Annotated in this window: 52 protein-coding genes and 4 tRNA genes (1 of these 56 only partly in view); 10 read left to right on the top strand and 46 right to left on the bottom strand. The window is 65.5% G+C overall.

From position 1 onward, the window contains the following. The 6 genes from RBT42_RS07050 to ald form a co-directional block, all read right to left on the bottom strand. Nucleotides 1–931: histidine kinase dimerization/phospho-acceptor domain-containing protein (locus RBT42_RS07050; protein WP_320363517.1), on the bottom strand; the 931-nt coding region annotated here is incomplete at its 3' end. Next, entirely contained in the window at nt 928–1,620 is a 693-nt protein-coding gene (locus RBT42_RS07055; RefSeq protein WP_320363520.1) for a response regulator transcription factor, read from the bottom strand. The genes RBT42_RS07055 and RBT42_RS07050, both read right to left, overlap by 4 nt. Nucleotides 1,621–1,742: 122 nt before the next feature. Then, entirely contained in the window at nt 1,743–2,861 is a 1,119-nt protein-coding gene (locus tag RBT42_RS07060; RefSeq protein ID WP_320363522.1) for a 3-deoxy-7-phosphoheptulonate synthase, read from the bottom strand. Between the two features lie 282 nt (nt 2,862–3,143). Beyond that, nucleotides 3,144–4,637 (bottom strand): CoA-acylating methylmalonate-semialdehyde dehydrogenase, encoded by a 1,494-nt coding sequence (locus RBT42_RS07065; protein ID WP_320363524.1) that lies wholly within the window; start codon nt 4,635–4,637, stop codon nt 3,144–3,146. A gap of 67 nt (nt 4,638–4,704) precedes the next feature. Continuing rightward, nucleotides 4,705–6,069, bottom strand: coding sequence for an aspartate aminotransferase family protein (locus RBT42_RS07070; protein WP_320363526.1), 1,365 nt, complete (start codon nt 6,067–6,069; stop codon nt 4,705–4,707). Nucleotides 6,070–6,129: 60 nt separating this feature from the next. Continuing rightward, on the bottom strand, nt 6,130–7,245 hold the full coding sequence (ald, locus tag RBT42_RS07075) for an alanine dehydrogenase (RefSeq protein WP_320363529.1): 1,116 nt from the start codon (nt 7,243–7,245) through the stop codon (nt 6,130–6,132). Nucleotides 7,246–7,384: 139 nt separating this feature from the next. Here ald and RBT42_RS07080 point away from each other — a divergent pair, with 139 nt between their 5' ends. From RBT42_RS07080 to RBT42_RS07105, 6 genes are all read left to right on the top strand, one after another. Next, a complete protein-coding gene (locus tag RBT42_RS07080; protein ID WP_320363531.1) occupies nt 7,385–8,926 on the top strand; it encodes a PLP-dependent aminotransferase family protein in 1,542 nt (513 codons plus the stop codon). A gap of 153 nt (nt 8,927–9,079) precedes the next feature. Then, complete coding sequence (locus RBT42_RS07085) at nt 9,080–9,892, top strand: ABC transporter ATP-binding protein (protein WP_320363533.1); 813 nt, start codon at nt 9,080–9,082, stop codon at nt 9,890–9,892. A gap of 10 nt (nt 9,893–9,902) precedes the next feature. Further along, a complete protein-coding gene (locus tag RBT42_RS07090) occupies nt 9,903–10,820 on the top strand; it encodes an ABC transporter permease (protein ID WP_320363535.1) in 918 nt (305 codons plus the stop codon). A 10-nt stretch (nt 10,821–10,830) separates the two neighbouring features. Then, nucleotides 10,831–12,000 carry an ABC transporter permease gene (locus RBT42_RS07095; protein WP_320363538.1) on the top strand — a complete coding sequence of 390 codons (1,170 nt, stop codon included), beginning with the start codon at nt 10,831–10,833 and terminating at the stop codon, nt 11,998–12,000. Between the two features lie 34 nt (nt 12,001–12,034). Next, nucleotides 12,035–13,042 (top strand): ABC transporter substrate-binding protein, encoded by a 1,008-nt coding sequence (locus RBT42_RS07100; RefSeq protein ID WP_320363540.1) that lies wholly within the window; start codon nt 12,035–12,037, stop codon nt 13,040–13,042. A 4-nt stretch (nt 13,043–13,046) separates the two neighbouring features. After that, on the top strand, nt 13,047–13,673 hold the full coding sequence (locus RBT42_RS07105) for a TetR/AcrR family transcriptional regulator (RefSeq protein ID WP_320363542.1): 627 nt from the start codon (nt 13,047–13,049) through the stop codon (nt 13,671–13,673). Between the two features lie 42 nt (nt 13,674–13,715). Here RBT42_RS07105 and RBT42_RS07110 read toward each other — a convergent pair whose 3' ends face one another. From RBT42_RS07110 to rpsL, 20 genes are all read right to left on the bottom strand, one after another. Further along, nucleotides 13,716–14,978 carry a Zn-dependent hydrolase gene (locus RBT42_RS07110; RefSeq protein WP_320363544.1) on the bottom strand — a complete coding sequence of 421 codons (1,263 nt, stop codon included), beginning with the start codon at nt 14,976–14,978 and terminating at the stop codon, nt 13,716–13,718. 24 nt (nt 14,979–15,002) lie between these two features. Then, on the bottom strand, nt 15,003–16,469 hold the full coding sequence (gene hydA, locus RBT42_RS07115; protein ID WP_320363546.1) for a dihydropyrimidinase: 1,467 nt from the start codon (nt 16,467–16,469) through the stop codon (nt 15,003–15,005). A 27-nt stretch (nt 16,470–16,496) separates the two neighbouring features. Further along, the gene (preA, locus tag RBT42_RS07120; RefSeq protein ID WP_320363547.1) at nt 16,497–17,798 is read right to left on the bottom strand and encodes an NAD-dependent dihydropyrimidine dehydrogenase subunit PreA; all 1,302 of its coding nucleotides are present in this window, start codon (nt 17,796–17,798) and stop codon (nt 16,497–16,499) included. Nucleotides 17,799–17,800: 2 nt separating this feature from the next. After that, nucleotides 17,801–19,162 (bottom strand): NAD(P)-dependent oxidoreductase, encoded by a 1,362-nt coding sequence (locus tag RBT42_RS07125; protein ID WP_413785867.1) that lies wholly within the window; start codon nt 19,160–19,162, stop codon nt 17,801–17,803. Nucleotides 19,163–19,372: 210 nt separating this feature from the next. After that, on the bottom strand, nt 19,373–19,879 hold the full coding sequence (locus tag RBT42_RS07130; protein WP_320363548.1) for a peroxiredoxin: 507 nt from the start codon (nt 19,877–19,879) through the stop codon (nt 19,373–19,375). A gap of 125 nt (nt 19,880–20,004) precedes the next feature. Then, a complete protein-coding gene (rpsQ, locus tag RBT42_RS07135) occupies nt 20,005–20,274 on the bottom strand; it encodes a 30S ribosomal protein S17 (protein ID WP_320363549.1) in 270 nt (89 codons plus the stop codon). Beyond that, nucleotides 20,271–20,471, bottom strand: coding sequence for a 50S ribosomal protein L29 (rpmC, locus tag RBT42_RS07140; protein WP_290641303.1), 201 nt, complete (start codon nt 20,469–20,471; stop codon nt 20,271–20,273). Before rpmC ends, rpsQ begins: the two co-directional genes overlap by 4 nt. 21 nt (nt 20,472–20,492) lie before the next feature. Then, a complete protein-coding gene (rplP, locus tag RBT42_RS07145) occupies nt 20,493–20,909 on the bottom strand; it encodes a 50S ribosomal protein L16 (RefSeq protein WP_306567047.1) in 417 nt (138 codons plus the stop codon). A gap of 2 nt (nt 20,910–20,911) precedes the next feature. Beyond that, on the bottom strand, nt 20,912–21,757 hold the full coding sequence (gene rpsC / locus RBT42_RS07150) for a 30S ribosomal protein S3 (RefSeq protein ID WP_320363552.1): 846 nt from the start codon (nt 21,755–21,757) through the stop codon (nt 20,912–20,914). Between the two features lie 13 nt (nt 21,758–21,770). Next, nucleotides 21,771–22,100: a 50S ribosomal protein L22 gene (gene rplV / locus RBT42_RS07155; protein WP_290641308.1), complete on the bottom strand. Its 330-nt coding sequence runs from the start codon at nt 22,098–22,100 to the stop codon at nt 21,771–21,773. Nucleotides 22,101–22,112: 12 nt separating this feature from the next. Beyond that, complete coding sequence (rpsS, locus tag RBT42_RS07160) at nt 22,113–22,388, bottom strand: 30S ribosomal protein S19 (protein ID WP_290728966.1); 276 nt, start codon at nt 22,386–22,388, stop codon at nt 22,113–22,115. Between the two features lie 13 nt (nt 22,389–22,401). Beyond that, entirely contained in the window at nt 22,402–23,226 is an 825-nt protein-coding gene (gene rplB, locus RBT42_RS07165; RefSeq protein ID WP_320363558.1) for a 50S ribosomal protein L2, read from the bottom strand. Between the two features lie 2 nt (nt 23,227–23,228). Next, a complete protein-coding gene (rplW, locus tag RBT42_RS07170) occupies nt 23,229–23,543 on the bottom strand; it encodes a 50S ribosomal protein L23 (protein WP_320363560.1) in 315 nt (104 codons plus the stop codon). Beyond that, nucleotides 23,540–24,163, bottom strand: coding sequence for a 50S ribosomal protein L4 (gene rplD / locus RBT42_RS07175; protein WP_320363562.1), 624 nt, complete (start codon nt 24,161–24,163; stop codon nt 23,540–23,542). Before rplD ends, rplW begins: the two co-directional genes overlap by 4 nt. Next, nucleotides 24,163–24,837, bottom strand: a complete 675-nt coding sequence (gene rplC, locus RBT42_RS07180) for a 50S ribosomal protein L3 (RefSeq protein ID WP_320363564.1) — start codon at nt 24,835–24,837, stop codon at nt 24,163–24,165. Before rplC ends, rplD begins: the two co-directional genes overlap by 1 nt. Before the next feature lie 294 nt (nt 24,838–25,131). Further along, on the bottom strand, nt 25,132–25,443 hold the full coding sequence (gene rpsJ / locus RBT42_RS07185; protein ID WP_035037922.1) for a 30S ribosomal protein S10: 312 nt from the start codon (nt 25,441–25,443) through the stop codon (nt 25,132–25,134). A gap of 76 nt (nt 25,444–25,519) precedes the next feature. Further along, nucleotides 25,520–26,710, bottom strand: a complete 1,191-nt coding sequence (gene tuf / locus RBT42_RS07190) for an elongation factor Tu (RefSeq protein ID WP_300157813.1) — start codon at nt 26,708–26,710, stop codon at nt 25,520–25,522. A 253-nt stretch (nt 26,711–26,963) separates the two neighbouring features. Further along, nucleotides 26,964–29,069, bottom strand: a complete 2,106-nt coding sequence (gene fusA, locus RBT42_RS07195; RefSeq protein WP_320363583.1) for an elongation factor G — start codon at nt 29,067–29,069, stop codon at nt 26,964–26,966. A gap of 84 nt (nt 29,070–29,153) precedes the next feature. Further along, on the bottom strand, nt 29,154–29,624 hold the full coding sequence (gene rpsG, locus RBT42_RS07200; protein WP_290731299.1) for a 30S ribosomal protein S7: 471 nt from the start codon (nt 29,622–29,624) through the stop codon (nt 29,154–29,156). 194 nt (nt 29,625–29,818) lie between these two features. After that, nucleotides 29,819–30,196, bottom strand: a complete 378-nt coding sequence (gene rpsL, locus RBT42_RS07205) for a 30S ribosomal protein S12 (RefSeq protein WP_125245535.1) — start codon at nt 30,194–30,196, stop codon at nt 29,819–29,821. 323 nt (nt 30,197–30,519) lie between these two features. On the opposite strand from rpsL, the gene RBT42_RS07210 reads away from it, so the two are divergent. After that, nucleotides 30,520–31,083 (top strand): PEP-CTERM sorting domain-containing protein, encoded by a 564-nt coding sequence (locus RBT42_RS07210; protein WP_320363588.1) that lies wholly within the window; start codon nt 30,520–30,522, stop codon nt 31,081–31,083. A gap of 70 nt (nt 31,084–31,153) precedes the next feature. On the opposite strand, the gene RBT42_RS07215 is transcribed toward RBT42_RS07210, so the two are convergent. Continuing rightward, entirely contained in the window at nt 31,154–33,661 is a 2,508-nt protein-coding gene (locus RBT42_RS07215; protein ID WP_320363591.1) for a DEAD/DEAH box helicase, read from the bottom strand. A gap of 86 nt (nt 33,662–33,747) precedes the next feature. Between RBT42_RS07215 and RBT42_RS07220 the strand changes: the two genes are divergently transcribed. Continuing rightward, entirely contained in the window at nt 33,748–34,077 is a 330-nt protein-coding gene (locus RBT42_RS07220) for a hypothetical protein (protein ID WP_320363592.1), read from the top strand. Nucleotides 34,078–34,111: 34 nt separating this feature from the next. Continuing rightward, nucleotides 34,112–35,593 (top strand): aminoacyl-histidine dipeptidase, encoded by a 1,482-nt coding sequence (locus tag RBT42_RS07225; RefSeq protein WP_320363594.1) that lies wholly within the window; start codon nt 34,112–34,114, stop codon nt 35,591–35,593. A 77-nt stretch (nt 35,594–35,670) separates the two neighbouring features. Here the strand turns inward: RBT42_RS07225 and rpoC are convergent, their stop codons facing one another. From rpoC to trpC, 16 genes are all read right to left on the bottom strand, one after another. Beyond that, nucleotides 35,671–39,912 carry a DNA-directed RNA polymerase subunit beta' gene (rpoC, locus tag RBT42_RS07230; RefSeq protein WP_320363596.1) on the bottom strand — a complete coding sequence of 1,414 codons (4,242 nt, stop codon included), beginning with the start codon at nt 39,910–39,912 and terminating at the stop codon, nt 35,671–35,673. A gap of 21 nt (nt 39,913–39,933) precedes the next feature. Then, nucleotides 39,934–44,061, bottom strand: a complete 4,128-nt coding sequence (gene rpoB / locus RBT42_RS07235; RefSeq protein ID WP_320363598.1) for a DNA-directed RNA polymerase subunit beta — start codon at nt 44,059–44,061, stop codon at nt 39,934–39,936. A gap of 369 nt (nt 44,062–44,430) precedes the next feature. After that, nucleotides 44,431–44,808 (bottom strand): 50S ribosomal protein L7/L12, encoded by a 378-nt coding sequence (gene rplL, locus RBT42_RS07240; RefSeq protein ID WP_320363599.1) that lies wholly within the window; start codon nt 44,806–44,808, stop codon nt 44,431–44,433. Between the two features lie 50 nt (nt 44,809–44,858). Continuing rightward, nucleotides 44,859–45,389: a 50S ribosomal protein L10 gene (gene rplJ / locus RBT42_RS07245; RefSeq protein ID WP_320363601.1), complete on the bottom strand. Its 531-nt coding sequence runs from the start codon at nt 45,387–45,389 to the stop codon at nt 44,859–44,861. Nucleotides 45,390–45,715: 326 nt separating this feature from the next. Continuing rightward, nucleotides 45,716–46,411: a 50S ribosomal protein L1 gene (rplA, locus tag RBT42_RS07250; protein ID WP_320363603.1), complete on the bottom strand. Its 696-nt coding sequence runs from the start codon at nt 46,409–46,411 to the stop codon at nt 45,716–45,718. Nucleotides 46,412–46,413: 2 nt separating this feature from the next. Continuing rightward, on the bottom strand, nt 46,414–46,845 hold the full coding sequence (gene rplK / locus RBT42_RS07255; RefSeq protein WP_290731334.1) for a 50S ribosomal protein L11: 432 nt from the start codon (nt 46,843–46,845) through the stop codon (nt 46,414–46,416). Nucleotides 46,846–47,086: 241 nt separating this feature from the next. Then, nucleotides 47,087–47,653 carry a transcription termination/antitermination protein NusG gene (gene nusG, locus RBT42_RS07260; RefSeq protein ID WP_320363608.1) on the bottom strand — a complete coding sequence of 189 codons (567 nt, stop codon included), beginning with the start codon at nt 47,651–47,653 and terminating at the stop codon, nt 47,087–47,089. 31 nt (nt 47,654–47,684) lie between these two features. Next, nucleotides 47,685–48,068 carry a preprotein translocase subunit SecE gene (gene secE, locus RBT42_RS07265; RefSeq protein ID WP_320363610.1) on the bottom strand — a complete coding sequence of 128 codons (384 nt, stop codon included), beginning with the start codon at nt 48,066–48,068 and terminating at the stop codon, nt 47,685–47,687. A gap of 90 nt (nt 48,069–48,158) precedes the next feature. After that, nucleotides 48,159–48,234: transfer RNA gene (locus RBT42_RS07270), tRNA-Trp, on the bottom strand. Between the two features lie 27 nt (nt 48,235–48,261). Continuing rightward, entirely contained in the window at nt 48,262–49,452 is a 1,191-nt protein-coding gene (gene tuf, locus RBT42_RS07275; protein WP_300157813.1) for an elongation factor Tu, read from the bottom strand. 53 nt (nt 49,453–49,505) lie between these two features. Beyond that, a tRNA-Thr gene (locus tag RBT42_RS07280) sits at nt 49,506–49,580 on the bottom strand. A gap of 116 nt (nt 49,581–49,696) precedes the next feature. After that, nucleotides 49,697–49,770 (bottom strand) — tRNA-Gly (locus RBT42_RS07285). Between the two features lie 29 nt (nt 49,771–49,799). Continuing rightward, nucleotides 49,800–49,885, bottom strand: a tRNA-Tyr gene (locus RBT42_RS07290). Between the two features lie 55 nt (nt 49,886–49,940). Then, nucleotides 49,941–51,161 (bottom strand): glycosyltransferase, encoded by a 1,221-nt coding sequence (locus tag RBT42_RS07295; protein WP_320363612.1) that lies wholly within the window; start codon nt 51,159–51,161, stop codon nt 49,941–49,943. 85 nt (nt 51,162–51,246) lie between these two features. Beyond that, complete coding sequence (locus tag RBT42_RS07300; protein ID WP_413785868.1) at nt 51,247–52,053, bottom strand: uracil-DNA glycosylase; 807 nt, start codon at nt 52,051–52,053, stop codon at nt 51,247–51,249. A gap of 68 nt (nt 52,054–52,121) precedes the next feature. Continuing rightward, complete coding sequence (trpC, locus tag RBT42_RS07305) at nt 52,122–52,922, bottom strand: indole-3-glycerol phosphate synthase TrpC (protein ID WP_320363614.1); 801 nt, start codon at nt 52,920–52,922, stop codon at nt 52,122–52,124. 149 nt (nt 52,923–53,071) lie between these two features. On the opposite strand from trpC, the gene RBT42_RS07310 reads away from it, so the two are divergent. After that, nucleotides 53,072–54,931 (top strand): diguanylate cyclase, encoded by a 1,860-nt coding sequence (locus RBT42_RS07310; protein ID WP_320363616.1) that lies wholly within the window; start codon nt 53,072–53,074, stop codon nt 54,929–54,931. Here RBT42_RS07310 and trpD read toward each other — a convergent pair. The 3 genes from trpD to RBT42_RS07325 all read right to left on the bottom strand — a co-directional run. Next, complete coding sequence (gene trpD, locus RBT42_RS07315) at nt 54,894–55,928, bottom strand: anthranilate phosphoribosyltransferase (protein ID WP_320363618.1); 1,035 nt, start codon at nt 55,926–55,928, stop codon at nt 54,894–54,896. The two genes, RBT42_RS07310 and trpD, sit on opposite strands and share 38 nt — an antisense overlap. A gap of 10 nt (nt 55,929–55,938) precedes the next feature. After that, the gene (locus RBT42_RS07320) at nt 55,939–56,523 is read right to left on the bottom strand and encodes an aminodeoxychorismate/anthranilate synthase component II (RefSeq protein ID WP_320363620.1); all 585 of its coding nucleotides are present in this window, start codon (nt 56,521–56,523) and stop codon (nt 55,939–55,941) included. 229 nt (nt 56,524–56,752) lie between these two features. Continuing rightward, a protein-coding gene (locus RBT42_RS07325) for a bifunctional diguanylate cyclase/phosphodiesterase (RefSeq protein WP_320363622.1) crosses the window boundary here: on the bottom strand, nt 56,753–57,201 show its 3' portion. Its footprint extends 1,819 nt past the window's final position; the window shows 449 of its 2,268 coding nt (coding positions 1,820–2,268); its start codon lies off the right edge, out of view; the stop codon is at nt 56,753–56,755.

A 57,201-nucleotide genomic window follows, 5' to 3' on the forward strand; every position in this document is an offset into this window, starting at 1 on the left:
GCACCATGCCCGTGGCCACCTTGGAGAAGTCCAGCAGGGTGTTGAGCATCTCGCTGGCGGCGGTATTCGACGCCTTGGCATGTTCGAGCAACAGCGCCTGGCGTGCATTGAGGCCGGAGCGGGCCAGCGAACCCAGGAACAGACCGGCGGCATGCAGGGGCTGGCGCAGGTCGTGGCTGGCCGAGGCCAGGAACAGGGTTTTGGCGCGGTCGGCCTCTTCAGCCGCCTGCTGCGCCTGCTCGGCCTGCTCGCGCGCCGTCTGCGCCTGCTGGCTCTGCTCACGCAGGCGCTGCACCAGATCCTCGTTGTCCAGCCGCAAGGCCAGCGCCCGCCGCACGGCCATCCCCGTCTGGCGGGCATACAGGGCCATGGCCACCAGGTAGAGCATGCCGCCGATGGCCAGCGAGGTCATCACCGGGTCCTGCAGGCACAGCAAGGCCACCAGCAGCGGCAGCATGCAGCTGAGCCAGAAGCGCTGCGCCAGGCGCCAGACCGGCGCAAACACCAACAGGCCCGCCGAACTCAGGCCCGCCATCACCCCCACCACGATGTGCAGCGATGCCGGCCGTGTCGGGTCGATGAACAGCAGGGGCAAGGCCCCCCAGGTGCCGCCAAAACCCAGGCAGACCCAGCCCATGACGCGCAGGTAGTGCCGGGCCGTGGCCTCGCCATCGGGCCCCTCCGGTCGCGGCAGACGCCGGTGGACGAGACAGCCCGCGGCACACAAGAGGGTGGCCCACACGGCCCACAGCACGACGCGGCTGTCGGCCAACGTGAACCAGAACGCCCCGGCCGTGAGCCAGGCGGCCAACGTGGACGCGCGCAAGGAGGTGCCCACATTGCCGTCGACCAGCGCCAGCTGCGCCGCCAGCAAGCGCGGCGTGTCGGAACGTGAGAGGGCCGGGCCGCGCAGCCAGGCCAGGGCCTTCATGGGGCCACCCACCCTCGGGTCACGGCCTCGGCATAGGCCTGCTGCCTGCTGGTCGCGTTGAGGCGCTCGGTGAGGTAGGACACCTCCGCGCGGACCTCGTTCTCGCTCAGGCCCAGTTGACGGGCGATGGCGCGGTTCGGCGTGCCCCGGCCCAGGTAGGACAGGATGGCGCGCTGACGCGGCGTGGGCTCGCTGGCGACGCCCTCGTTGTTCAGGTCCTGCAGGGCCGCATCGGACAAGGGGCCGCTCCCCAGCACCCGGATGGGCTCGGGCCGCGGCAGCGGGGAAGACAGGGCAAACGTGGTTTCCCCCGCCAAGGCCCCCCGTACCGCCGCGACGATCTCGCGGGCCGAGGCCACCTTGGCCACCAGGCCGGCGGCGCCCCGTTGACGCGCCTGATCCAGGCGCTCCGCATCGACCTGGGCCGACATCAACAAGATCGGACAGCCCGGCAACAGGGCCTGCAACTGGGCCAGGTTGTCGAGCCCGTGGCCATCGGGCAGCTGGATGTCGAGCAAGACCAGGTCCGGGGCCGGCCGCAGCGCCCGCGCGCTGCTCAGCGCCTGCGCCCAGTCCCCGGCGTGTCGCAAGACCGCCTCGGGCCAGTGTTCGGCCAGCATCATGCCCAGCCCGGTGCGAAACAGGGCGTGGTCATCCACCAGCAGGAAACAGGGCGCAGAGGGGTTCATGGGCAGAACGCTTGACGGTCATCCAGTATCGCCCGCGGCGCCGATGTGAAACAGGCCTGCTCTCACGAACAGGCCTGTTTCCCCCCATCAGAGGGACGCTCCTCTGCCAAGAACTGCCAGCGTCAGCGGGCGCGACGGGCCTTCACGGCGTCGGACAGCACCTTCAGCACCTCTTCGGAGTCATCCCAACCGATGCAGGCATCGGTGATGGACTGACCGTAGGCCAGCTTGGACGCATCGTCCTTGCCCGGCGTGAACTTCTGGGCGCCGGCGCACAGGTGGCTTTCGACCATGACGCCGAAGACCTTCTTGGAGCCCCCGGCGACCTGGCCGGCAATGTCCTTGGCCACGACGACCTGACGCTCGTGCTGCTTGGAGCTGTTGGCGTGCGAGAAGTCCACCATCAGCGACGGGTGCAGCTTGGCGGCTTCCAGGTCCTTGCAGGCCGCGGCCACGCTGTCGGCGTCGTAGTTCGGTGCCTTGCCGCCGCGCAGGATCACGTGGCAGTCGGGGTTGCCGGCCGTTTCGACGATGGCAACCTGGCCGTTCTTGGCGACCGACAGGAAGTGGTGCGGACGCGAGGCCGATTGCATGGCGTCGGTGGCGATCTTGATGTTGCCGTCGGTGCCGTTCTTGAAGCCGATCGGGGCGCTGATGCCCGAGGCCAGTTCGCGGTGGATCTGGCTTTCGGTGGTACGGGCACCGATGGCACCCCAAGAGATCAGGTCACCGATGTACTGGGGCGAAATCACGTCGAGGAATTCGCTGGCCGCGGGCATGCCCATGCGGTTGATTTCCAGCAGCAGCTGGCGCGCCATGCGCAGGCCTTCGTCGATCTTGTACGACTCGTCCATGTACGGGTCGTTGATCAGCCCCTTCCAGCCCACGGTGGTGCGGGGCTTCTCGAAGTAGACGCGCATCACGATTTCCAGCGTGTCGGCGTACTGCTCGCGCAGCGCCAGCAGCTTGCGGCTGTATTCGATGGCCGCGGCCGGGTCATGGATCGAGCAGGGGCCGATGATGACCAGCATGCGGTCATCCTTGCCGTGGATGATCTTGCGGATGGCCTTGCGGGTGTCGCTCACCAGCTTTTCCACGGGCGTGCCGCGGATGGGGAAGAAGCGGATCAGGGCTTCCGGCGGAGGCAGGGTGGTCACTTTGGTGATGCGGGCATCGTCGGTTTCAGAAGTGCGCTCGGCGGGGGGGACCCAGCCGGCTGCGGCGCTGGATTTGGCGGTCATGTGGCGTCCTGTTGTGGGTCGGGGTGATCAGAAGATGTCGAAAAAAAACCGCCGGGGTGAGCCGGCGGTTTTCAGGTCGTGTGTGGCTCGCTTAAAAGGCGTCCACTCCTGCGCCGGTGAGGGGCTGGAGATGAAAGTAGCCAAAATAAAAGCGGGACACGATCTGCATGCGTATAAATGTAGCACGCTCCCCCAGGGCTCACAAGCAAGCCGGATGAAGCGTGGCTATCAAGGTCATGGGGTGCGCCCATGGCCTCGGGCCCAGGCCCCCCACCGCACTGCTCAGGTCATCTGCGGGAACGCGAACTCGGGCCCGCGCGCGATGCTGTCGGGCCAGCGCTGCATCACGGCCTTGTGGCGGGTGTAGAAACGCACGCCTTCAGGGCCATAGGCGTGGTGGTCGCCAAACAGGCTGCGCTTCCAGCCGCCAAAACTGTTGAAGGCCATGGGCACAGGCAGGGGCACGTTCACGCCCACCATGCCAACCTGGATGTGGCGCACGAACTCCCGGGCGATGCCGCCATCGCGGGTGTAGACGGCGACGCCGTTGCCGTACTCATGGTCGTTGATGAGCTTCACGGCGGCCGCGATGTCGGGCACGCGCACCACGCACAGCACGGGGCCGAAGATCTCTTCGCGGTACACGCACATGTCGGGCGTGACGTGGTCGAGCAGGGTGCCGCCCACGAAGAAGCCGTTTTCATGGCCGGGCACGCGCAAGCCGCGCCCATCGACCACCGCCTGCGCCCCTTCAGCGATGCCCTGGCCGATCAGGCCTTCGATGCGTTGCTGCGCCATGCGCGTGATGACCGGCCCCATCTCGGCGTCACGCTGGTGACCCTCTCCCACTTTCAACGCCTGCACACGCTCGCGCAACTGGGCGACCAGGGTGTCGGCCACCTCGCCCACGGCCACGGCCACCGAGATCGCCATGCAGCGCTCACCGGCGGAGCCATAGGCCGCCCCGATCAGCGCGTCCACGGCCTGGCCGACGTCGGCGTCCGGCATGACCACGAGGTGGTTCTTGGCACCGCCCAGGGCCTGCACACGCTTGCCGTGGCGGGCGCCTTCGGCGTAGATGTATTCGGCCACCGGGGTCGATCCGACGAAGCTGACCGCCTGGATCACCGGATGAGCCAGGATGGCATCGACGATGGCCTTGTCCCCCTGCACGACGTTGAAGACGCCGTCGGGCAGACCGGCTTCCTTCAGCCACTCGGCCATCAACAGGGACGGCGACGGGTCGCGCTCGGAGGGCTTGAGGATGAAGGTGTTGCCGCAGGCCAGCGCGATGGGGAACATCCACATCGGGACCATGGCGGGGAAGTTGAACGGCGTGATGCCGGCGACCACGCCCAGGGGCTGGCGCATGGACCAGGCGTCGATGCCGCGGGCGATCTGGTCGGTGAACTCGCCCTTCATCAGCTGCGGGATGCCGGTGGCGAACTCGACGACCTCGATGGCGCGGGCCACCTCGCCCAGCGCATCGGGCAGGGTCTTGCCGTGCTCTTGCACGATGAGCTCGGCCAGTTCGATGCTGCGCTGTTGCAGGATGCCCAGGAACTTGAACATCACACGGGCACGGGCCAGAGGCGGCTGGGCCGACCAGGCCGGGAACGCCGCCTGCGCGGCCACGACGGCGAGGTCCAGCTCGGCGGGGGTGCCCAGGTCCACCTGGCCTTGCACCTGACCCAGGGCGGGGTTGTAGATGTCGGCGGTGCGGCCGGAGGTGGTGGGCTGCACGCGGCCGCCGATGTGGTGGTGAACAGGGTACATGGTCAGACTCGGTGAGGGGATCGTCAAAGGGTAGCGCAGCGGAAATGGGGCGTCATGCGGCGGGGGCTCAGCAGGGGTGGGCGGTGCGACGCACGACGTCGCGCAGCACATCGACCATGCGGTGCAGTTCGTCGGGCGTGGCGATGAAGGGCGGGCCCATGGCCAGGGTGTCGCCGGTGAAGCGCAGCAGCAGGCCTTGCTGCATGGCCATCTCGAACACCGTCATGGCGCGGCGGCCGGGCTGGCCCTCCCAGGGCGCGAGGTCGATGGCACCGCAGAAGCCGAAGTTGCGGATGTCGGTGATGCCGGGCTCACCGTGCAGGCTGTGCAGGCCGTCTTCCAGCACGGTGGACAGGCTGGCGGCGCGTTCGATCAGGCCATCGGCCTGCAGGATGTCGAGCACGGCATGGCCCACGGCGGCGGCCAGCGGGTGGCCCGAGTAGGTGTAGCCGTGCATGAACTCGACCGCGTAGTCCGGTGCGTTCACGCCCATGAAGGTGTCGTACAGGGCCTGGCTGGCGATGACGCCGCCCATGGGCACAGTGCCGTTGGTGATGCCCTTGGCAAAGGTGATGAGGTCGGGCGTGACGTCGAAGCGCTGGGCGCCGAAGGGGGTGCCCAGGCGGCCGAAGCCGGTGATGACCTCGTCGAAGATCAGCAAGATGCCATGGCGGGTGCAGATCTCGCGCAGCTTTTGCAGGTAGCCCACGGGGGGCACAAGCACGCCGGTGGAACCTTGCACCGGCTCGACGATGACGGCGGCGATGGTGCTGGCATCGTGCAGGGCCACCAGGCGTTCCAGCTCATCGGCGAGGTGGGCACCCCAGGTCGGCTGACCTTTGGAGAAGGCCATGTGGGCGGGGGACCAGGTGTGGGGCAGGTGGTCCACGCCGGGCAGCATCACACTGCCGAACATCTTGCGGTTGGCGACCATGCCGCCGGCCGAGATGCCACCAAAGCCCACGCCGTGGTAGCCGCGCTCGCGGCCGATGATGCGATAGCGCCCGCCCTCGCCGCGCAGGCGGTGGTAGCCGATGGCCATCTTGATGGCGGTGTCCACCGACTCGGAGCCGGAGTTGGCGAAGAACACGCGGTTGAGGCCAGCCGGGGCCAGCTCGGCGATGCGGCCGGCCAGCTTCAACGAGCCGGGGTGGGCCACCTGGAAAGCAGGGGCGTAGTCCAGCGTGGCGGCCTGGCTGCGCAAGGCTTCGACGATCTTGGGATGACCGTGGCCCAGCGGGCAGCACCACAGGCCCGAGAGCGCGTCGAACAACTGGCGTCCGTCCGAGGTCTGGTAGTAGGCGCCTTGCGCGCCCACGACGACCTTGGGGTGCTGCTTGAAGTAGCGGTTGGGCGTGAAGGGCAGCCAGGCCGAGGGCAGGCCTTCGAGGGTGGCCGGGTCGGCGGTTTCGGTGGCGGGGTCAAAGGGCATGGGCACAGTCCAGCAAAAGAAAGGAGTCCATTCGGGCCAGCGCGGCCGGCGTCACAGGCGTCACAAGCTCAAGGCGGCGAGCGGGTCGAGGTAAGCCCGGTCCAGCGCCTGCGCCACCCCGGGGTGAGTGAGGCGGCCCCGGTGCACATTGAGGCCCTGGCGCAGGTGCGGGTCGTCGCGCAGGGCCTGCAGGCCGTGGTCGGCCAGCGCCAGCACGAAGGGCAGGGTGGCGTGGCCCAGCGCAAAGGCCGAGGTGCGCGGCACGGCACCGGGCATGTTGGCCACGCAGTAATGCACCACGCCATCGACCACGAAGGTCGGGGCATCGTGGGTGGTCGGGTGCGAGGTTTCAGCACAACCACCCTGGTCGATGGCCACGTCCACGATGACCGAGCCGGCACGCATCTGGCTGACGATCTGGCGCGTGATCAGCTTGGGGGCGGCCGCCCCGGGCACCAGCACGCCGCCGATGAGCAGGTCGGCCTGGGCCGCGTGCTGCTCGATGGCATCGCGGGTGGCGTAGGCGGTGCGCAGGCCGTGGCCGAACTGGGTCCACAGCCGGCGCAGCACCTCCAGGTTGCGGTCGATGACGGTGACCTGCGCGCCCAGGCCCAGGGCCATGGCTGCCGCGTGCATGCCGACCACGCCGCCGCCCAGGATCACGACCTGAGCCGGCGCCACGCCGGGCACCCCGCCCAGCAGCACCCCGCTGCCACCGGCGTGACGCTGCAGGGCTTGCGCTCCGGCCAGCACCGACAGGCGCCCCGCCACCTCGGACATCGGCGCGAGCAGGGGCAGGCCGCCGGTGGGTGAGGTCACGGTCTCATAAGCGATGCAGGTGGCGCCGCTGGCCATCAGGTCCTGGGTCTGGGCGGGGTCCGGGGCCAGGTGCAGGTAGGTGAACAGGATCTGGTCGGCGCGCAGGCGCTGGCGCTCGATGGCCTGCGGCTCCTTGACCTTGACGATCAGTTGCGCACGCGCCCACACGGCATCGGCATCCGGCGCGATGGTGGCGCCCGCCGCCTGGTAGTCGGCGTCGCTGGCCCCGATGCCCAACCCGGCGCCCGTCTCCACCCAGACCTCGTGGCCGTGGTGCACCAACTCACGCACCGCCGCGGGCACCAGGCCCACGCGGAACTCCTGCACCTTGATCTCCTTGGGCACACCGACCAGCATGAACGACTCCGCACAAAGGGGGTTGGGATGGAGCCATCGTAGGCGCATCCCCCGGCCGGCGGCAAGACGGTAAAGCGGCAAGCTGGCAGACGACTTGCTTGGATGAGGCAACCGTACAGCCCCTTTTGCCTGCACAGTCATGTCCACCTCTCCCCCCCTCTCTGTGGCCTCCCCGTCCTGGCTGGATGGCTTGCAACGCACCTTGCAGACGGCCCGCGCGGCCTCCGGTCCGGCGAAGCGACTCCGCGGCGCCCCGGGGGCCAGCCTGGTGCAACAGCTGACGCAGGCCATCGAGCAGGCCGTGCAGCAGGGCGAGCTGCGCGCGGGCAGTCGGCTGCCCTCGGTGCGGGCGCTGGCGGCCCGACTGGGCATCAGCACCTTCACGGTGGCCGAGGCCTACACCGGTCTGGTGTCGCGGCGGGTGCTGTCGGCGCGGCGGGGGGCGGGCTACCACGTGGCGTCGGCGCACCTGAGCGCCCGTCGGCCCAGCCCCGATCTGGCGCTGTCACCGCGCATCAGCGACGACTGGCTGAGCCTGAACATGTTCGCGCAAGGCCGCGACCTGCTGGCCGCCGGATGCGGCTGGCTGCCCTTGAGCTGGTATGGCGAAAACGACTTTCACGCGGCCTTGCGCCAGGCCACCCGCATTGCCGGGGAGCACCTCGCCAGCTATGGCCACCCGCTGGGCTACGCGGGCCTGCGCCAGCAACTGGCCGGCGAGTTGAGCGAGCGCCTGGGCCCCGTCAACGCCGACCAGATCGTGCTGACCCACGGTGTGACGCACGGCTTCGAGCTGGTGATGATGGGCCTGCTGCAACCCGGCGACGCCGTGCTGGTGGAGGAGCCCGGTTACTGGAACCTGCACGCGCAACTGCGCTGCCACGGTCTGCGCCCCATCGGTGTGCCGCGCACCGCGGCGGGGCTGGACCTGGCCGAACTGGCGCGCCTGGCCGAGCTGCACCGCCCGCGTGCCATCTTCGTCACCACCGTGGGGCACAACCCCTTGTCGACCACGCTGTCGCTGCGGCAAGCCCACCAGCTGCTGGCCCTGGCCGAGCGGCACGACCTGTGGGTGATCGAAGACGACATCTTTCGGGATCTGGATGCGCCGCACGCCCCCTCGCTGGCCGGGCTCGACGGCCTGCACCGCGTGCTGGTGCTGGGTGGGTTTTCAAAGACGATCGCGCCAGCGATCCGCGTGGGCTATGTGGCCTGCCCGCCCGCGCTGGTGCAGACGCTGGTGCGCATCAAGATGACCTGCGGGCTGACCACGTCCGAGATCAACGAGCGCGCCGCCGCCCGGGTGCTGGCCGACCCGGCCCACCGCCGCTATCTGGAGCGCATCCGCCACCGACTGGCCGCCGCCCGCGAGCGCGTGGTCGATGCCTTGTCCGACATCGGCCTGCAGCCCCTGGCCTTGCCCGACAGCGGCCTGTATGTGTGCGCGGGCTGGCCGGGTGCGGGTGCCGACAACGACCCGCATGTGGTCACCGAACACGACCGTCAGGCACGCACGCTGGCCCAGGCGGCGCTGACCGAGGGCATCGCGCTGGCACCGGGCGATTACTTCCTGCTCGAGCCGCGCGCGACCTCGTGGTTCCGCTTCAACGTGGCGCACGCCGACGACCCACGTCTGCGTGCGTTTCTGCAGCGGGCCGCGCGGCAGTTGCCCCATCCCTGATCGCGGTCCTCTCCGCCGCGCTCGGCCCGGATCAGCCCCAAAACAGTGCCCGATTGGGCCCTTTGGGTCTGGCACAGAACTCGCATGAGGTTGTGCATCCAAACCTGACCACACGGTCAACTTCCCGGTCACTGCCCCATGAACGCGCCCGAGATGCTTGCCTCCACGGCCCCCCCGGCCAACCAGCCGGTGTTCGGCCGACCCGTCGTGCAGATCCAGCAGGCCAGCGTGGTCTACCCGGCGCCCGATGCCCCGGTGCGGGCCTTGCACGAGGTGGACCTGGAGATCCGCCAAGGCGAGTTCATCTCGCTGATCGGCCCCTCGGGCTGCGGCAAGACCACGCTGCTGCGCGTCATCGCCGACCTGGAGCCCATCACCTCGGGCACCGTCCGGGTCAATGGGCTGAGCCCGCATGATGCCCGCCTGGCGCGCGCCTATGGCTACGTCTTCCAGGCTGCGGCCTTGCTGCCCTGGCGCACCGTGCTGTCCAACGTGATGCTGCCGCTGGAGCTGCAAGGCACCCCGCCCGAGGTCGCCCGCGAGATCGCCCGCACCCAGCTGGCCCGTGTGGGCCTGGCGCAGTTCGAACAGAAGTACCCCTGGCAGCTGTCGGGCGGCATGCAGCAGCGGGTGTCGATCGCGCGCGCCCTGGGTTTCGAGCCCAAACTGTTGATGATGGACGAGCCCTTCGGGGCGCTGGATGAGATCACCCGCGACGACCTGAATGCCCAGCTGCAACAGCTGTGGCAGCGCGAGCAGCGCACCGTCGTGTTCGTCACGCACTCGATCGCCGAGGCCGTGTACCTGTCGACCCGCATCGTGGTGATGTCGCCGCGCCCCGGGCGCATCGTCAAGGTGATCGACTCGCCACTGCCCGCCGAGCGCACCCTGGCCCTGCGCGACACCCCCGCCTTCATGGCCCTGGCGCACGAGGTGCGTGAGGCCCTGGCCGACGGCCACCACTGAGGAGCCCGGCATGGCGCTCGCCTCGTCCTTACCCCTCGCCCCGTCACGCTGGCGCCAGGCGGTCGCACGCGCCTTGCCCGTGGGCGTCGTGCTGGCCGTGTTGCTGCTGGGTTGGTACGCGCTGAGCGTGGCGCTCAATGCCAGTGGCGTGATCGAACGGGTGCTGGGCGGGCCGTCCGGCGCCTGGGGCTGGCGCGACCTGATCTGGGCCACGTGGCACCAGCAACGCGCTGTGCTGCCCGCGCCGCACCAGATCGCGCTCGACATCTGGCACAGCCTGCGGGACTGGCCGCTGGACGATCCGCGCAACCTGCTGCTGCACACCCGCGTCACCGCCGAAGCCACCTTGCTGGGCTTTGTGCTGGGCACGGCCCTGGGCCTGCTGCTGGCGGTGCTCATCGTGCATGCGCCCACTCTGGAGCGCGCCGTGCTGCCCTGGATCGTGGCCTCGCAGACCGTGCCGGTGCTGGCCATCGCTCCCATCGTGCTGGTGGTGCTGGGCAGCCTGGGCTTCAGCGGCGTCCTGCCCAAGGCGGTGATCGCCATGTACCTGTGCTTCTTCCCGGTCACCGTGGCCATGGTGCAGGGCCTGCGCGCCCCGCAAACCCTCGATCAGGAGCTGATGCACACCTACGCTGCCACGCGGATGCAGACCCTGTGGGTGCTGCGCCTGCCCGCCGCCTTGCCCTATCTGTTCCCGGCCTTGCGCGTGGGCATCGCCGCGGGCCTGGTGGGCGCCATCGTGGCCGAGCTGCCCACCGGCGCGCAAGCCGGCCTGGGCGCCCGCCTGCTCACCAGCTCCTACTACGGCAACACCGTGCAGATCTGGTCCGCCCTGTTGATGGCTGCCGTGCTGGGCATGGTGCTGACCGCCGCGGTCGGACTGCTGGAGCGTGCGGTCCTGCGCGGTCGCGGTCCCAAGCTCTGAGGCTCACCCCATGATCCGCCCCACCGCTCCCTCCACCGCCCCCGGCGCCTTGCTGGCCGTGTTCGCCCTGGCCCTGCTGTGCCTGTCCGGCCCCTTCGCCATCCTGATGGTCGATCCGGGTGACTATGTGCTGCAGCCCCGGGCCTGGTGGCAAGCCGACAGCGTCTCTGACCAGATCCTGCAACTCGGCACCGCACTGTGCCTGCTCGCCGCAGCTGTTCTGGCCCTGCGCCCCACACCTCAGCGCACCCACACCACCGTGCTCACGGCCCTGAGCCTGGCCGGGGCGCTCGGCCTCATCGTGCTCGCCCCCACCGACGAAAGCCGTGTGCCCAGTCACGCCTACTGGCTGGCCACGATGGCCCTGATGCTGCTGGCGGTGGTCACCGTCCAGCGCGTCGCGGCGCTCTCGCTGCCACGCTGGCTGGCGCCCCTCACCGCCGGCCTGTTCGGCCTGTGGATGCTGCTGCTGTGGGAGCAACTGGTCACCGCCTTCGCCGTGCCCCGCGTGCTGTTGCCCCCGCCCTCGGCCGTCGTGCTGGCCCTGTGGGAGCACGCCGCCACCCTGTGGGGCGACCTAGTACAAACCGTCGGCAAGGCCGTGCTGATCGGCTATGCGCTGGGCTGCGGCCTGGGCGTGCTCACCGGCATCGCCATCGACCGACTGCCCTTCCTGCAACGCGGCCTGCTGCCGGTGGCCTCACTCACCAGCACCATCCCCCTGGTCGGCATCGCCCCCATCGCGGTGATGTGGTTCGGCTTCGACTGGCCTTCCAAGGCCGCCGTCATCGTGCTGATGACCTTCTTCCCAACCCTGGTCAGCACCCTGGCCGGCCTGGGCGCGGCGGGCAAGCTCGAGCGCGAACTGATGCACTCGTATGCCGCCAGCTACCGCCGCACCTTGCTCGACCTGCGCCTGCCCGTGGCGCTGCCCTTCATCTTCAACGCCCTCAAGGTCAACGCCACCCTGGCCCTGATCGGCGCCATCGTGGCCGAGTTCTTCGGCTCGCCCACCCAGGGCCTGGGCTTTCGCATCTCCACCGAAGCCTCGCGCATGAACATGCCTCTGGTCTGGGCCACCATCGTCGTGGCCAGCGCGGTCGGCATGCTCGCCTACAGCGCCCTGAGCCGCCTGGAGCGACGCGTCAATTTCTGGCACCCCTCGGTGCGTTCCGCCTGATTTTGTCCCACCCCTCGTCCTACAGGAGCTCTCAATGAACCGTCCTCTGTCTTCCACGTTCCGGCTGGCCCTGGTTGCGGCCGCCGCTGCCCTCAGTGTGGGGGCCGACGCCGCCGAAAAGGTCACCGTGCAGCTCAAGTGGGTGCCCCAGGCTCAGTTTGCGGGCTACTACGTCGCCCAGGCCAAGGGCTATTACAAAGAGGCGGGGCTGGACGTGACCATCAAGCCCGGCGGCACCGATGTCTCGCCCGTGCAGGTGCTCGCCGGCAAGTCCGCCGACGTCATCGTCAACTGGATGCCCGATGCCCTGGCCGCCCGTGAAAACGGCGTGCCCCTGGTCAACATCGCGCAGATCTTCGACAAGTCCGGAATGATGCTGACCTGCAAGAAGGCCAGCGGTGTCAACAGCCCCAAGGACCTCAAGGGCAAGACGCTGGGCGTCTGGTACGGCGGCAACGAATACCCCTTCCTGAGCTGGATGAGCCAGCTGGGCCTGCAACCGGGCAAGGACATCACCGTGCTCAAGCAGGGTTTCAACGTCGACCCGCTGCTGCAGAACCAGGCCGCCTGCATCTCCACCATGATCTACAACGAGTACTGGCAGGTGGTGGACGCGGGCGTGAAGCAGTCCGACCTGGTGACCTTCTTCTACCAGGACCAGGGCGTGGCCTCGCTGGAAGACGGCCTGTATGTGCTCGGCCCCAACCTGCGTGACAAGGCTTTTGTGGCCAAGATGGCCAAGTTCCTCAAGGCCAGTTTCAAGGGCTGGAACGACGCCGTGAAGAACCCCGCCGAAGCCGCCAAGATCGTCGTGGCCAACGACACCTCGGGCAGTGCCAGCTTGGCCGTGCAAACCCGCCAGATGGAGAACGTGGCCAAGCTGATCAGCAACGCCAACACCCCGAAGATGGGCTACCTGGACCCGGCCGCGTACGAGCGCACCATCAAGGTTCTGATGGCCGGCGGCAGCGCCCCCGTCATCAAGAAGGACCCCGGCAAGGCCGCCATGACCCACCTGGTGTGGGAGCAGGCGGCAAAATAAGGGCATGAACCGCAGCACGCCCACCTCCCGACGCCAGACCCGACAGGTCAACGAGTCCGCGATCTTGCGTGCTGCGGAGCGGGTCTTTGCCCGCGCCGGTTTCGAAGGGGCCACCATGGCCGACATCGCCGACGAAGCCGGCCTGCCCAAGGCCAATCTGCACTACTACTTCGGGGCCAAACGCGCGCTCTACCGCGCCGTGCTCGACGCGGTGCTGCACGACTGGCTCGCCCCGCTCGATGCCATCACGCCCGAAGCCGATCCGCGCACGGCGCTGTGCCATTACATCGAGCTGAAGATGGCCCTGGCCGCCGAGCGCCCCCACGCCTCCCGCGTGTTCGCCAACGAACTGCTGCATGGCGCGCCCGTCGTGCTCGACCTGCTGCGAACCGACCTGCGCCAACAGGTGCTGGCCAAAGCCGCCGTCATCGACGGCTGGATCGCCGCCGGGCGCATGGCCCCGGTGGACAGCGTCCACCTCTTTTTCACCATCTGGGCGGCCACCCAGACCTATGCCGACTTCGACGTGCAGATCCACGCCGTGCTCGGCACCGAGCCCAACCCGGCCACCGACACGCCGCGCGCCACCGCGCACGTCACCAGCCTGATCCTGCGCGGCTGCGGCCTCTGAGCCGCCACCGCGCTCACGTTCACACCACGCCAGGGCGCCCGCTCATCCCACCACGCCCGCGCGGTCCAGCATCGCGTGCAGCAGCACGTTGCAGCCGGCTTCAAGGTGGGCAGGCTGGGCATCCTCGATCTCGTTGTGGCTGATGCCGTCCTTGCAGGGCACAAAGATCATGCCGGCCGGCGCCAAACGGGCCACGTACACCGCATCATGCCCGGCCCCGGACACGCAGGGCATGTGCGAGTAGCCCAGCGCCTGCGTCGCCCGCCGCACCGCCGCCACGCAACCCGCCTCGAAGGGCACGGCCGGGTAATGCGAGACCTCCTCGATCTCCACGCGCAGCCCGCTCTCTTCGGCCACCGCCGCCGCAAAGGCGCGGATCTCCGCGTCCATCTGGTCCAGCAGCTCGTTGCTGACATTGCGCAGGTCCATCGAAAACTTCACCCGCCCCGGGATCACGTTGCGGCTGTTGGGGTGCACCTGCACCATGCCCACCGTGCCGCGGCCGTGCGGCTGGTGGTCCATGGCGACGGCCACCACCTCCTGCATGATGCGCGTGGCCACCTGCAAGGCATCCTGACGCAGCCCCATCGGGGTCGGACCGGCATGCGCCTCCATGCCCGTCACCGTGCAGTCGTACCAGCGGATGCCCAGCACCGCCTCCACCACGCCAATGGTGATGCCATGGTCCTCCAGCACCGGCCCCTGCTCGATGTGGGCCTCGAAGTAAGCCCCCACCGGATGCTGCCCTGGCACCTCCGCCCCGATGTAGCCGATGCGGGCCAGCTCGTCTTTCACGGTGTGGCCTTCGGTGTCCTGCGCGGCATAGGCATGTTCCAGCGAGAAGGCCTTGGCGAACACGCCCGAGCCCATCATCACCGGCACAAAGCGTGAGCCTTCCTCGTTGGTCCAGAACGCCACCTCGATCGGCGCCTCGGTCTCCAGCCCCAGGTCATTGAGCGTGCGCACCACCTCCAGGCCCGCCAGCACCCCGTAGTTGCCATCGAACTTGCCACCCGTTGGCTGCGTGTCGATGTGGCTGCCCGTCATGATCGGGGGCAGGGCGTTGTTGCGCCCCGCCCGCCGCATGAAGACATTGCCGATCTGGTCCACCGTCACCGTCATGCCGGCCTCGCGGGCCCAGCCCACCACCAGATCCCGCCCCTGGCGGTCCAGCTCGGTCAAGGCCAGCCGGCACACGCCGCCCTTGGGCGTCGCGCCGATCTCTGCCAGACGCATCAACGAGGCCCACAGGCGGGCCCCATTCACCCGCACCCCGCTCAGGTCAGCGCTGCTTGTCGTGTTCATGCTGTGCATCTTGCTGACTCCCGTTCAGATCGTGATGCGCGCTACCGCTTGCGGTGCCGCCAGCGCCGCCTTGCGTGACAAGGCATCGAACACCGGCCCAAACGCCGGTCGCTTCACATAGCGCCCCTGGCGGGGCTCGGCGCGCAAATCGCCCCGCACATAGGCCAGGCGCCCACCACTGAGCGTGTGCGTCGGCACCCCGCGCACCGTACGCCCTTCGAAGATGTTGAAGTCGCCCTTCGAGTGCTGGGTCGCCACCGACAGCGTCTTGCTGGCCGCCGGGTCCCACACCACGAGGTCGGCATCCGCGCCCACCGCCACGCAACCCTTGCGCGGGTACAGGTTGAACAGCTTGGCCGCATTGGCCGAGGTGACGGCCACGAACTCCGACGGCGTCAAGCGCCCCGTGTTGACCCCGGCATCCCAGATCACGCTAAGGCGCTCCTCCACCCCGCCCGTGCCATTGGGGATCTTGCTGAAGTCCAGCCGCCCCATGGCCTTCTGGGCCGCACAGAAGGTGCAGTGGTCCGTCGCCGTGGTGTGCAAATGCCCCGCCTGCAAGCCGCGCCACAAGGCCGCCTGGTGCTCGGGCGCACGAAACGGCGGGCTCATCACATGCGCCGCTGCCACATTGAAGTCCGGATGCCGGTACACGCTGTCGTCGATCACCAGGTGCCCGGCCAGCACCTCGCCATACACCCGCTGCCCCCGCGCCCGCGCCCGCGCAATCGCCTCGGTCGACTCCGCACACGACACATGCACCACATAGATCGGCACATTGAGCACATCGGCGATCGCGATCGCGCGCTGCGCCGCCTCGGCCTCCACCGCCGGCGGGCGTGACAGCGGGTGCGCCTCCGGCCCGGTCAGCCCCTGCGCCTTCATCTCCTGCTGCAGCAGGAACACCAGCTCGCCGTTTTCCGCATGCACCGTGGGCATCGCCCCCAGCTCCAGCGCCCGCCGGAAGCTGTTCACCAGCGTCTCGTCGTCGGCCATGATGGCGTTCTTGTAGGCCATGAAATGCTTGAAGCTGTTCACGCCCTCGTCCTGCACCAGCGCGCCCATGTCCCGCCGCACCGACTCGTCCCACCACGTGATCGCCACGTGAAAGCCATAGTCCGCCGCCGCCTTGTCGGCCCAGCCCCGCCACGTGCGGTAAGCGTCCATCAAGGGCTGCTTCGGGTCGGGAATCACGAAGTCGATGATGCTCGTCGTGCCCCCCGCCAGCCCGGCCGCGGTCCCGGTGAAAAAGTCATCGGCCGTCACAGTGCCCATGAAGGGCAGCTGCATGTGCGTGTGGGGGTCGATCCCGCCCGGCATCACATACTGCCCGCCCGCGTCGATCACCTCGGCGCCCACGGGCACGTCCAGGTCCTCGCCCACCGCCGCGATCACCCCGTCCACGCACAGCACATCGGCCGTGCGCTCCCCATCGGCATTGACCACTGTGCCACCACGGATCCACACCGCCGGCTGCTTTGCTGTCGTCATCGCACTCTCCTTGCGGACGGAGCCGCCTCAAACGGTCGCCATCGGGTTGTTCGGATGCGCCAGCCAGTTGCGCGGCTCGGCCGGCACCGGCTCACCCGTGCGCAGGTCCACCTCACCGGGCACCAAGTGACGCAAGGTGATGCACTCCTCGACCGGACACACCGACACGCACAGATTGCAGCCCACGCACTCCTCTTCTTTGACTTCGAAGTGGCGCACGCCGTCTTTCATCGCCGTGATCGCCTGGTGCGAGGTGTCTTCGCAAACCACATGGCAACGCCCGCAGCTGATGCACTTGTCCTGGTCGATCACCGCCTTGGAGACATGGTTCAGGTTGAGGAACTTCCAGTCCGTCACCGTCGGCACCGCACGCCCCACCAGCTCGTCCAGCGTCTGAAAGCCCATCTCGTCCATGTAGTTCGACAGGCCACTGCACAGGTCCTCCACGATCTTGAAGCCATGCACCATCGCCGCCGTGCACACCTGCACCGTGCCCGCGCCCAGCGCGATGAAGTCCAGCGCATCGCGCCACGTGCTCACCCCGCCGATGCCCGAGATCGGCAACCCGCGGGTCTCCGCCGTGCGCGCGATCTCCGCGACCATGTTCAGCGCGATCGGCTTGACCGCCGGCCCGCAGTAGCCCCCGTGCGAGCCCATGCCCGCCGTGCTCGGCACCATCGTCAAGGTCGCCGGATCCACCCCCATGATGGAGTTGATCGTGTTGATCAGCGACACCGCATCGGCCCCGCCGCGCTTGGCCGCCTGCGAGGGCTGGCGGATGTCGGCGATGTTGGGCGTCAGCTTCACGATCACCGGCAGGCGGCTGTACTGCTTGCACCACGCCGTCACCATCTCGATGTACTCGGGCACCTGACCCACGGCCGCCCCCATGCCGCGCTCGCTCATGCCATGCGGGCACCCGAAGTTCAGCTCGATGCCATCGGCCCCGGTGTCCTCCACCCGCGGCAGGATGGCGCGCCACGAGGCCTCGTTGCACGGCACCATCAGCGACACCACCATCGCCCGGTCCGGCCAGTCCTTCTTCACCTGCGTGATCTCGGCCAGGTTCAGCGCCAAAGGCCGGTCCGAAATCAGCTCGATGTTGTTGAACCCCAGCACCTTGCGATCCGGCGACAGCAGCGTGCTGTAGCGTGGCCCGTTCACGTTGACCACTGGCGGGTCTTCACCCAGCGTCTTCCACACCACGCCGCCCCAGCCCGCCTCGAATGCGCGGATCACATTGGTGGCCTTGTCGGTCGGCGGCGCCGAGGCCAGCCAGAAAGGGTTGGGGCTGTGAATGCCCACGAAATTGCTGCGCAGATCGGCCATGATCAAGACTCCGCTTGGAAGGATGCGTGGATGCCCAAGGCGGCCTGCTTGCCCGCCTCAACCGCTTCAACCGTCAGGTCGCGCCCGCCCGTGCAGGCATCGCCGCCCGCCCAGACGCCCGGCAGCGACGTGCGCCCCTGCGCATCGACCACGATCCGGCCATCGCGCAAGAACAAGCCCGACGTCGTCCAGGGCGCCTCCTCCAGGCGCTGGCCAATCGCCTTGAGCACCATGTCGGCCGGCAGCGTCACATGCTCCCCGCTCGGTCCCCAGCGTCCGTCGCCCAGGTCCCGTTGACCAGCAAAACGCACACCGCACACCGCGCCGCTTTCGCCCAGCAGGGCTTCCGGCGCCAGGCCATGGCGGATCGTCACGCCGTTCGTCTGCGCCCAGGCCTGCTCCACCTGCGACGCCGACATCGCCTCCGGCCCACGCCGGTACACGATGCTCACCTCCTCGGCGCCCAGGAGCTTGGCCTGCACCGCGGCGTCCACCGCTGTCATGCCGCCGCCAATCACCAGCACACGCCGGCCGATCGGCAGCGTGGCCCAATCTGACGATTGACGCAGGCGCGCAATGAAGTCCACCGCGTCTTCCACCCCGGCCAGGCTCTCCTCGCCGGCCAGGCCCAGTTGACGCACGTCCCCCAGGCCCACGCCCAGGAACACGGCATCGTGCGTGTCCGACAAGGCCTGCAACTGCGCGACCGTTTCGATGCGCACCCCCGTCTGCACCGTGATCCCGCCCACGCTCAACAACCAGGCGATCTCGCGCTGCGCGAAGTCGCCCGCGGTCTTGTAGCTGGCCAGACCATACTCATTGAGCCCACCCAGCTTGTCGTGGGCGTCGATCAGCGTCACCGCATGGCCTTGCACCGCCAAGGTGTGCGCACAGGCCAGGCCCGCCGGGCCGGCGCCCACCACCGCCGCCTTGCGCCCGGTGTCCGGCGCCCGTGTGAACACCGGTGCAGCGCCTTCCTGCATCACCGCGTCCACCGCGTAACGCTGCAGCCGCCCGATCTCCACCGCCTTGCCTTGCTGCGTCTGCCGCACACACACGGCCTCGCACAGCTCTTCGGTCGGACACACCCGCGCGCACATGCCACCCAACGGGTTGGCCGACAAAATCGCCTGCGCCGCCCCACGCACATTCCCATCGGCGATGCGGTGGATGAAGCTCGGCACATCGATGCCGGTAGGGCAGGCCGTCTGACACGGCGCATCGAAGCAATACAGACAGCGCTCGGCTTCGATCACCGCCTGCATGGGCGTCAAAGCGGGCGTCTCGGCCGCCTGCAGCCGCTGCGCATACGCCGCCGTGGGCAGACGCCCCGGCTGGACATCGTGGAAGGGACTCTCGGACACGGTGGGTTCTCCTTGCTCGACAATCTGACCAAATGGTCAGGTTTGTGCAGAACCCGTATGCTTAAACCGTGCCAGCGCTTTGTCGCTCGCCAGCGCACACCCACGGTGCAAGGCCCAAGAAAAAGGGCGCGCCGGTGTTCACCACCGGCACGCCCTCGGGGCATGAACCGGGCCACACGCGCCATCCCGGCGCATCCGGCCCCAGATTCATCAACCCTGGATCTGCTTCAGCAAGGTCGCGGCATCGCTCACGGCATAGCCACCGCCTTGCTCGTCATTGAGCTGCGTCACCACGCCGTCCTTGACCAGCATCGAGAAGCGGCCCGAACGCAGGCCCAGACCCTTGGCGCTCAGGTCCAGCACCAGACCGGTGGCCTTGGTGAACTCGGCGCTGCCGTCGGCCAGCATGCGCACCTTGCCGGCAGCCTGCAGCTCACGGCCCCAGGCGCCCATCACGAAGGCATCGTTCACCGCCACGCACCAGATCTCGTCCACACCCGCGGCCTTGAACGCGTCGGCCGAGGCGATGTAGCCCGGCGCGTGCTGCACCGAGCAAGTCGGTGTGAACGCCCCAGGCACGCCAAAGATGGCGATGGTCTTGCCGGCGGTGGCCTTGGCCACGTCCACCGGGTTGGGGCCGAGGCTGCAACCTTCGGTCGCCACATCGATGTACTCGAACAACGTGCCGCCCGGCAGCTTGTCACCCACTTTGATCATGCGTCTCTCCTGAGAATCAATCAGACAATAAAAAAACCGGCTGCCAGTATCACTGGACAACCGGTTTTCGGCAGCGACACCGGGGCGGAAACCCCGGTGACGGCGTGGCGATCAGATCACGAAGATCAGACCAGCTCAGCCTTCTGGACCAGACGGGTCACGACCCAGCTCTTGGTCTTGGACAGAGGGCGGCTTTCGCTGATCTCGACCACGTCACCGATCTTGAACTCATTGTTCTCGTCGTGAGCGTGATACTTGCGCGACTTGGCCACAATCTTGCCGTACAGCTCGTGCTTGGCACGACGCTCGACCAACACCGTCACGGTCTTGGCGCGGGCATCGCTGACCACCTTACCCACGAAGGTACGGGTCACTTTGGTTTGAGCTTCCGTCATTGGGCGGCTCCTTTCTTCTCGGTCAGAATCGTCTTGACACGTGCAATGTCGCGACGGGTCTTCTTCAGAGCCGAGTGATCATTGAGCTGCTGGGTGGCACGCTGCATGCGCAGGTTGAAGTGCGACTTCAGCAGGTCCTTGATTTCGGTTTCCAGTGCGGCCACATCCTTGGCGCGCAGTTCAGAGGCTTTCGCCATAACTTTCTCCTTAGCGCCTGATTAGATGCCGAACTGACGGCCGACGAAGGTGGTGCTCAGCGGCAGCTTTGCAGCAGCCAGCGTGAACGCCTCACGAGCGAGTGCTTCGGACACGCCCTGGATTTCGTAGAGGACCTTACCCGGCTGAATTTCAGCCACGTAGTACTCAACGTTACCCTTACCGTTACCCATACGGACTTCGGCAGGCTTGTTCGAGATCGGCTTGTCGGGGAAGATGCGGATGAAGATGCGACCACCACGCTTGACGTGACGGGAAATCGCACGACGTGCAGCTTCGATCTGACGAGCCGTGATGCGACCACGCTCAGTGGCCTTCAGGCCGAAATCGCCGAAGGACACATCGGCACCGCGGGTGGCAACACCCGTGTTACGGCCTTTGTGTTCCTTGCGGAACTTGCGACGATTAGGTTGCAACATGTTTATTCTCCTTTCGCTTCGGCGACGGGAGCCTTGCGAACGCGCTTGGCGTCAGCGGCGACAGCAGGCTTGTCGCTGCCGTCGGCGGGAGCGCCATCAGCACGGGGGCGGCCAGCGCCACGGGGACCACGACGGTCGCCAGGGCGATCGCTACGGGGGCCGCGACGGTTGCGACGGTCGTCTTCACGATCGTCACCCTTGAGCACGGGAGCCTCGCCATTGGCCAGGCGGTCACCGCGGTAGACCCACACCTTCACGCCGATCACACCGTAGGTGGTGTGAGCTTCGGAGGTGCCGTAGTCGATGTCAGCCTTCAGGGTGTGAAGGGGCACGCGACCTTCGCGGTACCACTCGGTACGTGCGATTTCGATGCCGTTCAGACGACCGGCCGACATGATCTTGATGCCTTGGGCGCCCAGACGCATGGCGTTCTGCATCGCACGCTTCATGGCGCGACGGAACATGATGCGCTTTTCCAGCTGCTGCGTGATCGAATCGGCGATCAGTTGAGCATCGACTTCAGGCTTGCGCACTTCTTCGATGTTCACCGAAACCGGGCAATTCAGACGCTTGGCCAGTTCTAGCTTCAGGTTTTCGATGTCTTCGCCCTTCTTGCCGATCACCACGCCCGGACGAGCCGAGAAAATGGTGATGCGTGCGCTCTTGGCGGGACGCTCGATCAAGATACGCGACACAGCCGCGTTCTTCAGCTTTTTCTTCAGGAATTCGCGGACTTCCAGGTCTTCAGCCAGCATCGAGGCAAAGTTGCGATTGGTAGCGTACCAACGCGATGCCCAGTTACGGGTGACGGCCAGGCGGAAGCCGGTTGGGTGGATTTTCTGTCCCATGATCAGCCTCTGCTTAGTTGCCCACGGTCACATAGATGTGGCAGGTCGGCTTGCTGATGCGGTTGCCACGGCCCTTTGCGCGGGCGGTGAAACGCTTCAACGTGGTGCCTTGCTCCACATAAATGGTCTTGACCTTCAGTTCGTCGATGTCAGCACCGTCGTTGTGCTCGGCGTTGGCGATTGCCGACTCCAGAGCCTTCTTGATGATGCCGGCAGCCTTCTTCTGGGTGAACTCCAGGATGTTCAGGGCTTGGTCCACCTTCTTGCCACGGATCAGGTCAGCGACCAGACGACCCTTGTCGCAAGACAGGCGAACACCGCGCACGATTGCTTTCGTTTCCATCGTCGCTGCTCCTTATTTCTTGGCTTTCTTGTCGCCTGGGTGACCCTTGAACGTACGGGTCAGGGCGAACTCGCCGAGCTTGTGACCAACCATCTGGTCCTGGATGTACACGGGCACGTGTTGCTTGCCGTTGTGCACAGCAATCGTCAGGCCAATGAACTCAGGCAGGATGGTCGAACGACGCGACCAGGTCTTGACGGGCTTCTTGTCTTTGGTTTCGACAGCCTTCTCGACCTTGGCCAGCAGGTGATGGTCAACGAACGGACCCTTTTTAAGAGAACGAGCCATTTCAGCCTACCTCTTATTTCTTGCGACGCGACACAATGAAGGTCTGCGTGCGCTTGTTGTTACGGGTACGGTAACCCTTCGTCATGGTGTTCCATGGCGAGACAGGGACCTGACCTTCACCAGTGCGACCTTCGCCGCCACCGTGCGGGTGATCCACCGGGTTCATGGCGACGCCACGCACGGTCGGGCGGATACCCTTCCAGCGGATGGCACCGGCCTTACCGTATTGACGCAGGCTGTGCTCTTCGTTGCTCACTTCACCCAGGGTGGCGCGGCATTCGATGTGGACCTTGCGGACTTCACCCGAGCGCAGGCGAACCTGAGCGTAGGTGCCTTCACGGGCCATCAGAACAGCGGACGTACCAGCCGAACGAGCGATCTGACCGCCCTTGCCAGGCTTCAGTTCGATGTTGTGGATGGTCGAGCCCACGGGGATGTTGCGGATGGGCAGCGTGTTGCCGGCCTTGATCGGGGCTTCAGAGCCGCTGATCACGGTGGCGCCAGCTTCCAGGCCACGGGGAGCGATGATGTAGCGACGTTCGCCGTCGGCATAGCACACCAGAGCGATGTGAGCCGTGCGGTTCGGGTCGTATTCAATGCGCTCGACCTTCGCGGGGATGCCATCCTTGTTGCGGATGAAGTCGACCACGCGGTAGTGGTGCTTGTGACCACCGCCCTTGTGACGGATCGTGATGTGACCGTTGTTGTTACGGCCAGCATTCTGGATCTGCGGCTCCAACAGCGCAGCGTGAGGCGCGCCCTTGTGCAGGTGCTTGTGCACCACCTTCACCACGCCACGACGGCCAGGCGAAGTCGGTTTCAGTTTAACGACGGCCATGATTACGCAGCCTCCCCAGAGAAGTTCAGCTCTTGACCGGCAGCCAGAGACACGAAGGCCTTCTTGGCGTGGTCACGGCGACCGATACGGCCACCAAAGCGCTTGGTCTTGCCCTTCTGGTTCAGGACTTGCACCGACTTCACTTCGACCTTGAACAGCAGCTCGACAGCGGCCTTGATCTCGGGCTTGGTGGCATCGCGCAGCACCTTGAACAGCACTTGGCCGCGCTCTTCAGCAGCGGCGGTGGCCTTTTCCGAAATGATCGGAGCGACCAACACCTTCAGCAGGCGGGTTTCATCAAATTTCAGAGTGCTCATGCGAACATCTCCTGCAGCTTGGCGATCGCACCCTTGGTGACCACGACCTTCTTGTAGAAGACCAGGGACAGGGGATCGGCGTAACGGGGCTCAACCACCAGCACGTTGGGCAGGTTGCGAGCAGCCAGGAACAGGTTTTCGTTGACTTCGTCAGCGATCACCAGGACATGGTCCAGGTTCATGGCCTTCAGCTTGGCAGCCAGCAGCTTGGTCTTGGGGGCTTCGACGTCGATCGATTCCACCACGGCCAGGCGGCCTTCACGGGCCAGTTGCGAGAAGATGGCGGCCATACCGGCGCGGTACATCTTCTTGTTGACCTTGTGCGAGAAGTTTTCGTCAGGGCTGTTCGGGAAAATCCGACCGCCCCCACGCCACAGAGGCGAGGACGACATACCAGCGCGAGCGCGACCGGTGCCCTTTTGGCGCCAGGGCTTCTTGGTGGTGTGCTTGACGGTTTCGCGGTCCTTCTGGGCGCGCGTACCTTGACGGGCATTGGCCTGGTAAGCAACAACGATCTGATGGATCAGGGCTTCGTTGTAGTCACGGCCGAACACGGTGTCGGAAGCTTCAACCTTGGAAGCAGCCTGACCTTGCTCATTGAGGAGCTCGAGCTGTGCCATCAGTTGGCTCCTTTCTTGACTTTGACCTTCACAGCGGGACGCACGGTGACGAAGCCACCCTTGGCGCCCGGCACTGCACCCTTGACCAGCAGCAGTTGACGGGCTTCGTCAACGCGCACGATGTCGAGGTTCTGCGTGGTGACGGTCTCGTCACCCATGTGGCCGGTCATCTTCTTGCCAGGGAACACGCGGCCCGGATCCTGCGCCATCGAGATGGAGCCAGGAACGTTGTGCGAACGCGAGTTACCGTGCGAGGCGCGCTGCGAACCGAAGTTGTGGCGCTTGATGGTGCCGGCGTAACCCTTACCGATCGAGGTGCCTTGCACGTCAACCAGCTGGCCAGCCTGGAACAGGGCGGCGGGAGCAATGCTGCTACCGGCCTTGTACTCGGCGGCGACTTCGGGGGCCACGCGGAATTCCTTGGTGACTTCACCAGCTTCCACGCCAGCTTTGGCGAGGTGGCCGGCTTCGGGCTTGGTCACGCGCGAAGCTTTGCGCGCACCGAACACCACCTGAACAGCGGTGTAGCCGTCAGTCTCAACGGTTTTGACCTGGGACACACGGTTGTTGGACACATCCAGCACCGTCACAGGAACAGCGTCGCCGTCCTCCGTGTAGATGCGCATCATGCCCACCTTGCGGCCCAGCAATCCGAGGCGATTGCTAAGACTCATGGTTTTTTCTCCAGCCCCACATGGGGGCCTTTTACACAAACCCGACAACGATTGGCCGGGCCGACCTGTCGGCACCTTGCCGCCCCACCAACTGCATGGAACGGCATGGCGCCTTTGGATTTCCGCCTTGGGCGCTCGCCACTGCTTAAAAAATAGGCAATAGACAAGCCACCCATTGCGGGAAAGCCTGCGATCATAACAAAGCGCCCCCGCTTGTGCAAGCATCAGGGGGAAGCGCCCATGAAAAAACCGCCCGAAGGCGGTTTGGCAATGTGGCCGGCCGAAGCCGAACGATCACTGCAGCTTGATTTCGACGTCCACGCCAGCCGGCAGGTCGAGCTTCATCAGGGCGTCAACCGTCTTGTCGGTCGGGTCCACGATGTCCATCAGACGCTGGTGGGTGCGGATTTCGAACTGGTCACGCGACGTCTTGTTGACGTGGGGCGAACGCAGGATGTCGAAACGTTGCAGGCGGGTCGGCAGGGGCACGGGGCCCTTGACGATGGCGCCGGTACGCTTGGCGGTTTCGACGATTTCAGCCGACGACTGGTCGATCAGCTTGTAGTCAAACGCCTTCAGGCGGATGCGGATTTTTTGCTGTGCCATGACACACTTCCTTCAATTAAAGAACGATGACGTCCGGCCCTGACCTGCGGTCCGAGCCGGACTGGTGTCATGCGAATCAGTCCAGGATCTTGGCAACCACGCCGGCGCCGACGGTACGGCCGCCTTCGCGGATAGCAAAACGCAGGCCTTCTTCCATGGCGATCGGGGCGATCAGCTTGACGGTGATCGACACGTTGTCGCCAGGCATGACCATTTCCTTGTCTGCCGGCAGCTCGATGGAACCGGTCACGTCAGTCGTACGGAAGTAGAACTGAGGACGGTAGTTGTTGAAGAAAGGCGTGTGACGGCCACCTTCGTCCTTGGACAGGACGTAGATTTCGCCGGTGAAGTGCGTGTGCGGCTTGATGGAGCCGGGCTTGCACAGCACTTGGCCGCGTTCCACGTCTTCACGCTTGGTGCCGCGCAGCAGGATACCGACGTTGTCGCCAGCTTGACCTTGGTCCAGCAGCTTGCGGAACATTTCCACGCCCGTGCAGGTGGTCTTCTGGGTGGCCTTGATACCGACGATTTCGATTTCTTCGCCGACCTTGATGATGCCGCGCTCGATACGGCCGGTCACCACGGTGCCGCGGCCCGAGATCGAGAACACGTCTTCCACAGGCATCAGGAACGTGCCGTCGATGGCGCGCTCAGGCGTGGGGATGTAGGTGTCCAGGGCTTCGGCCAGCTTCATGATGGCTTGCTCGCCCAGCTCGCCGGTGTCGCCGTCGAGGGCCAGACGGGCAGAACCCTTGATGATCGGGGTGTCGTCGCCAGGGAAGTCGTACTTGGACAGCAGCTCGCGCACTTCCATTTCGACCAGTTCCAGCAGTTCGGCGTCGTCCACCAGGTCAGCCTTGTTCAGGAAGACGATGATGTAAGGCACGCCCACCTGACGGGACAGCAGGATGTGTTCACGGGTCTGGGGCATCGGGCCGTCAGCGGCCGAGCACACCAGGATCGCGCCGTCCATCTGGGCGGCACCGGTGATCATGTTCTTGACGTAGTCGGCGTGGCCGGGGCAGTCAACGTGAGCGTAGTGGCGGTTGGCCGTTTCGTACTCAACGTGAGCGGTGTTGATGGTGATGCCGCGGGCCTTTTCTTCAGGCGCTGCGTCGATCATGTCGTAGCCCTTGGCTTCGCCGCCGAACTTCTTGGACAGAACGGTGGTGATTGCAGCCGTCAGCGTGGTCTTGCCATGGTCAACGTGACCGATGGTGCCGACGTTGACGTGCGGCTTGGTCCGTTCGAATTTACCTTTTGCCATTTGTTTCTCCAACAAAGAACAGTTGCCCGTGTCTGTTTAAGGTCTCCGGCACTGGCTGCCACGGGCAGCATGCCAACCACATCTGTGGCGCCGAAGACCGGCTTTGATTTTTGCGAGCCGCGGATGTTACCACCCGCAGCTCATTTGGCACAGCACCCCACGCGATCCAGCGGACACCGCAGATCCGGCTTCGCCGGTCTGCTGGTGTCGCCCCCTTGAGGGGGCGCGCGAAGCGCGTAGGGGTTGGGCCCTCTTACTTGCCGCGAGCCGTGATGATGGCTTCCGACACGTTACGCGGAGCTTCGGCGTACTGCTTGAACTCCATCGTGTAGGTGGCGCGGCCTTGGGTGGCGGAACGCAGGCTGGTCGAGTAGCCAAACATTTCCGACAGCGGCACTTCGGCCTTGATGACCTTGCCACCGCCGACCATGTCGTCCATGCCCTGGACCATGCCACGACGCGAGGACAGGTCGCCCATCACGGTACCAGCGTAGTCTTCCGGCGTTTCGACTTCCACGGCCATCATCGGCTCGAGGATCACGGGGTCTGCCTTGCGGCAGGCGTCCTTGAAACCCATCGAAGCGGCCATCTTGAAGGCGTTTTCGTTCGAGTCCACATCGTGGTACGAACCGAAGGTCAGGCGCACGCGCACGTCCACCACAGGGTAGCCGGCCAACACGCCGTTCGGCAGCGTGTCGATGATGCCCTTTTCCACCGCAGGGATGTACTCGCGAGGCACCACACCGCCCTTGATTTCGTCGACGAACTCGAAGCCCTTGCCGCCCGGTTCCATCGGCTCAACCGTCAGAACGACGTGACCGTACTGGCCCTTACCACCGGACTGACGCACGAACTTGCCGTCGATGTCGGTGACTTTCTTGCGGATCGTTTCGCGGTAGGCCACTTGCGGCTTGCCGACGTTGGCTTCCACACCGAATTCACGCTTCATGCGGTCAACGATGATTTCGAGGTGCAGCTCGCCCATGCCGGCGATGATGGTCTGACCCGATTCTTCGTCGGTGCGCACGCGGAAAGAAGGATCTTCAGCGGCCAGGCGGTTCAGGGCGATGCCCATCTTTTCCTGGTCAGCCTTGGTCTTGGGCTCCACGGCCTGTGCGATCACGGGCTCAGGGAATTCCATCTTTTCCAGGGTGATGATGGCGTCCGGATCACACAGCGTTTCGCCGGTGGTGACGTCCTTCAAACCCACGCAAGCGGCGATGTCGCCAGCCAGAATTTCCTTGATTTCCTCACGCTCGTTGGCGTGCATCTGCAGGATACGGCCGATGCGTTCCTTCTTGCCCTTGATGGCGTTGTACACGGTGTCGCCCGAGTTCAGGACACCCGAGTACACACGCACGAAGGTCAGCTGACCGACGTACGGGTCGGTCATCAGCTTGAAGGCCAGGGCAGAGAACTTTTCGCTGTCATCGGCCTTGCGGCTGACTTCATTGCCATCTTCGTCCGTGCCGGCCACGGGGGGGATGTCCACGGGCGAAGGCAGGTAGTCGATGATGGCGTCGAGCATGCGCTGCACGCCCTTGTTCTTGAAGGCGGTGCCGCATAGCATCGGCTGAATTTCAGCGGCGATGGTGCGCTGACGCAGACCCGCGCGGATTTCTGCCTCGGAGAGTTCACCCTCTTCGAGGTACTTGTTCATCAGCTCTTCGCTGGACTCGGCAGCAGCCTCGACCATGTTCTCGCGCCACTTCTTGGCATCTTCGAGGAGCTCAGCGGGGATTTCACCGAAGGTGAACTTCATGCCCTGCGAAGCTTCGTCCCAGATGATGGCCTTCATCTTCAGCAGATCGACCACGCCCTGGAAGCTGTCTTCGGCGCCGATGGGGATGACCACGGGCACAGGATTGGCCTTCAGGCGCAGCTTCATCTGATCGTAGACCTTGAAGAAGTTGGCACCGGTACGGTCCATCTTGTTCACGAAGGCCAGGCGGGGCACCTTGTGCTTGTTGGCCTGACGCCAGACGGTTTCAGACTGAGGTTGCACGCCACCCACAGCGCAGTAGACCATGCAGGCGCCGTCGAGCACGCGCATCGAGCGTTCAACTTCAATGGTGAAGTCCACGTGGCCCGGGGTGTCGATGATGTTGAAGCGGTGCTCGGGGTAGGACATGTCCATGCCCTTCCAGAAGCAAGTCACCGCCGACGAGGTAATGGTGATGCCGCGCTCTTGCTCTTGCTCCATCCAGTCGGTGGTGGCGGCACCCTCGTGCACCTCACCCAACTTGTGGCTCACGCCGGTGTAGAACAGGATGCGTTCGGTCGTGGTGGTCTTGCCGGCGTCGATGTGAGCCGAAATACCGATGTTGCGGTAACGGCCAATCGGGGTTTTGCGTGCCATGTGGTCACTCCAGATTTGACAAGGCGCCGGATGTGTCGTGCACGATCCGAGCGCCCTTTTTGCAGTTGTGCTGCGGGGTGTGGATTAGAAGCGGAAGTGCGAGAAGGCCTTGTTGGCTTCAGCCATGCGGTGCACTTCGTCACGCTTCTTCATCGCGCCGCCACGGCCTTCAGAGGCCTCGAGCAGTTCATTGGCCAGACGTTGGGCCATCGACTTCTCGGAACGCTTGCGCGACGATTCCTTCAACCAGCGCATGGCCAGTGCGATACGACGGGAGGGGCGAACTTCAACGGGAACCTGGTAGTTCGCACCACCCACGCGGCGAGACTTCACTTCGACCACGGGCTTGATGTTGTTCAGCGCGATGTTGAAGATTTCCAGCGGATCCTTGCCGGCCTTCTTTTCGACTTGTTCGAGGGCACCGTAGATGATGCGCTCGGCCACAGCCTTCTTGCCGGATTCCATGATCACGTTCATGAACTTGGAGAGGTCCACCGATCCGAACTTGGGATCAGGGAGGATTTCACGCTTGGGTACTTCGCGACGACGAGGCATTTCTATTCCTTTCAATGCTTCAGTTGATGCTGGCTTTCGCCCACATCCTGGAGTCTCTTAACTGAAGACTCCACTTACTCGGCAGGCTCCGGACCATCCGGGCTCTACCGCCACCTCGGCCTTCTCTGCGCCAGACTGCACCCACTGGGTGACACGCCGATGAAGAGGACCGACTATTGCTTGCCAGAAGGCGATCAGGCCTTCTTCGGGCGCTTGGCGCCGTACTTCGAGCGGGACTGCTTACGGTCCTTGACGCCTTGCAGGTCAAGGGAGCCGCGCACGATGTGGTAACGCACACCGGGCAAGTCCTTCACACGACCGCCGCGAACCAGCACGACGCTGTGTTCTTGCAGGTTGTGGCCTTCACCGCCGATGTAGGAGATGACCTCGAAACCGTTGGTCAGGCGCACCTTGGCGACCTTACGCAGAGCGGAGTTAGGCTTCTTGGGCGTGGTGGTGTACACGCGGGTGCACACGCCACGGCGCTGCGGGCAGTTTTCCATCGCAGGCGACTTGGACTTCGTGACCTCGACCTGACGGCCATGGCGCACGAGCTGATTGATCGTTGGCATTTCTTTGGTTCCCGTTGAAAAGTCACTTGAAAATCAAACACTTCCCGGAGTTTGAACGAACCACGGAGAGCACCTGAACCAAGCACAAAACGGCCTCGCCCCGCAAAAATTGCGCAAGCGAAAGCCGAAAAGCCTTCCATTGTAGGGTAGAGCCGCCCGGAAATGCAAGGATTTCACCCCGAGCGCGTCGTGCACCCGCCCCCGGGAAGCCCGCTTAGGGTGAGCCCGGCCCTTAGACAGGGTGATGCGTTGAACGCGATCTGTCTCTAGAGTCCGTTGAACATGCCCCAGAAACCTCTGCGGCTTACTTTCAAGGAGAGTCCATGTTCAAACTGAAGACCCTCGCCGCGGTGGCATTGGCGGCGACGCTTCCTGCATTGGCGCAGGCGGCTGATTTCAATCTCGCCGGCAGCAGCGGCACAACGGCCACGGCCACGTTCTCGAGCGGGGGCATCGGCCTGAATGTCACGGCCGGCAAGGGCACGTCCCAAGTGGACGTCACCTACAGCAGTGGTGGCCTGGGCGTCAGCACCGGCTTGTTTGATGCTCCCGGCATTGGTGACAATGAGTATTTGACGCTCACGTTCTCCCAAGCGGTCAACCTCACCGCCTTGCGTCTGGCCGAGTGGGACATCCCTGACAACGCCACCCTGTCGTGGGCTGGTGGCAGCCGCAATCTGGTGGGCGACGGCATCGTCAGCACCGACACCGAATCCCTGAGCGGCGTCGTGGGTCAAGTGTTCCGACTGGAAGCAACCAGCGGCCTGACCACCTTCCGCCTGAACGGCCTGACCGCCGTGGCCGCCGTGCCGGAACCCAGCACCTACGCCCTGATGGGCCTGGGTCTGGTGGGCATTGCTGCCATGCGTCGCCGCCGCGCTCGCTGAGACTGAACGGCGCCACCGCCGCGGCGGTGCATGGAACCCGCTCTTGGCCTTGGGCCTCGAGCGGGTTTTTTCATGCTCGCGACGCCACCAGGGTGTCGTCCAAGGGCGCGAGCAAGGCGTCGAGGTCGGCCGGGGTGAACTTGAGAGCCTCGGCCACATCCTGACCGAGCACGCCTTCGGCGAGCGCCGCCTTGCGCGCCTGCAAAGCCAGGATGCGCTCTTCGATGCTGCCGGCCACAACCAGCTTGTAGACCATCACCTGACGGGTCTGGCCCAGGCGGTGCGCCCGGTCGGTGGCCTGCTGCTCGACCGCCGGGTTCCACCAGGGGTCCACGTGGATCACGGTGTCCGCGGCGGTCAGGTTCAGGCCCACGCCACCGGCTTTGAGGCTGATGAGCAGGACCGGGGCGCCCTCGCCCGACTGAAACTGCCCCACGATGTCGCCGCGCGCGTCCACCGGTGTGTCCCCGGTGAGCATCAGATACGCGAGGTTCAAGCGACTCAACTCCTGGGCCAGGAGGTACAGCAGGGTGGTGAACTGCGAGAAGACCAGGATGCGACGGCCCTCGGCCACCAGGGCCGGCAGGGTGTCGCACAACCAGGCCATCTTGGCGCGCTCGGTGCCACGGGGCAAGGCGTGGCCGGCCAGCAAGTGGGGGTCGCAGCACACCTGACGCAGCTTGAGCAGGGCGTCGAGGATGGTGATCTGGCTGCCAGCAAAACCCTGGCGCTGGAGGGCGCGACGCACCTGCTCGTCGGCAGCCACGCGGACGCTTTCGTACAGGGCTTTCTGGCGACCTTCCAGGGTGAGGCGCTGGACGGTGTCGATGCGGGGTGGCAGTTCGATGGCCACATCGGCCTTGCGACGACGCAGGATGAAGGGCCGCACACGCTGCGCCAGCAACTGGGCGCGCACGGTTTCACCTTGCTGCTCGATGGGGTCGCGCCAGCGTCGCTGGAAGCTGCGCTGATCGCCGAGGTAGCCCGGCATCAGGAAATCGAACTGGGCCCAGAGTTCGCCCAGGTGGTTCTCCAGCGGGGTGCCCGTCAGGCACAGTCGGTGACGCGCCTGCAGGCGGCGCACGGCCGCGGCGGTGCGGCTGGTGGCGTTCTTGACGGTCTGCGCTTCGTCTAGGATCAGCAGGTGGAAGGTGTGCGCCGACAGGGCCTCGATGTCGCGCCACACCAGGGGATAGGTCACCAGCACGAGGTCGTGGTCCGCCAGGGCGCTGTGGCGCTCGGCCCGCGCAGGACCGTGCAGGGTCAGCACGCGCAAGCCTGGGGCCATGCGTCGGGCCTCGGCCTGCCAGTTGAACAACAGCGAGGTGGGGACGACCACCAGCGCCGGCCGGTCCAGCCGGCCTTGCTCTTTCTCGAGCAGCACGTGGGCGAGGGCCTGCGCCGTCTTGCCCAGGCCCATGTCGTCGGCGAGGATGCCGGCCAGGTGTTGGGCCCGCAGGTACTGCAGCCAGGCCAGACCGTGGCGCTGATAGGGTCGCAGGGTGATCGCCAGGCCCTGCGGGCTCGCCACCGCCTGCGGGCTGCCCGCCTGACGCAGGCGCTGGGCCAGGGTCCACAGGCCGGCCTCCCCCTGCAAGGCCCACTGCCCCTGGGCACCGGCGCGCTCCGCCTGAGTGGCCGCCAGGCGTTCACGCAGACAGTCCAGTCGCACCAGGTCCCAGCCGCTGATCTGCAGCGGCCCTGCTGGGCGGCGGGGGTCGGTGAGCAGGTCCACCAGGGTGCCCACGATGGCCTTGAGCGGCGCCGCGGCTGCATCCAGGCGGCGCCCGCCCGGCGCGCGCAGGCGGATCAGGGCGGTGTCGGGGATGGCCGCGATCTCGTGGGCATCGAGCCAGCGCTTGTCGCGGCGCAACAGGTCGGCGATCAGCGGGGCGAGGTCCAGGGTCTGGCCATCGATCTCGACACCCAGGCTCAGGAGCCAGGAGCCCTCGCGGCGCGGCGCACCGAGCGGCTGGAGATCGGGCGCGGCGGCTTGCCAGTCGCCGACGGGCTCCTGACCCAGCGGGCTGCCATCCTCGGCGCGAACGACCAGGCGCCAGGCGCTCACCGGCACGCTCTGGTGGGCAAAGCCCGGGCGCACCACGATGCGCCAGCCACGGGCCTGAAGTTGAGGCACGGCGTCAGCCCAGAAATCGCCGAAATCGTCTTCTTGGGGCAAGGACCAGAGGGCCTCGCCTTCACGCACGTGTTGACGCGCCAGCGCGGGCGCCCGCCATTGCAGGGCCTCGTCGGGCAGGGGGCGCAAGCCCGCGTCCAACAGGGCGTCGAAGGCGTCCGACTCCGAGACCGTGTCGCGCAGCAGGACGTGGATCTGCCCCTGGGCATCTTCGACCTCGACGGGGCCGAGTTGACGCGCGCTGAGCACCGAGGTAGGCGCGGGACAGGCCCAGAACAGCCCCCGGTCGTTCGCATAGGTCCAGTCCACTCGGGCGACCGTGAGCTGCCCGCTCCGAGGGCCAAAGCGGCCACTGGCGACCATGCCGAGCAAACCATCGCCTCGGTTGAGGGTCTGCAGGGTCAGGCAAGGCCGGAAACGGGGCAAGGCAAGGTCAGACAAGGCGGTCGGGGCGCAAAGGACGGAGGGGACAGGGAGATTGTCGCTGCCCCTCACGCTGCGGGCGTGGCTTGAGGTACAACCGACGCATGTCCGATGAGTACCAAATTGAAATTCCGCCCTCGTTCACGGCCCTGCATCTCGATGCACGCAAGCGTCTGACGGTGCCGCTGGCCACCCTGAGGGCGCGCTACGAACTGTGCGAAGACCTCGCCCAGCACCTCACCGAACATTGCCGGGGGATCCACGTCGAGATCGGCGTGGACGAGCAGGAGGTGCTGCAGCGCTGTGAGCGGGGCCTGTGCGCGCCCGATAGCGTCATCTCGGCGTCCGAAGCACAGTGGGTGGTGACCCGATTGGCCGAGTTGCTGGGCTGGCCTCACCCCGGGCTGCTGCCCCCTGAGCCCAGCGCCGACTGACGCCACGCCCGCCCTTCCGATGGAACGATTCACCATGACCCCTGTTTTCGCATCGCTCCAGCCCGCTGCGGTCTGGCGTCACTTTGACACCCTGTGTCGCATTCCCCGCCCGTCCAAGCAGGAAGCGGCCTTGCGCTCGCACCTGGCGCAATGGGCCCAGGCTCAGGGGCTGAGCCACGAGGTGGATGCCGTCGGCAACCTGCTGGTGCGCAAACCCGCCAGCCCCGGGTGCGCGCATCGCCCCGGCGTGGTCCTGCAAGGTCACCTGGACATGGTCTGCCAGGCCAACAGCGGTGTGACGCACGACTTCTCGCGCGATCCGATCACCCCGGTCCTGCAGGACGGCTGGCTGCGGGCCGAAGGCACCACCCTGGGCGCCGACAACGGCATCGGGGTGGCCCTGGCCCTGGCGGCGCTGGAAGACCGGACCCTGGTGCACGGGCCGCTGGAGGTGCTGTTCACCGTGGACGAGGAGGCTGGCATGGGCGGCGCACAGGGGCTGGCGTCGGACGTGCTGCAAGGCAGCCTGATGCTCAACCTCGACACCGAAGAGTGGGGCGAGTTCTATCTGGGCTGCGCGGGCGGCCTGGACGTCAACGTTGACCGCCCCGCCTGCGCCGAAGAGATGCCTGCAGGCCATGGCCACCGGCGCATCGCCTTGCAGGGCCTGCGCGGAGGGCACTCGGGCATCCACATCCACGAAGAACGAGGCAATGCGATCAAGCTGCTGGTGCGCGTCCTGCACGCCCTGGCGCCGGCCTGCGGCTTGCGTCTGGTGAGCCTACAAGGCGGCACGGCCCGCAATGCCCTGCCCCGTGAGGCCTTCGCCATCGTGGCCCTGCCGCCCGATCAGCTGCCTGCTCTGGATGCCCAACTGGCCGCCTGGCAGACGATGTTGCGCCAGGAATGGGGGGAGGTCGAGCCGGGCCTGTCCCTCCAGTCGCAGGAGATCGGTACCGCCGAGGCGCTGCCGGCCGGCGTACTGCCACTGCACGAACAGGCGATCTGGTTGAACAGTTTGTTGGCGGCCCCTCATGGCGTCAAGCGCCAGAGCCTGAGTGTCGCGGGCGTGGTGGAGACCTCCAACAACCTGGGAATGGTGAACCTGTCACCGCAGGGCGGTCACTGCAACTTCATGGTGCGCTCCCTGCGCGACAGCCAGGCACTCGCTTTGGCGCAAGAGATCGTCAGCCTGTGGCAGCTATCGGGCACCACCGCCGTGTGCGCCGGCGCCTATCCGGGCTGGACACCGCGCCCCGACTCGGCGCTGCTGCGCACCTGCCAGCAGGTTTTCGCACGCGAGTTTGAGCAGGCCTCGCACGTGCAGGTCATCCATGCGGGTCTGGAGTGTGGGCTGATCTCAGCCAAGTACCCGGACATGGACATTGTCTCGTTCGGCCCGACCATCCGGGGCGCCCACGCCCCCGGCGAGTCCGTGGACGTGGCCTCGGTGGCGCGTTGCTGGCAGCTGCTGGTGGCGATCCTGCAGGAACTCGGTGCCCCGGCCGCCGCCTGAGACAAACCCGCCCATGAAAAAAGCGCCAGGCCCGTGAGGGCGCTGGCGCTTTGCGCTTTCAGGCGGGTGCGTGCAGCTTATTCGGCTGCGGCATCACCCTCGGCAGCGGTGGCATCGGCTTCGTCATCCAGGGCAGCCAGTTCGAGCGCGGCGCGCTCCTGGGCTTCCTGCATGGCGATGGCGCGACGTTCGCTGTCGTCCATCTCTTCCTTGGCCTTGCGAGCCTGGTGGTAAGCCATGCCGGTACCAGCGGGGATCAGGCGACCCACGATGACGTTTTCCTTCAGGCCACGCAGCTCGTCGCGCTTGCCCATGATGGCAGCCTCGGTCAGCACGCGGGTCGTTTCCTGGAAGGAAGCGGCCGAGATGAAGGAGTCGGTCGACAGCGAGGCCTTGGTGATGCCCAGCAGCACATCGCTGTGCGTCGCGATCATCTTGCCCTCGGCGCGCATCTTGTCGTTCGTGTCCAGCAGCTCCGAACGCTCGACCTGCTCGCCCACGATGTAGTGGGTGTCGCCCGGGTTGACGATCTGCACGCGGCGCAGCATCTGGCGAACGATCACCTGGATGTGCTTGTCGTTGATCTTCACACCCTGCAGACGGTAGACGTCCTGCACTTCGTCGACGATGTAGCGAGCCAGCTCTTCGATGCCCAGCAGACGCAGGATGTCCTGCGGATCGGCCGGACCGTCGACGATGGATTCGCCCTTGTTCACGACTTGGCCTTCGTGCACCAGGATGTTCTTTTCCTTCGGCACCAGATCTTCCCAAACCTGACCTTCAGGGCTGGTGATCTGCAGGCGAACCTTGCCCTTGGTTTCCTTACCGAAGGACACGGTACCCGTGATCTCGGCCAGCGAGCCCTTGTCCTTGGGCGAGCGGGCTTCGAACAACTCGGCCACACGCGGCAGACCGCCGGTGATGTCGCGGGTCTTCTGACCTTCGATAGGGATACGGGCCAGCACTTCACCGGGGTGCAGCTCTTGACCGTCACGCACCTGGATCAGCGCGCCGACCTGGAAGCCGATGGTCACCGGGTGATCGGTGCCCGGGATCTTGACTTCCTGGCCATTACCGTCGAGCAGCTTGACCTGCGGACGCACGATCTTGGCCGCGCCACGGCGCTTCGGATCGATCACGACCAGGGTCGACAGACCGGTCACTTCGTCCACCTGCTTGGCCACGGTCACGCCTTCTTCGACGTTCTCGAAGCGGGCGGTACCACCGAACTCGGTGATGATCGGACGGGTCAGCGGGTCCCAGTTCGCCAGATTCGTGCCAGCCTTGATCGTCTGGTCGGCCTTGATCGTCAGGATCGCACCGTAGGGCACCTTGTGACGCTCACGCTCACGGCCGTGTGGGTCGGTGATGACGATTTCGCCGGAACGGGAAATCACCACCAGCTCGCCCTTGCCGTTGGTCACGTAACGCATCGTGGCATTGAAGCCGATGATGCCGTCGGACTTGGCTTCCACGCTCGAGGCGATGGCGGCACGCGAAGCGGCACCACCAATGTGGAAGGTACGCATCGTCAGCTGGGTACCGGGCTCACCGATGGACTGCGCAGCGATCACGCCCACGGCTTCGCCAGCGTTCACCAGACCGCCACGGCCCAGGTCGCGGCCATAGCACTTGGCGCACAGACCGTAACGGGTCGCGCAGGTCAGCGGGGTGCGGACCTTGACTTCGTCGACGCCGGCGGCTTCCAGGATGTCCAGCACGTCCTCGTCCAGCATGGTGCCGGCGGGGATCAGGACTTCCTGGGTTTCGGGGTTCAGCACGTCCACGGCCGGCACGCGACCCAGGATGCGGTCACGCAGCGATTCGATGACTTCACCGCCTTCGACCAGCGCGCGGGTGGCGATGCCTTGGTCGGTGCCGCAATCGTCTTCGGTCACGACCAGGTCTTGCGTCACGTCCACCAGACGACGGGTCAGGTAGCCCGAGTTCGCGGTCTTCAACGCCGTGTCGGCCAGACCCTTACGGGCACCGTGGGTGGAGATGAAGTACTGCAACACGTTCAGACCTTCACGGAAGTTCGCCGTGATGGGGGTCTCGATGATGGAGCCGTCAGGCTTGGCCATCAGGCCGCGCATACCGGCCAGCTGGCGGATCTGGGCAGCCGAACCACGGGCGCCGGAGTCGGCCATCATGTAAATCGAGTTGAACGATTCCTGATCGACTTCGTTGCCGTGGCGGTCGATGGTCTTTTGCTTGGACAGCTGCGACATCATGACCTTGCCGACTTCGTCGCCGGTCTTGCCCCAGATGTCCACCACCTTGTTGTAGCGCTCACCCGCGGTCACCAGACCGGAGACGTACTGTTGTTCGATTTCCTTGACTTCCTTCTCGGCGTGCTCGATCAGCTCGTACTTCTGCTTGGGCACCAGCATGTCGTCGATGGCGATCGAGATGCCGGCGCGCGTGGCCAGACGGAAGCCGTTTTGCAGCAGCTTGTCAGCCAGCACCACGGTTTCCTTCAGACCGCACTTGCGGAACGAGGTGTTGATCAGACGCGAGATTTCCTTCTTCTTGAGCGCCTTGTTGATGTTCGCAAAAGGCAGGCCCTTGGGCAGGATCTCGGACAGCAAGGCGCGACCGACGGTGGTCTCGACCAGCTTGGTTTCGGGGATGAACTCGCCCGTGGCCTTGTCCTTGGTGTACTCGGTCAGACGGATGTTGATCTTGGCGGTGATCTCGACCACACCGTTGTCCAGCGCACGCTGGAGTTCGGGGATGTCGGCAAACACCATGCCTTCGCCCTTGCCGTTCGTGCGCTCGCGGGTGGCGTAGTACAGACCCAGCACCACGTCTTGCGACGGCACGATGGAGGGTTCGCCGTTGGCGGGGAACAGCACGTTGTTGGAGGCCAGCATCAGCGTGCGGGCTTCCATCTGGGCTTCGATCGACAGCGGCACGTGAACGGCCATCTGGTCACCGTCGAAGTCGGCGTTGAAGGCCGCGCAAACCAGCGGGTGCAGCTGGATGGCCTTGCCTTCGATCAGCACAGGCTCGAACGCCTGGATGCCCAAACGGTGCAGCGTCGGCGCACGGTTCAGCATCACGGGGTGTTCCTTGATGACCTCTTCCAGGATGTCCCACACCACCGGCGTGCCGGATTCGACTTCCTTCTTGGCGGCCTTGATGGTCGTGGCAATGCCCATCGCTTCCAGACGCGCGAAGATGAAGGGCTTGAACAGCTCCAGGGCCATCAGCTTGGGCAGACCGCACTGGTGCAGCTTCAGGGTCGGGCCCACGGTGATCACGGAACGACCGGAGTAGTCGACGCGCTTACCCAGCAGGTTCTGACGGAAGCGACCGCTCTTGCCCTTGATCATGTCGGCCAGCGACTTCAGGGCACGCTTGTTCGCACCGGTCATGGCCTTGCCGCGACGGCCGTTGTCCAGCAGCGAGTCCACCGATTCCTGCAGCATGCGCTTTTCGTTGCGCACGATGATCTCGGGGGCCTTCAGCTCCAGCAGACGGGCCAGACGGTTGTTGCGGTTGATGACGCGACGATACAGATCGTTCAGGTCAGAGGTCGCGAAACGACCGCCGTCCAGCGGTACCAGCGGACGCAGGTCCGGCGGCAGCACGGGCAGCACTTCCAGCACCATCCAGTTGGGCTTGATGCCCGACTTCTTGAAGGCCTCCATGACCTTCAGGCGCTTGCTGTTCTTCTTGACCTTCAGCTCGGAGCCGGTCATGTCGTTGCGCAGCTTGTCGATCTCGACGTCGAGGTCCATCTCGGCCAGCAACTTCTGGATGCCTTCGGCGCCCATCAGGGCTTCGAACTCATCACCGTACTCGGCACGCTTCGCGTCGTAGTCGTCTTCCGACATGATGCTGAACTTTTTCAGCGGGGTCATGCCGGGGTCCACGACCACGTAGGCTTCGAAGTACAGCACGCGTTCGATGTCGCGCAGCGTCATGTCGAGCACCAGGCCCAGACGCGACGGCAGCGACTTCAGGAACCAGATGTGAGCGCAAGGCGCAGCCAGTTCGATGTGGCCCATGCGGTCACGACGGACCTTGGTCTGGGTCACTTCGACGCCGCACTTCTCGCAGATCACACCGCGGTGCTTGAGGCGCTTGTACTTGCCGCACAGGCACTCGTAGTCCTTGATCGGGCCAAAGATCTTGGCGCAGAACAGGCCGTCACGCTCGGGCTTGAACGTACGGTAGTTGATGGTTTCAGGCTTCTTCACTTCGCCGAAAGACCACGAACGGATCTTCTCGGGCGAGGCCAGGCCGATCTTGATGGCATCGAAATGCTCATCCGGCGTGAATTGCTTGAACAGGTCCAGCAAACCTTTCATGGGGCGCTCCTATTCCTAAAATCAGTTACGTTCAAGTTCGATGTCGATGCCCAAGGAACGGATTTCCTTGACCAACACATTGAACGACTCAGGCATACCGGCTTCGATCGAGTGCTCGCCCTTGACGATGCTCTCGTAAACCTTGGTACGGCCATTGACGTCGTCGGACTTGACCGTGAGCATTTCCTGCAGCACGTAGGACGCGCCGTACGCTTCCAGGGCCCACACTTCCATTTCACCGAAGCGCTGACCACCGAACTGCGCCTTACCACCCAGCGGCTGCTGCGTGACCAGGGAGTAGGGACCGGTGGAGCGGGCGTGCATCTTGTCGTCGACCAAGTGGTGCAGCTTCAGGAAGTGCATGTAACCCACCGTGACCGGACGCTCGAAGGCGTCGCCGGTGCGGCCGTCGTACAAGGTGGCTTGCGTGCGCGTCGGCGTCAGGCCCTTGGCCTTGGCGATGTCGGCGGGGTAAGCCAGCTGCAGCATGGCGCGGATTTCCGAGTCCTTGGCACCGTCGAACACCGGGGTCGCGAAGGTGACACCCTTGGACAGGTTGCCGGCCATCTCGATGACCTGGTCGTCGCTCAGGCTGTCCACGTCGACCGGCTTGCCGCCCGACTGGTTGTAGAGCTCGTCCATGAACTTGCGCAGCTCGGCCACGGCGGCTTCGCGCTGCAGCATGTCGCCGATGCGCTGACCGATGCCCTTGGCGGCCCAGCCCAGGTGGACTTCCAGAATCTGACCCACGTTCATCCGCGAGGGCACGCCCAACGGGTTCAGCACGATGTCAGCGGGGGTGCCATCGGCGAGGTGAGGCATGTCTTCGATCGGAACGATCTTGGAGACCACACCCTTGTTACCGTGACGGCCGGCCATCTTGTCGCCAGGCTGCAGGCGGCGCTTGACGGCCAGGTGGACCTTGACCATCTTGAGCACGCCAGCGGGCAGCTCGTCGCCTTGGGTCAGCTTCTTGCGCTTTTCTTCGAAAGCCAAGTCGAAGCTGTGGCGGGTCTGCTCCAGCGAGTTCTTGATGCTTTCCAGCTGGTTGGCCAGCTCGCCGTCTTCCGGACGGATGTCGAACCAGTGGAACTTCTCGACGGATGCCAGGTAGGCTTCGTCGATCGCCGAGCCCTTGGCCAGCTTGTTCGGACCGCCATTGGCCACCTTGCCGATCAGGAGCTTCTTGATCCGGTCGAAGGCGTCGGCTTCCACGATGCGCAGCTGGTCGTTCAGGTCCAGGCGGAAGCGCTTGAGTTCATCGTCGATGATCTGCTGGGCGCGCTTGTCACGCTGGATGCCTTCACGGGTGAAGACCTGCACGTCGATGACGGTGCCCATGGTGCCCTGGTCCACGCGCAGCGAGGTGTCCTTCACGTCGGACGCCTTCTCGCCGAAGATGGCGCGCAGCAGCTTCTCTTCCGGGGTCAGGGTGGTTTCGCCCTTCGGCGTCACCTTGCCGACCAGCACATCGCCGGGGCCGACTTCGGCACCAACGTACACGATGCCGGACTCGTCCAGACGGGCCAGTTGGTTCTCCGAGAGGTTCGGGATGTCCCGGGTGATTTCTTCGGAGCCCAGCTTGGTGTCACGGGCCATCACGACCAGTTCCTCGATGTGGATCGAGGTGTAGCGATCTTCGGCGACCACGCGCTCGGAGATCATGATCGAGTCTTCGAAGTTGTAGCCGTTCCAGGGCATGAAGGCGATCAGCATGTTCTGACCCAGAGCGAGTTCGCCCAGGTCGGTCGATGCGCCGTCGGCCACCACGTCACCCTTGGCCACCACGTCACCGCGCTTGACGATGGGGCGCTGGTGAATGTTGGTGTTCTGGTTGGAACGCTGGTACTTGATCAGGTTGTAGATGTCCACACCCACTTCGCCGGCGACGGTCTCGGCGTCGGCCACGCGGATCACCACACGGTTGGTATCGACATAGTCCACGATGCCGCCACGCTTGGCCACCACGACGGTGCCCGAGTCGACCGCGGCAACGCGCTCGATGCCGGTACCGACCATGGCCTTTTCGGGGCGCAGCACAGGCACGGCCTGACGCTGCATGTTGGCGCCCATCAACGCGCGGTTCGCGTCGTCGTGCTCCAGGAAGGGCACGAGCGAGGCCGCGACCGACACGATCTGCGTCGGGGCCACGTCCATGTACTGGATGCGCTCGGGGCTGGTCAGCACGGATTCACCGTTTTCACGGGCCGAGACCAGCTCGTCGATCAGACGGCCTTCGGCGTCGAGCGAGGCGTTGGCCTGCGCGATCACGTACTTGCCTTCTTCGATGGCCGACAGGTAGTCGATCTGCATCGTGGTCTTGCCGTCCACCACGCGACGGTACGGGGTTTCGAGGAAACCGTACTCGTTGAGGCGGGCGTACAGAGCCAGCGAGTTGATCAGACCGATGTTCGGACCTTCAGGCGTTTCGATCGGGCACACGCGACCGTAGTGGGTCGGGTGCACGTCGCGCACTTCGAAGCCGGCACGTTCGCGGGTCAGACCACCCGGGCCCAGGGCGGAGACACGACGCTTGTGCGTGATTTCCGACAGGGGGTTGGTCTGGTCCATGAACTGCGACAGCTGCGACGCACCGAAGAACTCCTTCAACGCCGCCGAGATGGGCTTGGAGTTGATCAGGTCGTGCGGCATCAGGGCTTCGGTCTCGGCCTGGCCCAGACGCTCCTTGACGGCCTTCTCGATGCGCGCCAGACCCGAACGGTACTGGTTCTCGGCCAACTCGCCCACGCAACGCACGCGACGGTTGCCCAGGTGGTCGATGTCGTCGACTTCACCGCGGCCATTGCGCAGCTCGACCAGGATCTTGACGACGGCCAGGATGTCCTCGTTGGACAGGACCATGGCGCCGGTGCTCTCGTCGCGGCCCACGCGGGCGTTGAACTTCATGCGGCCCACGCGCGACAGGTCGTACGTGTCTTCCGAGTAGAACAGGCGCTGGAACAGGGCCTGCACGGCGTCTTCGGTCGGCGGCTCGCCAGGGCGCATCATGCGGTAGATGGCCACGCGGGCGGCCAGCTCATCGGCGGTTTCGTCGGTGGCCAGCGTTTGCGAGATGTAGGCGCCTTGGTCCAGCTCGTTCGTGAACAGGACGTCGATGTCGAGGATGCCGGCCGAGCGCAGCTTCTTGAGCAGGGCTTCGGTCAGCTCTTCGTTGGCCTTGGCGATCAGCTCGCCCGTGTCGGGGTCGATCTGGTTCTTGGCCAGCACGCGGCCCAGCAGGAAGTCCTCGGGCACGCTCAGGTGCGTGGTACCGGACTGTTCCAGTTGGCGGGTGTGACGCGCGGTGATGCGCTTGTCCTTCTCGACAATGACCGTGCCGGACTTGTCGATGATGTCGAAGCGGGCGACCTCACCCTTGAAGCGCTCGGGCACGAAGGCCAGCAGCGCGCCGGCGTCCATCAGCTTGATGCGATCGAACTGGAAGAAGGTTTCCAGGATCTGCTCGTTGTTCATGCCGATGGCCTTCAGCAGGGTCGTCACCGGCATCTTGCGGCGACGGTCCACGCGGAAGTACAGCAGGTCCTTCGGATCGAATTCGAAGTCCAGCCACGAGCCACGGTAGGGGATGATGCGGGCGCTGAACAGCAGCTTGCCCGACGAGTGGGTCTTGCCCTTGTCGTGCTCGAAGAACACGCCCGGCGAGCGGTGCAGCTGCGAGACGATGACGCGCTCGGTCCCGTTGATGATGAAAGAGCCGTAGTCGGTCATCAGGGGCACTTCACCCATGTAGACCTCTTGCTCCTTCACTTCCTTGACCACCTTGGACTGCGAGGTCGATGTCTCGCGGTCATAGATGATCATCTGCAGGCGCGCACGCACGGCCGACGCAAAGGTCAAGCCCCGCAGCTGGCACTCGCGCTCATCGAACGCCGGCTTGGCGATGTTGAATTCGATGAACTTCATCTCGACGAAGCCATTGTGCGAAACAATGGGGAACGCCGAGAGGAAAGCGGCTTGCAGGCCTTCGGGTTTGCGTTGTTGGGGCGGCACATCCTTTTGCAGGAATGCGACGTACGAATCCTTCTGCATCGTCAGCAGATAAGGCACGTTCAGTACGCTGCCGCGCTTGCCAAAGCTCTTGCGAATCCGCTTGCGCTCGGTGTAGCTGTAGGGGGTTGCTTGCGCCATAAACTCTCCGTTTCGGGCACCAAAAGGGGTGTCCCGCTTCGAATTCCAGCTGTCTCCCGGCCAAGGAAACAGCCCGTTGTTCGGCGACTGGCCATTCGGGCCGCTTTTGTGGAAAGTCGGCACCGAGGCTTGGTGGTTGGCCACTACCAACCGCTGGCTGACAACCCCGGCGCCATGATGGATGGCACCCGGGCTCGACCAAACCGGTTCTCCGCAGTCGGTTCAGAGAACACTCGAGAAACCCGTCAGTGTAACACTGCGGGGTTTCTCGGCTGTTCTCGAGGATTTGACTCCTCAGACACCAAAAGGCTGCCCTCCTGACGGAGAGCAGCCTCTGATCCACAGACCCGCGCAAGGCGGGCCAGGGGATTACTTCATTTCGGCGGTAGCGCCAGCTTCAACCAGCTTCTTGACAGCGGCTTCAGCGTCAGCCTTGGCAACGCCTTCCTTGACGTTCTTGGGAGCGCCGTCGACCAGGTCCTTGGCTTCCTTCAGACCCAGACCGGTGATTTCACGCACGGCCTTGATGACGCCGACCTTGTTGGCGCCAGCGCCGGTCAGGACAACGTTGAACTCGGTCTTCTCTTCAGCGGCAGCAGCGCCACCAGCAGCACCGCCAGCAGCGGGAGCAGCCATGGCGGCAGCGGACACGCCGAACTTCTCTTCGATGGCCTTGACCAGCTCGTTGAGTTCCATCACGGACATGCTGTCCAGGGCGGTCAGGAATGCGTCTTTATCGAATGCCATTTTGGGTTCCTAAAATCGGTTAGATGTTAAATACGGTACGAAGCGGTCGCTCAGGCAGCCGGAGCTGCTTCTTCGGCGGCGGGGGCGGCTGCGCCACCACCCTTTTGCTCGCCCACAGCAGCCAGAACGCGGGCCAGGCCCGAGATCGGCGACTGCAGCAGACCACAGATCTGAGCCAGCAGGACTTCCTTGCTGGGGATCGAGGCCAGTGCCTTGACGCCATTGGCGTCCAGAGCCTTGCCGGCGTATGCGCCAGCCTTGATGACCAGCTTGTCATTGCCCTTGGCAAAGTCAGCGATCACCTTGGCAGCTGCCACGGCATCTTCAGAGAAGCCGTAGATCAGCGGGCCGGTCATGGACTCGGCAGCGACTTCAAACGGGGTGCCAGCAACAGCGCGACGGGCCAGGGTGTTCTTCAGAACATGAAGATACACGCCTTGGGCACGGGCGTTCTTGCGCAGCTGATCCAGTTGAGCCACCGTGAGACCGCGGTACTCAGCCAGTGCAAGCGTCTGCGACTTGCCCGCTTGGGCAGCCACTTCCGCAATGACGGCTTCTTTCTCGTTGCGATTGAGACTCAAGGTCTACTCCTTCAAACATGCCTTTTGGCACCATCCCACAGGGGATGAACCTCCGGGCACACCCAGTTTCAGCGACCTTCTGCCTCGGAACCCACGCCACCCAGGGGCAGCGAGGAAACTTCAACAGCGGGGACGCCATCTGCGTAGGCTGTGCATTAAGCCGCGACACACCGGATACAGCGTGCGCCACAGCGCCTACGGTCTTTGATAGCCCGATGCACCGTGGCATGCCACGATGCATCGACCCACCAATGTGGTTCAGGCACTCACGCCAGACTCGCGTGGGCCCGGTCATGCCGCGAAGGCATGACGTTGTCTGATGACAATCAGCCGGTGATGCTGTTCACATCGACGCGCACGCCCACACCCATGGTGGACGAGACGGCGACCTTGCGCAGGTACACACCCTTGCTGGAAGCAGGCTTCAGCTTGGTCAGGGCGTCGAGCAGCGCAGCCAGGTTGCCCTTGAGCTTGTCGTCGTCGAACGAGCGACGGCCGATGGTGCCGTGGATGATGCCGGCCTTGTCAACGCGGAACTGGACCTGGCCAGCCTTGGCGTTCTTGACAGCGGTGGCGACGTCGGGGGTGACGGTGCCGACCTTGGGGTTGGGCATCAGGCCGCGGGGACCCAGCACGGTACCCAGGGTACCGACGATGCGCATCGTGTCCGGCGAGGCGATGACCACGTCGAAGTTGATGTTGCCAGCCTTGATCTGCTCGGCCAGGTCTTCCATGCCGACGATGTCAGCGCCGGCAGCCTTGGCTTCTTCAGCCTTGGCACCTTGGGCGAACACGGCCACGCGCTTGGTCTTGCCGGTGCCGTTGGGCATCACGACAGCGCCACGCACCACCTGGTCGGACTTCTTGGCGTCCACGCCCAGTTGCACGGCCACGTCGATGGATTCATCGAACTTGGCGACAGCAGCTTGCTTGATCAGGGTCAGGGCTTCTTCGATGGCGTACAGCTTGGTGGTTTCCACCTTGCCAGCGAAAGCTTGTTGGCGTTTGGTCAGCTTGGCCATGATCACACACCCTCCACGATGATGCCCATCGAACGAGCCGAACCGGCGATCGTGCGGACGGCAGCGTCCAGATCGGCAGCGGTCAGGTCCTTCTGCTTGGTCTTGGCGATTTCTTCCAGCTGCTCACGGGTCAGCTTGCCCACCTTGTCAGACTGAGGACGGGGCGAGCCCTTCTCGATCTTGGCGGCCTTCTTCAGCAGGACGGTCGCGGGCGGCGTCTTGATGATGAAGGTGAAGGACTTGTCAGCGAACGCCGTGATGACCACGGGCAGCTTCAGACCGGGCTCGACACCTTGGGTCTGGGCGTTGAACGCCTTGCAGAACTCCATGATGTTCAGGCCGCGCTGACCCAGCGCGGGACCGACCGGAGGCGAAGGGTTCGCCTTGCCAGCCGGGATTTGCAGCTTGATGAAGCCGATAATCTTCTTGGCCATAACTTTCTCCTAGAACCGTCCGACGGCCACGTCGATCCGGTTGAGTCAAACGCCAGGCTTGTTCGGCACGAACTTCCTGGCTCCTCTTGACGCGGTCTCGTTCGCGCCTGGTACGGGACATGTTCAAGCGGCGCAAGACTCGCATCTTGGCGCCGCTCATGCTCAGGTCCGAGCAGAATCTAGCATTATGGATCGAACCAACCCCATCAGGCAAGTGCCCGACCAGCGGCCCGGCCCAGGGTCAGATCTTCTCGACCTGACCGAAGTCCAACTCCACCGGGGTGGCGCGACCGAAAATAGTGACGGACACGCGCAGCTTGGACTTGTCGTAATTGACTTCTTCGATGGAGCCGTTGAAGTCGGTGAAGGGGCCTTCCTTGACGCGGACCACCTCGCCCACTTCCCACTCGACCTTGGGACGCGGCTTCTCGATGCCTTCCTTCATCTGGTTGACGATCTTCATGACTTCGTCTTCCGAGATGGGGGAGGGACGGTTCTTGGCGCCGCCCACGAAACCGGTGACCTTGGACGTGTTCTTGACCAAGTGCCAGGTGTCGTCGCTCATGACCATTTCGACCAGCACGTAGCCAGGGAAGAAACGGCGCTCGGTCACGGACTTCTTGCCGTTCTTGACCTCGACCACTTCTTCGGTGGGCACGAGGATGCGACCAAACTGGTCCTGCATGCCGGCGCGATCGATGCGTTCGCGCAGGTTGCGTTCTACAGCCTTCTCCATGCCGGAGTAGGCGTGCACCACATACCAGCGCAGCGGGGCGGTGGTGGCGGAGGCGGTCTGGACGTCGCTCATGGGTTCAGCCTTGTGTTGTGTATGCCAGGAATCACTGCTTCCAGCCCAGGATCAGGCTGTAGAGCACCCACTCCAGGGTCTTGTCGGTCAGCCACAGGAACAGCGCCATGACCACCACAAAGGCAAAGACGTACAAGGTCATCTGCGTGGCTTCGGGGCGGGTCGGCCACACCACCTTGCGCAATTCCTTGAGTGCATCTTGCCCGTAGGCGAAGAGTTCCTTGCCTTGCGCCGAGGAGAAGAACACCCCCACGCCGGCCGCGATCAGGACCAGCAGCGCCACCACGCGCAACCACAGGCTCTGCTGACCCAGCAGATAGAAGGTGGCCACACCACCCACGACCAGAAGACCGGCCGCAGCCAGTTTGGCCTTGTCGGCGCCCGTCGTGACGGTTTCGATTTGCGTGCTGGACATGAACGTGATGATTGAGGCGGCAAAGCCCGCGGACCTTTTCAGGTCTGCGGGCTGCTGTGGAACAGCGTCAGTCTCGAGACTCGGGGTGGTTGGCAGGGGCAGTAGGAATCGAACCTACAACCTTCGGTTTTGGAGACCGACGCTCTGCCAATTGAGCTATACCCCTATTGGCCAAATCCGAGTCAGAGAACGATTAGTCGAGGATCTTGGCAACCACGCCGGCGCCGACGGTACGGCCGCCTTCGCGGATAGCAAAACGCAGGCCTTCTTCCATGGCGATCGGGGCGATCAGCTTGACGGTGATCGACACGTTGTCGCCAGGCATGACCATTTCCTTGTCTGCCGGCAGCTCGATGGAACCGGTCACGTCAGTCGTACGGAAGTAGAACTGAGGACGGTAGTTGTTGAAGAAAGGCGTGTGACGGCCACCTTCGTCCTTGGACAGGACGTAGATTTCGCCGGTGAAGTGCGTGTGCGGCTTGATGGAGCCGGGCTTGCACAGCACTTGGCCGCGTTCCACGTCTTCACGCTTGGTGCCGCGCAGCAGGATACCGACGTTGTCGCCAGCTTGACCTTGGTCCAGCAGCTTGCGGAACATTTCCACGCCCGTGCAGGTGGTCTTCTGGGTGGCCTTGATACCGACGATTTCGATTTCTTCGCCGACCTTGATGATGCCGCGCTCGATACGGCCGGTCACCACGGTGCCGCGGCCCGAGATCGAGAACACGTCTTCCACAGGCATCAGGAACGTGCCGTCGATGGCGCGCTCAGGCGTGGGGATGTAGGTGTCCAGGGCTTCGGCCAGCTTCATGATGGCTTGCTCGCCCAGCTCGCCGGTGTCGCCGTCGAGGGCCAGACGGGCAGAACCCTTGATGATCGGGGTGTCGTCGCCAGGGAAGTCGTACTTGGACAGCAGCTCGCGCACTTCCATTTCGACCAGTTCCAGCAGTTCGGCGTCGTCCACCAGGTCAGCCTTGTTCAGGAAGACGATGATGTAAGGCACGCCCACCTGACGGGACAGCAGGATGTGTTCACGGGTCTGGGGCATCGGGCCGTCAGCGGCCGAGCACACCAGGATCGCGCCGTCCATCTGGGCGGCACCGGTGATCATGTTCTTGACGTAGTCGGCGTGGCCGGGGCAGTCAACGTGAGCGTAGTGGCGGTTGGCCGTTTCGTACTCAACGTGAGCGGTGTTGATGGTGATGCCGCGGGCCTTTTCTTCAGGCGCTGCGTCGATCATGTCGTAGCCCTTGGCTTCGCCGCCGAACTTCTTGGACAGAACGGTGGTGATTGCAGCCGTCAGCGTGGTCTTGCCATGGTCAACGTGACCGATGGTGCCGACGTTGACGTGCGGCTTGGTCCGCTCAAACTTACCTTTTGCCATGATTCTCGCCCCTAGCGATTCTGAAGTGAGTCGAAGAAAGAAGATGGGAGGTGTGGTGCCCATGGGCAGGATCGAACTGCCGACCTCTCCCTTACCAAGGGAGTGCTCTACCACTGAGCCACATGGGCATCGACACAGGTCTGGACTTGGGATGAAACCCAAACCTGTGCCGACTTGACACTGCGACCTCCGCATCGACGAAGACCGCGACTTTACCACGCCTAAATTGACAGAACCGTGACCGTGGAGCGGGAGACGGGAATCGAACCCGCGTCATTAGCTTGGAAGGCTAAGGTTCTACCATTGAACTACTCCCGCTCGGGAGTGATTCTTGAATTAGGTTTCCCTGGTGGAGGAGGCTGGATTCGAACCAGCGTAGGCGTAAGCCAACAGATTTACAGTCTGCCCCCTTTAGCCACTCGGGCACCCCTCCAGGGAAGACCGCAACTATAGCAGAGCTTTTTTGCGACTCGCAAGCCCTGCGGAAATTATTTTGTGGCGCGGCGCCCCGAGCGGCCCAATACCTGTTGGAAAAACCCGACGTATCGCGCGCTCAGCTGGGGCCATTGACGGCTTGCGGCCTGCCGGTGAGCCTGGGCGGCCCAGGCGCTCAGGCGCTCCGGATCGGTGAGCAGGTCCTGCAGCACAGCCATCAGGGCGGCGGCGTCAGTGCCCGTGTAGGTGGCGCCATTGCCCGAGGCGACCTGCTCGGCCAGCCCGCTTTGCTGCGCCACCAGCATGGGACGCCCCACAGCCAGGGCCAGCTCGGAGGCCGCCTGGGGCGAGGTCGGGCCGGGCTCGGTGCCCCCCAGGCCCCAGGGCTGGGGGCGCTCGGGCAGCACCAGGAGGTGATGTGCGGCCATCAGGGCAGGCAGATCCTGCGGGTCGGGGTCGAGCTGCCAGGTGATGCGCTCGCCCAGCGCCTTGAGGCGGAGGTCGGTCTGCAGGCGCGTGAGCGGGTCGTGGCGCGGGGGCTCGAAGCAGGAGGCCGCGGTGGCGCCGGCCAGGGTGAGCTGCCACGAGGGCAGGGGATCACCCTCTGGCGTGGCTTGTGCGGCCAACTGGGTCAGTGCGGCCACGAGGTCTTGCAGCGGGCGCAGGGCCTGTCCGGGACCGCTCAGACACAGGAGCCTGAGCGGTCCCGGGGGCAGGGGCTGGCACCCGGTTTCGGGCAAGCCCTGGGGGAGCACGGTGATGCGCTCGCGTGGCAGGCGCAGGCGACGGGCCAGGCGCGTCGCCTCGGCTTCGCTCGTGCACAGGACGCCAGCCAGGCGGCGGGCGAGACGGCGATCACTGTGGCGGGTGAAGGGCGACGCCAGCCAGGCGCTGGCCTGGCGCGACAGGCGCGGTAGCCAGCGGGTGTGATACAGACCCGCAAACGGAGCGTGAAGGGGCTGGCCGAGCAGAACGGGTGGCGCATGGACCGTGGCGGTGAGCGCCGGGCCCTCGGGCAGGCGGGCCAGGGCCTGCATGACCCAATACACAGTGCGCTGGCCAGGGGCGAGTTCGGCGTGCACGACGTCGACCCCGCGCCAGTCGCGCTCGGCGACCCAGGCGCGGGCGGCCTGGAGGCTCTCCAGCGGGCGCTGCCCGACGAGCGGCGTGAGCACGTCGATGCCGCCGAGGTTGAGGGCACGGCGGAACTGCGCGGCGTGGCGCGCCAGGCGGGAGGGATCAGGCGGCAGGGGGGACAGCAGCGCCAGGCGCATGGGCAACAACCTCAGGGAGAGCGAACAGCATGGGAGGGCGCATTGTCCACGAGGTCAGGCGTGTCGGCCGTCCCCTTGATGCGGGTCAGGCGAGCGACCAGTCGAGGGCGTGGCCCTGGGCGCGCCAGAAAGCCTGGGCCTGGCCGAAGTGGCCGCAGCCGATGAAGGGTGCCGGGCCCCGGGTGGCGGACAGCGGCGAGGGGTGGTTGGCCTGCAGGATGAGGTGGGCGGCGGCGCCCTCTCGGGCCGACATGGCCTGCTCGATCAGGGCCCGCTTGCGCTGGGCGTGCGCCCCCCAGAGCAGGAAGACGCAAGGGTGGGCGTCGGCCGCCACGGCGGCGATCAGGGCATCGGTGAGGGCCTCCCAGCCCCAGCCGGCGTGGCTGGCGGCCTGGGTGGCCTCGACCGTGAGCACGGTGTTGAGCAGGAGCACGCCGCGCTCGGCCCAGGCTTGCAGGCAGCCGTGAGCCGGCGGGGTCAGACCGAGGTCGCGCGCGAGTTCCTTGCGGATGTTGCGCAGGCTGGGGGGGATGGCCTGCCCGGGCGCCACCGAGAAGGCCAGGCCGTGGGCCTGTCCGGGGCCGTGGTAGGGATCCTGGCCGAGGATGACGACCTTGACGTGGTCGCGCCGGGTGTGGCACAAGGCCGCGAACACATCGGCGGGGTAGACGGTGGCGCCTTGGCGGCAGGCGGCATCGACGCGGGCGATCAGCGTCTGGCCCAGGACACTGACGCGAAAAGGCTCGGTGACCGTGCGCCAGTCGGACGGCACGGCGTCGAACAGGCTCGACAGGGGCTGCGCCAGCGCGGCAGGCACCGCCGTGGGCGCGCAAGGCTTGAGCGTGACGCCGGCTTGGGACGACGCCGATGCCGCCGACTCAGGAGCAAACAAGCCGATCTGGGTGGCCGAGCTGGCCAGGTCGCCGGCGCGGCGACGGGTGGGCGCGGGCACGACCGCGCTCAGGCGAACAGCGTGGCCAAGGCCTGACCGGGATCGGGCTGGCGCATGAAGGCCTCGCCGATCAGGAAGGCGTTGACGTGGGCGGCGCGCATGCGCTGCACATCGGCGGCATTGAGGATGCCGGATTCAGTGACGAGCAGGCGGTCGGCCGGGACGCGGGGCAGCAGGCCGAGCGTGGTGTCGAGCGTGACTTCGAAGGTGCGCAGGTTGCGGTTGTTGATGCCGACGAGCGGGGTGCGCAGCTTGAGGGCGCGGTCGAGTTCGGCTCCGTCGTGGACTTCGACGAGGACGGCCATGCCCAGGCTGTGGGCGCAGGCTTCGAGGTCGGCCATCTGGGCATCGTCGAGGCAGGCGGCGATCAGCAGGATGCAATCAGCGCCCATGGCGCGGGCCTCGTAGACCTGGTAGGCGTCGACCATGAAGTCCTTGCGCAGCACGGGCAGTTCGCAGGCGGCACGGGCTTCTTGCAGGTAGGCGGGGCTGCCCTGGAAGAACTGGGCGTCGGTGAGCACGCTCAGGCAGGCGGCGCCGTGGCGCGCGTAGCTGGCGGCGATCTCGGCCGGGGCGAAGTGCTCGCGCAGCACGCCCTTGCTGGGGCTGGCTTTCTTGACCTCGGCGATGACGCCGGCCTGGCCCGCGTCGATCTTGCGGCGCAGGGCTCCGACGAAATCGCGCACATCGGCCAGGTCACGGTTGCGGGCCTCGGCTTCGGCCCGCACGGTGGCGAAGGAGCGCACAGGCAAGGCGGCGGCGATTTCCTGGTGTTTGACGGCAACGATTTTCTGAAGGATGTCGGACATGAGGAGGCACTTTGCGAGGAGTTGTCGACATTATCGGTGTTTGCCTGCAACCCGCAGCGGACCAGGCAAAAGGGCTTTTCCGGGCTGGCAAGCCTGTGACAGACGGTGACAATGTGTACACACGGGGTGCAGGAGGCGATGTGGGCAGGATGGGATGGCGCGGCTGGCTGATGGCGTGGTGGCTGTGCGGGCTGCTGTGCGGCGGCGTGGCGCGCGCCGAGACGCTGGTGCTGAACGCCACGGGCACCGTGCGCCCGCAAGGCGCCCAGGTGCAGGTGCTGGAAGACGCCAGCGGCAGCTGGACCCTGGCGCAGGTGCAGGCCGCCGCCCGCACGGGCGCCTGGCAGCCGCTGGCTTCGGGCCAGCCGAGCTTTGGCTACAGCCGCTCGGCCCTCTGGCTGCGCGTGGACCTGCTCAACCGCCACCCGAGCCAGGAAGCCTGGCAGTTCGGGGTGCTCTACCCCTTGCTCGACGAGGTGGACCTGTATGTGGTCGACGCGCGGGGGCGGGTGCGGCAGCACCATGCGACCGGAGACCAGCGCCGCTTTGACACGCGCCCGATCCCGCATCCGCACTTTTATGTGGACCTGTCTTTGCGACCGGGGGAGGCCGGGGCGGTGTATGTGCGGCTGCGCAGCCAGGGCTCGCTGCAGGCCCCGCTGGTGGTGACCACGCCGACGGAGCGGCTGGCTCAGGCCCGGGTGGAGTTCGGTTGGATGGGGCTGTATGGCGGTGCGCTGCTGGCCATGCTGCTTTACAACCTGATGCTCTTCCTGTCACTGCGCGACCGCAGCCACCTGTACTACGTCGGCTATGTGGCGGCGTTCGGCGTGGCGCAACTGACACTCAACGGCCTGGCGTTTCAGTACCTGTGGCCGGCGCATCCGGACTGGGGCAACTGGGCCTTGCCGCTGTGCATGAGCACGGCCGGCCTCCTGCTGTCGCTGTTCGCCCGGGAGTTTCTGGGGCTGCGCACCCATGCGCCGGGAGCCGATCGGGTCATGCAAGGGCTGCAGGGGCTGTTCCTGCTGATCTGGCCGGTGCTGTGGCTGGGGCATTACGCGCCAGCGGTGAAGCTGAGCACGGTGCTGACCCTGGTGGCACCGCTCATCTTGCTGGGCATCACGACGATGATGTTGCGGCGCGGGCATCACCAGGCGCGCTACTTCATGGCGGCGTTCGGCGGCTTGCTGGTCGGGGTGGTCGCCTCGTCCCTGAGCATGTTCGACCTAGTCGAGCCCAACTGGCTGACCACCTACGGCATGCAGATCGGCTCGGTGCTGGAGTTCGTGCTGCTGTCCCTGGCGCTGGCGCACCGGCTCAAGCTGGCGCAGGAGGCGCATGTGCGCATGCAGACGGCGCACGCGGCCGAGCTGGAGGCGCGCGTGCTGGCCCGCACGCAGGACCTGGACAAGGCGCTGGGTGAGCTGACTGAGGCCAATGGGCGTTTGCAGGAGCTGTCGCAGCGCGACGCCCTGACGGGCCTGCACAATCGGCAGTTCCTGGCCGAGCGCATGCCCGAAATCTGGGGCACGGCGGTGCGCTGGAAGCAGCCGCTGGCGATGCTGATGATCGACATCGATCACTTCAAGCAGGTCAACGACGTGCATGGCCACGCTGGCGGAGACGAAGCGCTCAAAGCGGTGGCCGAGGTGATTGCGCGCATCATGCGCCGCCCGGGCGACCATGCGATGCGCTACGGCGGCGAGGAGTTTCTGGTGGTGCTGCCGCAGACCCATGCGGCCGGTGCGATGCACATGGCCGAGCGCATTCGCCAGGAGGTGGCGGCGCTGACGGTGACCCACGGGGGCCAGCTGATCCCCTTGACGGTCAGCATCGGGGTGGCCTGCGCGACGCCGGGGCCGCGCACGGCCATGGCGATGATGCTGCAGCTGGCCGACCGCCTGCTCTATCAGGCCAAGGCCGAGGGGCGCAACCGCTGTGTGCTGCAGCCCACGGCCCTGTCGCAGCTCAGGCCGCCAGAGCCTGTGTCGTCTGCACAAACTTGAGCAGACGCTCGGCAGCGCGACCGCTGCTGAGGGCCTCACGGGCGCGCTCGACGCCATCGGCCAGGGAATCGGCCACGTTGGCGGCATAGATGGCCGCACCGGCGTTGAGCAGCACGATGTCACGGGCCGGGCCGCTCTGGTTGTCGAGCACGGCGCGCATGATGGCGATGGAGGCCTCGCGGTTGCCGGCCTTGAGCAGGGTGCCGTCGTGTTCGGCCAGACCAAACTGGGACGGGTTGACGGTGTACTCGCTGACCTGACCGTTCTTGAGCTCGGCCACCAGGGTGTCACCGCTCAGGGTCATTTCGTCGAGGCCGTCGCGGCCGTGCACGACCAGCACATGGTCGGAGCCCAGGCGCTGCAGCACGCGCGCCATGATGCCCACCAGGTCGGCGTGGAAGACGCCCATGAGCTGGTTGGGGGCACCGGCCGGGTTGGTGAGCGGGCCGAGGATGTTGAAGAGGGTGCGCACGCCCAGTTCCTTGCGGACCGGGGCGGCGTGCTTCATGGCGCCGTGAAAGCTGGGCGCGAACATGAAGCCCACGCCGGTGTCGGCCAGGCATTGGGCGACCTGCTCGGCGTTGAGCATGATGGCCGCGCCCAGGGCTTCGAGCGCATCGGCGCTGCCGGTGGACGAGGACACGCTGCGCCCGCCATGCTTGGCGATGCGCGCACCCGCGGCCGCAGCCACGAACATCGCGGTGGTCGAGATGTTGAAGGTGTGGGCGCCGTCGCCGCCGGTGCCGCACAGGTCGACGAGGTTCGCCGTGTCGGCCACTTTCACCGGGGTGGCGAACTCGCGCATGACCTGAGCGGCAGCGGTGATCTCGCCCACGGTTTCCTTCTTGACGCGCAGGCCGGTGATGAGCGCGGCCATGACGACGGGCGACATCTCGCCGGTCATGATGCGGCGCATCAGGCCGAGCATCTCGTCGTGGAAGATCTCGCGGTGTTCGATGACGCGTTGCAGGGCTTGGGGATCGGTCAACTGGCTCATGTCACGCACCTCACATCTTCAGGAAGTTGGCCAGCATGGCGTGGCCGTGCTCGCTCAGGATGGATTCGGGATGGAACTGCACGCCCTCCAAGGGGGCGAAGTTCGGATCGGTCTGCGGCCCTTTGTGGCGCACGCCCATGATCTCGCCGTCGTCGGTCCAGGAGGTGATGGCCAGGCAGTCGGGCAGCGAGGCGCGCTCGATGGCCAGCGAGTGGTAGCGGATGACGGTGAACTGCCTGGGCAGGCCGGCGTAGACGCCCTGCTCGTCGGTGGTGATGACGCTGGTCTTGCCGTGCATCTGTTCCTTGGCGCGCACGATGCGCCCGCCCATGGCGGCGCCGATGCTCTGGTGACCCAGGCAGACGCCGAGGATGGGCAGCTGGCCGGCGAAGCGCTTGAGCGCAGGCACGCAGATGCCGGCTTCGTCGGGGGAACAGGGGCCGGGAGACAAGACGATACGGTCGGCCTGGAAGGCGGCGATCTCGTCGAGGGTGACTTCGTCGTTGCGGACGACCTTGACCTCTTCACCCAGTTCGCAGAAGTACTGCACCAGGTTGAAGGTGAAACTGTCGTAGTTGTCGATCATGAGCAGCATGGGCACGATCCTGTATCGGGATGTGGTTCATGGAATGGTGTTGCACCATCCCTCAGTGTGTCCCCCTCGGAGACCCTTTGGAGGCGTCAGCTGCGGTGGGGTGCCGCGCGCGCAGGGTCATGCAGTGTGTGGCTGGCGTCACCGCCACCAACGGGCATTCAGGCGAAAGAGATCCGAGGGTTGCTGCATGAGGCCCATTCTACATGGGCGCCACCGGGCGTGCCAGGCCTCAGGCGTGGGCCTGCAGCCACTGCGTGGCGTCCGGCACGTCGAGGGGACGCGCGAAGTGGTAGCCCTGCAAGGCGTGGCAGCCGGCCGCGCGGGCCGCCTCGGCGTGCGCGGCGGTCTCCACCCCTTCGGCCACGACGTCGAGATCGAGCACGGCCGCCAGGTCGCAGATGGACTTGACCACGGCCACCGCATGCGACTCGGGCATGGGGTCGATGAGGCTGCGGTCGATCTTGACGGTGTGCAGCGGCAGGCTGCGCAGCATGTTGAGGGAGGAAAAGCCGGTGCCGAAGTCGTCGAGGGCAACGTCGACGCCCTGCTGGCGCAGCTGGCCGATCTGCTCGCGGGCCTGGTCCATGTGGGCCACGGCGGCGGTTTCGGTGATCTCCAGGGTCAGCCACTGCGGCGGCAGCTGGAACTGCGCCAGGGTGTTCATGACGGCGGCCGGGA

The sequence above is a fragment of the Aquabacterium sp. genome, from assembly GCF_034003525.1.
Lineage (GTDB): Bacteria > Pseudomonadota > Gammaproteobacteria > Burkholderiales > Burkholderiaceae_C > Aquabacterium.

Coding starts and splice junctions, on each gene's coding strand:
- RBT42_RS07055 (WP_320363520.1), bottom strand. CDS start 1,620: ATGAACCCCTCTGCGCCCTGTTTCCTGCTGGTGGATGACCACGCCCTG.
- RBT42_RS07060 (WP_320363522.1), bottom strand. CDS start 2,861: ATGACCGCCAAATCCAGCGCCGCAGCCGGCTGGGTCCCCCCCGCCGAG.
- RBT42_RS07065 (WP_320363524.1), bottom strand. CDS start 4,637: ATGTACCCTGTTCACCACCACATCGGCGGCCGCGTGCAGCCCACCACC.
- RBT42_RS07070 (WP_320363526.1), bottom strand. CDS start 6,069: ATGCCCTTTGACCCCGCCACCGAAACCGCCGACCCGGCCACCCTCGAA.
- ald (WP_320363529.1), bottom strand. CDS start 7,245: ATGCTGGTCGGTGTGCCCAAGGAGATCAAGGTGCAGGAGTTCCGCGTG.
- RBT42_RS07080 (WP_320363531.1), top strand. CDS start 7,385: ATGTCCACCTCTCCCCCCCTCTCTGTGGCCTCCCCGTCCTGGCTGGAT.
- RBT42_RS07085 (WP_320363533.1), top strand. CDS start 9,080: ATGCTTGCCTCCACGGCCCCCCCGGCCAACCAGCCGGTGTTCGGCCGA.
- RBT42_RS07090 (WP_320363535.1), top strand. CDS start 9,903: ATGGCGCTCGCCTCGTCCTTACCCCTCGCCCCGTCACGCTGGCGCCAG.
- RBT42_RS07095 (WP_320363538.1), top strand. CDS start 10,831: ATGATCCGCCCCACCGCTCCCTCCACCGCCCCCGGCGCCTTGCTGGCC.
- RBT42_RS07100 (WP_320363540.1), top strand. CDS start 12,035: ATGAACCGTCCTCTGTCTTCCACGTTCCGGCTGGCCCTGGTTGCGGCC.
- RBT42_RS07105 (WP_320363542.1), top strand. CDS start 13,047: ATGAACCGCAGCACGCCCACCTCCCGACGCCAGACCCGACAGGTCAAC.
- RBT42_RS07110 (WP_320363544.1), bottom strand. CDS start 14,978: ATGAACACGACAAGCAGCGCTGACCTGAGCGGGGTGCGGGTGAATGGG.
- hydA (WP_320363546.1), bottom strand. CDS start 16,469: ATGACGACAGCAAAGCAGCCGGCGGTGTGGATCCGTGGTGGCACAGTG.
- preA (WP_320363547.1), bottom strand. CDS start 17,798: ATGGCCGATCTGCGCAGCAATTTCGTGGGCATTCACAGCCCCAACCCT.
- RBT42_RS07130 (WP_320363548.1), bottom strand. CDS start 19,879: ATGATCAAAGTGGGTGACAAGCTGCCGGGCGGCACGTTGTTCGAGTAC.
- rpsQ (WP_320363549.1), bottom strand. CDS start 20,274: ATGACGGAAGCTCAAACCAAAGTGACCCGTACCTTCGTGGGTAAGGTG.
- rpmC (WP_290641303.1), bottom strand. CDS start 20,471: ATGGCGAAAGCCTCTGAACTGCGCGCCAAGGATGTGGCCGCACTGGAA.
- rplP (WP_306567047.1), bottom strand. CDS start 20,909: ATGTTGCAACCTAATCGTCGCAAGTTCCGCAAGGAACACAAAGGCCGT.
- rpsC (WP_320363552.1), bottom strand. CDS start 21,757: ATGGGACAGAAAATCCACCCAACCGGCTTCCGCCTGGCCGTCACCCGT.
- rplV (WP_290641308.1), bottom strand. CDS start 22,100: ATGGAAACGAAAGCAATCGTGCGCGGTGTTCGCCTGTCTTGCGACAAG.
- rpsS (WP_290728966.1), bottom strand. CDS start 22,388: ATGGCTCGTTCTCTTAAAAAGGGTCCGTTCGTTGACCATCACCTGCTG.
- rplB (WP_320363558.1), bottom strand. CDS start 23,226: ATGGCCGTCGTTAAACTGAAACCGACTTCGCCTGGCCGTCGTGGCGTG.
- rplW (WP_320363560.1), bottom strand. CDS start 23,543: ATGAGCACTCTGAAATTTGATGAAACCCGCCTGCTGAAGGTGTTGGTC.
- rplD (WP_320363562.1), bottom strand. CDS start 24,163: ATGGCACAGCTCGAGCTCCTCAATGAGCAAGGTCAGGCTGCTTCCAAG.
- rplC (WP_320363564.1), bottom strand. CDS start 24,837: ATGAGTCTTAGCAATCGCCTCGGATTGCTGGGCCGCAAGGTGGGCATG.
- rpsJ (WP_035037922.1), bottom strand. CDS start 25,443: ATGGCACAGCAAAAAATCCGCATCCGCCTGAAGGCGTTTGACTACAAG.
- tuf (WP_300157813.1), bottom strand. CDS start 26,710: ATGGCAAAAGGTAAATTCGAACGGACCAAGCCGCACGTCAACGTCGGC.
- fusA (WP_320363583.1), bottom strand. CDS start 29,069: ATGGCACGCAAAACCCCGATTGGCCGTTACCGCAACATCGGTATTTCG.
- rpsG (WP_290731299.1), bottom strand. CDS start 29,624: ATGCCTCGTCGTCGCGAAGTACCCAAGCGTGAAATCCTCCCTGATCCC.
- rpsL (WP_125245535.1), bottom strand. CDS start 30,196: ATGCCAACGATCAATCAGCTCGTGCGCCATGGCCGTCAGGTCGAGGTC.
- RBT42_RS07210 (WP_320363588.1), top strand. CDS start 30,520: ATGTTCAAACTGAAGACCCTCGCCGCGGTGGCATTGGCGGCGACGCTT.
- RBT42_RS07220 (WP_320363592.1), top strand. CDS start 33,748: ATGTCCGATGAGTACCAAATTGAAATTCCGCCCTCGTTCACGGCCCTG.
- RBT42_RS07225 (WP_320363594.1), top strand. CDS start 34,112: ATGACCCCTGTTTTCGCATCGCTCCAGCCCGCTGCGGTCTGGCGTCAC.
- rpoC (WP_320363596.1), bottom strand. CDS start 39,912: ATGAAAGGTTTGCTGGACCTGTTCAAGCAATTCACGCCGGATGAGCAT.
- rpoB (WP_320363598.1), bottom strand. CDS start 44,061: ATGGCGCAAGCAACCCCCTACAGCTACACCGAGCGCAAGCGGATTCGC.
- rplL (WP_320363599.1), bottom strand. CDS start 44,808: ATGGCATTCGATAAAGACGCATTCCTGACCGCCCTGGACAGCATGTCC.
- rplA (WP_320363603.1), bottom strand. CDS start 46,411: ATGGCCAAGCTGACCAAACGCCAACAAGCTTTCGCTGGCAAGGTGGAA.
- rplK (WP_290731334.1), bottom strand. CDS start 46,845: ATGGCCAAGAAGATTATCGGCTTCATCAAGCTGCAAATCCCGGCTGGC.
- nusG (WP_320363608.1), bottom strand. CDS start 47,653: ATGAGCGACGTCCAGACCGCCTCCGCCACCACCGCCCCGCTGCGCTGG.
- secE (WP_320363610.1), bottom strand. CDS start 48,068: ATGTCCAGCACGCAAATCGAAACCGTCACGACGGGCGCCGACAAGGCC.
- tuf (WP_300157813.1), bottom strand. CDS start 49,452: ATGGCAAAAGGTAAGTTTGAGCGGACCAAGCCGCACGTCAACGTCGGC.
- RBT42_RS07295 (WP_320363612.1), bottom strand. CDS start 51,161: ATGCGCCTGGCGCTGCTGTCCCCCCTGCCGCCTGATCCCTCCCGCCTG.
- trpC (WP_320363614.1), bottom strand. CDS start 52,922: ATGTCCGACATCCTTCAGAAAATCGTTGCCGTCAAACACCAGGAAATC.
- RBT42_RS07310 (WP_320363616.1), top strand. CDS start 53,072: ATGGGATGGCGCGGCTGGCTGATGGCGTGGTGGCTGTGCGGGCTGCTG.
- trpD (WP_320363618.1), bottom strand. CDS start 55,928: ATGAGCCAGTTGACCGATCCCCAAGCCCTGCAACGCGTCATCGAACAC.
- RBT42_RS07320 (WP_320363620.1), bottom strand. CDS start 56,523: ATGCTGCTCATGATCGACAACTACGACAGTTTCACCTTCAACCTGGTG.